The 57,671-nt window shown below is 54.9% G+C and carries 55 protein-coding genes and 1 pseudogene (1 of these 56 running past the window's edge); 17 read left to right on the forward strand and 39 right to left on the reverse strand.

Annotated elements, in window-relative coordinates:
• On the forward strand, positions 1-1,162 hold a 1,162-nt coding region (locus tag M8370_RS12840), incomplete at its 5' end, for an NAD-dependent malic enzyme (protein WP_250021135.1).
• 37 nt (positions 1,163-1,199) lie between these two features.
• On the opposite strand, the gene M8370_RS12845 is transcribed toward M8370_RS12840, so the two are convergent.
• From M8370_RS12845 to M8370_RS12895, 12 genes are all read right to left on the reverse strand, one after another.
• Entirely contained in the window at positions 1,200-2,201 is a 1,002-nt protein-coding gene (locus M8370_RS12845; RefSeq protein WP_250021136.1) for a Kdo(2)-lipid IV(A) acyltransferase, read from the reverse strand.
• Positions 2,202-2,378: 177 nt separating this feature from the next.
• Positions 2,379-2,609, reverse strand: a complete 231-nt coding sequence (gene pptA / locus M8370_RS12850; RefSeq protein ID WP_013096502.1) for a tautomerase PptA — start codon at positions 2,607-2,609, stop codon at positions 2,379-2,381.
• Between the two features lie 37 nt (positions 2,610-2,646).
• Entirely contained in the window at positions 2,647-3,264 is a 618-nt protein-coding gene (locus M8370_RS12855) for a glutathione S-transferase family protein (RefSeq protein ID WP_226834489.1), read from the reverse strand.
• A gap of 41 nt (positions 3,265-3,305) precedes the next feature.
• Complete coding sequence (locus M8370_RS12860) at positions 3,306-4,193, reverse strand: ABC transporter substrate-binding protein (protein ID WP_250021137.1); 888 nt, start codon at positions 4,191-4,193, stop codon at positions 3,306-3,308.
• Between the two features lie 9 nt (positions 4,194-4,202).
• A complete protein-coding gene (locus M8370_RS12865) occupies positions 4,203-4,976 on the reverse strand; it encodes an amino acid ABC transporter ATP-binding protein (RefSeq protein ID WP_023621242.1) in 774 nt (257 codons plus the stop codon).
• Complete coding sequence (locus M8370_RS12870; protein WP_250021162.1) at positions 4,960-5,892, reverse strand: amino acid ABC transporter permease; 933 nt, start codon at positions 5,890-5,892, stop codon at positions 4,960-4,962. The genes M8370_RS12865 and M8370_RS12870 overlap by 17 nt, the downstream gene beginning before the upstream one ends.
• Before the next feature lie 9 nt (positions 5,893-5,901).
• Positions 5,902-6,411: a GNAT family N-acetyltransferase gene (locus M8370_RS12875; RefSeq protein WP_250021138.1), complete on the reverse strand. Its 510-nt coding sequence runs from the start codon at positions 6,409-6,411 to the stop codon at positions 5,902-5,904.
• A gap of 9 nt (positions 6,412-6,420) precedes the next feature.
• Positions 6,421-7,353 carry an ABC transporter substrate-binding protein gene (locus tag M8370_RS23620; protein ID WP_502799553.1) on the reverse strand — a complete coding sequence of 311 codons (933 nt, stop codon included), beginning with the start codon at positions 7,351-7,353 and terminating at the stop codon, positions 6,421-6,423.
• A gap of 13 nt (positions 7,354-7,366) precedes the next feature.
• On the reverse strand, positions 7,367-8,683 hold the full coding sequence (locus tag M8370_RS23625; protein ID WP_502799554.1) for an LLM class flavin-dependent oxidoreductase: 1,317 nt from the start codon (positions 8,681-8,683) through the stop codon (positions 7,367-7,369).
• Between the two features lie 16 nt (positions 8,684-8,699).
• A complete protein-coding gene (locus M8370_RS12885) occupies positions 8,700-9,821 on the reverse strand; it encodes an amidohydrolase (RefSeq protein ID WP_250021139.1) in 1,122 nt (373 codons plus the stop codon).
• The gene (locus M8370_RS12890) at positions 9,800-10,819 is read right to left on the reverse strand and encodes an LLM class flavin-dependent oxidoreductase (RefSeq protein ID WP_250021140.1); all 1,020 of its coding nucleotides are present in this window, start codon (positions 10,817-10,819) and stop codon (positions 9,800-9,802) included. The genes M8370_RS12885 and M8370_RS12890 overlap by 22 nt, the downstream gene beginning before the upstream one ends.
• Before the next feature lie 110 nt (positions 10,820-10,929).
• Positions 10,930-11,469, reverse strand: coding sequence for an AAA family ATPase (locus M8370_RS12895; protein WP_250021141.1), 540 nt, complete (start codon positions 11,467-11,469; stop codon positions 10,930-10,932).
• 382 nt (positions 11,470-11,851) lie between these two features.
• Between M8370_RS12895 and ansP the strand changes: the two genes are divergently transcribed.
• Positions 11,852-13,348, forward strand: a complete 1,497-nt coding sequence (ansP, locus tag M8370_RS12900) for an L-asparagine permease (RefSeq protein WP_020684770.1) — start codon at positions 11,852-11,854, stop codon at positions 13,346-13,348.
• Between the two features lie 93 nt (positions 13,349-13,441).
• Here ansP and yncE read toward each other — a convergent pair whose 3' ends face one another.
• Complete coding sequence (yncE, locus tag M8370_RS12905; protein WP_020689165.1) at positions 13,442-14,503, reverse strand: 7-bladed beta-propeller protein YncE; 1,062 nt, start codon at positions 14,501-14,503, stop codon at positions 13,442-13,444.
• Between the two features lie 244 nt (positions 14,504-14,747).
• Between yncE and pqqU the strand changes: the two genes are divergently transcribed.
• Positions 14,748-16,862 (forward strand): TonB-dependent receptor PqqU, encoded by a 2,115-nt coding sequence (gene pqqU, locus M8370_RS12910; RefSeq protein WP_095427460.1) that lies wholly within the window; start codon positions 14,748-14,750, stop codon positions 16,860-16,862.
• 138 nt (positions 16,863-17,000) lie between these two features.
• Here the strand turns inward: pqqU and M8370_RS12915 are convergent, their stop codons facing one another.
• The 3 genes from M8370_RS12915 to M8370_RS12925 form a co-directional block, all read right to left on the reverse strand.
• Positions 17,001-17,669 (reverse strand): GntR family transcriptional regulator, encoded by a 669-nt coding sequence (locus M8370_RS12915; RefSeq protein WP_013096488.1) that lies wholly within the window; start codon positions 17,667-17,669, stop codon positions 17,001-17,003.
• 254 nt (positions 17,670-17,923) lie between these two features.
• Positions 17,924-18,964 carry an NADPH-dependent curcumin/dihydrocurcumin reductase gene (curA, locus tag M8370_RS12920; protein WP_250021142.1) on the reverse strand — a complete coding sequence of 347 codons (1,041 nt, stop codon included), beginning with the start codon at positions 18,962-18,964 and terminating at the stop codon, positions 17,924-17,926.
• Positions 18,965-19,029: 65 nt separating this feature from the next.
• A complete protein-coding gene (locus tag M8370_RS12925) occupies positions 19,030-19,605 on the reverse strand; it encodes a helix-turn-helix domain-containing protein (RefSeq protein ID WP_062856306.1) in 576 nt (191 codons plus the stop codon).
• A gap of 150 nt (positions 19,606-19,755) precedes the next feature.
• Here M8370_RS12925 and M8370_RS12930 point away from each other — a divergent pair, with 150 nt between their 5' ends.
• A complete protein-coding gene (locus M8370_RS12930; RefSeq protein WP_250021143.1) occupies positions 19,756-20,274 on the forward strand; it encodes a GNAT family N-acetyltransferase in 519 nt (172 codons plus the stop codon).
• Positions 20,271-20,720, forward strand: a complete 450-nt coding sequence (locus tag M8370_RS12935; protein ID WP_023621252.1) for a DMT family transporter — start codon at positions 20,271-20,273, stop codon at positions 20,718-20,720. The genes M8370_RS12930 and M8370_RS12935 overlap by 4 nt, the downstream gene beginning before the upstream one ends.
• Positions 20,721-20,723: 3 nt before the next feature.
• Here M8370_RS12935 and M8370_RS12940 read toward each other — a convergent pair whose 3' ends face one another.
• Positions 20,724-20,957: a YdcY family protein gene (locus tag M8370_RS12940; protein WP_013096483.1), complete on the reverse strand. Its 234-nt coding sequence runs from the start codon at positions 20,955-20,957 to the stop codon at positions 20,724-20,726.
• Between the two features lie 99 nt (positions 20,958-21,056).
• Positions 21,057-22,655 carry an ABC transporter substrate-binding protein gene (locus M8370_RS12945; RefSeq protein WP_250021144.1) on the reverse strand — a complete coding sequence of 533 codons (1,599 nt, stop codon included), beginning with the start codon at positions 22,653-22,655 and terminating at the stop codon, positions 21,057-21,059.
• 283 nt (positions 22,656-22,938) lie between these two features.
• Between M8370_RS12945 and M8370_RS12950 the strand changes: the two genes are divergently transcribed.
• Genes M8370_RS12950 through M8370_RS12960 form a run of 3 tightly spaced genes read left to right on the forward strand, consistent with a single transcriptional unit; the run spans position 22,939 to position 29,442 of the window.
• The gene (locus M8370_RS12950; protein WP_250021145.1) at positions 22,939-24,285 is read left to right on the forward strand and encodes an SrfA family protein; all 1,347 of its coding nucleotides are present in this window, start codon (positions 22,939-22,941) and stop codon (positions 24,283-24,285) included.
• 4 nt (positions 24,286-24,289) lie between these two features.
• The gene (locus tag M8370_RS12955) at positions 24,290-27,271 is read left to right on the forward strand and encodes a virulence factor SrfB (RefSeq protein WP_040023768.1); all 2,982 of its coding nucleotides are present in this window, start codon (positions 24,290-24,292) and stop codon (positions 27,269-27,271) included.
• The gene (locus M8370_RS12960; protein ID WP_250021146.1) at positions 27,268-29,442 is read left to right on the forward strand and encodes a virulence factor SrfC family protein; all 2,175 of its coding nucleotides are present in this window, start codon (positions 27,268-27,270) and stop codon (positions 29,440-29,442) included. Before M8370_RS12955 ends, M8370_RS12960 begins: the two co-directional genes overlap by 4 nt.
• A 56-nt stretch (positions 29,443-29,498) precedes the next feature.
• Here the strand turns inward: M8370_RS12960 and M8370_RS12965 are convergent, their stop codons facing one another.
• From M8370_RS12965 to ymcF, 10 genes are all read right to left on the reverse strand, one after another.
• Complete coding sequence (locus M8370_RS12965; RefSeq protein WP_250021147.1) at positions 29,499-30,254, reverse strand: alpha/beta fold hydrolase; 756 nt, start codon at positions 30,252-30,254, stop codon at positions 29,499-29,501.
• A gap of 86 nt (positions 30,255-30,340) precedes the next feature.
• On the reverse strand, positions 30,341-30,514 hold the full coding sequence (locus tag M8370_RS12970; RefSeq protein ID WP_013096478.1) for a GhoT/OrtT family toxin: 174 nt from the start codon (positions 30,512-30,514) through the stop codon (positions 30,341-30,343).
• Positions 30,515-30,799: 285 nt separating this feature from the next.
• Positions 30,800-31,087 (reverse strand): hypothetical protein, encoded by a 288-nt coding sequence (locus tag M8370_RS12975; RefSeq protein ID WP_029882934.1) that lies wholly within the window; start codon positions 31,085-31,087, stop codon positions 30,800-30,802.
• Between the two features lie 175 nt (positions 31,088-31,262).
• Positions 31,263-32,687 (reverse strand): aminobutyraldehyde dehydrogenase, encoded by a 1,425-nt coding sequence (patD, locus tag M8370_RS12980; RefSeq protein ID WP_250021148.1) that lies wholly within the window; start codon positions 32,685-32,687, stop codon positions 31,263-31,265.
• A 24-nt stretch (positions 32,688-32,711) separates the two neighbouring features.
• Positions 32,712-33,518, reverse strand: coding sequence for an ABC transporter permease (locus M8370_RS12985; protein WP_250021149.1), 807 nt, complete (start codon positions 33,516-33,518; stop codon positions 32,712-32,714).
• Positions 33,508-34,452, reverse strand: coding sequence for an ABC transporter permease (locus M8370_RS12990; protein WP_023621159.1), 945 nt, complete (start codon positions 34,450-34,452; stop codon positions 33,508-33,510). Before M8370_RS12990 ends, M8370_RS12985 begins: the two co-directional genes overlap by 11 nt.
• A gap of 1 nt (position 34,453) precedes the next feature.
• Positions 34,454-35,467, reverse strand: a complete 1,014-nt coding sequence (locus tag M8370_RS12995) for an ABC transporter ATP-binding protein (RefSeq protein ID WP_038985147.1) — start codon at positions 35,465-35,467, stop codon at positions 34,454-34,456.
• 17 nt (positions 35,468-35,484) lie between these two features.
• Positions 35,485-36,630, reverse strand: coding sequence for a putative ABC transporter substrate-binding protein YdcS (gene ydcS / locus M8370_RS13000; RefSeq protein ID WP_014832084.1), 1,146 nt, complete (start codon positions 36,628-36,630; stop codon positions 35,485-35,487).
• A gap of 273 nt (positions 36,631-36,903) precedes the next feature.
• Positions 36,904-38,313 carry an aminotransferase-like domain-containing protein gene (locus M8370_RS13005; RefSeq protein ID WP_023621162.1) on the reverse strand — a complete coding sequence of 470 codons (1,410 nt, stop codon included), beginning with the start codon at positions 38,311-38,313 and terminating at the stop codon, positions 36,904-36,906.
• An 82-nt stretch (positions 38,314-38,395) separates the two neighbouring features.
• Complete coding sequence (gene ymcF, locus M8370_RS13010) at positions 38,396-38,584, reverse strand: cold shock small protein YmcF (RefSeq protein ID WP_020689184.1); 189 nt, start codon at positions 38,582-38,584, stop codon at positions 38,396-38,398.
• A gap of 393 nt (positions 38,585-38,977) precedes the next feature.
• Between ymcF and M8370_RS13015 the strand changes: the two genes are divergently transcribed.
• The 4 genes from M8370_RS13015 (at position 38,978) to hslJ (ending at position 42,081) form a co-directional block, all read left to right on the forward strand.
• Complete coding sequence (locus tag M8370_RS13015; RefSeq protein ID WP_250021150.1) at positions 38,978-40,378, forward strand: cytochrome ubiquinol oxidase subunit I; 1,401 nt, start codon at positions 38,978-38,980, stop codon at positions 40,376-40,378.
• Positions 40,378-41,388 carry a cytochrome d ubiquinol oxidase subunit II gene (cydB, locus tag M8370_RS13020; RefSeq protein WP_038419539.1) on the forward strand — a complete coding sequence of 337 codons (1,011 nt, stop codon included), beginning with the start codon at positions 40,378-40,380 and terminating at the stop codon, positions 41,386-41,388. Before M8370_RS13015 ends, cydB begins: the two co-directional genes overlap by 1 nt.
• Positions 41,388-41,516, forward strand: a complete 129-nt coding sequence (locus tag M8370_RS13025) for a DUF2474 domain-containing protein (protein ID WP_013096467.1) — start codon at positions 41,388-41,390, stop codon at positions 41,514-41,516. Before cydB ends, M8370_RS13025 begins: the two co-directional genes overlap by 1 nt.
• A gap of 127 nt (positions 41,517-41,643) precedes the next feature.
• On the forward strand, positions 41,644-42,081 hold the full coding sequence (gene hslJ, locus M8370_RS13030; protein WP_013096466.1) for a heat shock protein HslJ: 438 nt from the start codon (positions 41,644-41,646) through the stop codon (positions 42,079-42,081).
• Here the strand turns inward: hslJ and M8370_RS13035 are convergent, their stop codons facing one another.
• Complete coding sequence (locus M8370_RS13035; RefSeq protein ID WP_013096465.1) at positions 42,082-42,348, reverse strand: putative hemolysin; 267 nt, start codon at positions 42,346-42,348, stop codon at positions 42,082-42,084.
• Positions 42,349-42,622: 274 nt separating this feature from the next.
• On the opposite strand from M8370_RS13035, the gene nifJ reads away from it, so the two are divergent.
• Complete coding sequence (gene nifJ / locus M8370_RS13040) at positions 42,623-46,147, forward strand: pyruvate:ferredoxin (flavodoxin) oxidoreductase (protein WP_250021151.1); 3,525 nt, start codon at positions 42,623-42,625, stop codon at positions 46,145-46,147.
• A gap of 388 nt (positions 46,148-46,535) precedes the next feature.
• Complete coding sequence (gene ompC / locus M8370_RS13045) at positions 46,536-47,645, forward strand: porin OmpC (protein WP_013096462.1); 1,110 nt, start codon at positions 46,536-46,538, stop codon at positions 47,643-47,645.
• 335 nt (positions 47,646-47,980) lie between these two features.
• Here ompC and M8370_RS13050 read toward each other — a convergent pair whose 3' ends face one another.
• The 6 genes from M8370_RS13050 to msbA all read right to left on the reverse strand — a co-directional run bounded on the left by M8370_RS13050 (position 47,981) and on the right by msbA (position 51,569).
• A complete protein-coding gene (locus tag M8370_RS13050) occupies positions 47,981-48,058 on the reverse strand; it encodes a hypothetical protein (RefSeq protein WP_223232805.1) in 78 nt (25 codons plus the stop codon).
• Between the two features lie 65 nt (positions 48,059-48,123).
• Entirely contained in the window at positions 48,124-48,549 is a 426-nt protein-coding gene (locus tag M8370_RS13055) for a GFA family protein (RefSeq protein ID WP_045294236.1), read from the reverse strand.
• A gap of 3 nt (positions 48,550-48,552) precedes the next feature.
• On the reverse strand, positions 48,553-48,750 hold the full coding sequence (locus M8370_RS13060; protein ID WP_013096459.1) for a hypothetical protein: 198 nt from the start codon (positions 48,748-48,750) through the stop codon (positions 48,553-48,555).
• A gap of 39 nt (positions 48,751-48,789) precedes the next feature.
• The gene (locus M8370_RS13065) at positions 48,790-49,239 is read right to left on the reverse strand and encodes a hypothetical protein (RefSeq protein ID WP_058684635.1); all 450 of its coding nucleotides are present in this window, start codon (positions 49,237-49,239) and stop codon (positions 48,790-48,792) included.
• Positions 49,240-49,337: 98 nt separating this feature from the next.
• A complete protein-coding gene (locus tag M8370_RS13070) occupies positions 49,338-49,724 on the reverse strand; it encodes a DUF1294 domain-containing protein (RefSeq protein WP_052123616.1) in 387 nt (128 codons plus the stop codon).
• An 87-nt stretch (positions 49,725-49,811) separates the two neighbouring features.
• Complete coding sequence (msbA, locus tag M8370_RS13075) at positions 49,812-51,569, reverse strand: lipid A ABC transporter ATP-binding protein/permease MsbA (protein ID WP_045903053.1); 1,758 nt, start codon at positions 51,567-51,569, stop codon at positions 49,812-49,814.
• Between the two features lie 1,330 nt (positions 51,570-52,899).
• Between msbA and M8370_RS13080 the strand changes: the two genes are divergently transcribed.
• From M8370_RS13080 to ttcA, 3 genes and pseudogenes are all read left to right on the forward strand, one after another.
• Positions 52,900-53,118, forward strand: a complete 219-nt coding sequence (locus tag M8370_RS13080; RefSeq protein WP_032618552.1) for a YgdI/YgdR family lipoprotein — start codon at positions 52,900-52,902, stop codon at positions 53,116-53,118.
• A gap of 93 nt (positions 53,119-53,211) precedes the next feature.
• A pseudogene (locus M8370_RS23630) lies at positions 53,212-53,458 on the forward strand (site-specific integrase); the annotation flags it as partial.
• A gap of 37 nt (positions 53,459-53,495) precedes the next feature.
• The gene (gene ttcA, locus M8370_RS13085; RefSeq protein WP_013096454.1) at positions 53,496-54,431 is read left to right on the forward strand and encodes a tRNA 2-thiocytidine(32) synthetase TtcA; all 936 of its coding nucleotides are present in this window, start codon (positions 53,496-53,498) and stop codon (positions 54,429-54,431) included.
• A 46-nt stretch (positions 54,432-54,477) separates the two neighbouring features.
• Here ttcA and dbpA read toward each other — a convergent pair whose 3' ends face one another.
• From dbpA to M8370_RS13100, 4 genes are all read right to left on the reverse strand, one after another.
• Positions 54,478-55,851 (reverse strand): ATP-dependent RNA helicase DbpA, encoded by a 1,374-nt coding sequence (dbpA, locus tag M8370_RS13090; protein ID WP_250021152.1) that lies wholly within the window; start codon positions 55,849-55,851, stop codon positions 54,478-54,480.
• 27 nt (positions 55,852-55,878) lie between these two features.
• Entirely contained in the window at positions 55,879-56,061 is a 183-nt protein-coding gene (gene ynaL, locus M8370_RS23460; protein ID WP_071830099.1) for a proline-rich small protein YnaL, read from the reverse strand.
• A gap of 275 nt (positions 56,062-56,336) precedes the next feature.
• On the reverse strand, positions 56,337-57,320 hold the full coding sequence (gene zntB / locus M8370_RS13095) for a zinc transporter ZntB (RefSeq protein ID WP_029882921.1): 984 nt from the start codon (positions 57,318-57,320) through the stop codon (positions 56,337-56,339).
• Positions 57,321-57,439: 119 nt separating this feature from the next.
• Positions 57,440-57,671, reverse strand: the final stretch of a protein-coding gene (locus M8370_RS13100) for a methyl-accepting chemotaxis protein (RefSeq protein WP_095439517.1). It continues 923 nt past the right edge of the window; the window shows 232 of its 1,155 coding nt (coding positions 924-1,155); the start codon falls outside the window, past its right edge; the stop codon is at positions 57,440-57,442.

Genomic DNA, 57,671 nt, shown 5'->3' on the forward strand with positions numbered 1-57,671 from the left:
TACCGCCTGTGGTGGGATCCACCCGGCGTCTACCCTTCCGATTATGCTCGATGTCGGTACCAATAATCAGCAGCATCTGGACGATCCCATGTATATGGGCTGGCGTCACCCACGCATCAGCGACGATCAGTACGCCGAGTTTATGGACATGTTTATCAGTACCGTGAAGCAGCGCTGGCCCAATGTATTGCTGCAGTTTGAGGATTTCGCGCAGAAAAACGCCACCAGACTGCTGCAGCGCTACCGCGACCAGCTGTGCTGTTTCAACGACGATATCCAGGGTACCGCCGCCGTGACCGCGGGCACGCTGATTGCTGCCGCCCATGCTGCCGGGACCCGTGTTCGCGATCAGCGCGTGGTCTTCCTGGGGAGCGGATCCGCCGGTTGCGGCATCGCCGAAAAAATCGTGGCGCTGATGATGGATGACGGGCTAACCGAAGCCGAAGCCCGCAGTCGGGTCTTTATGGTCGATCGCTTTGGCCTGCTGACTGACGATATGACCAACCTCCTCGACTTCCAGAAAAACCTGCTCACGGCGCGCGAGGCGATCCGCGACTGGCAGGTTGAGTCGAACAATATTTCGCTGATGGACGTGGTTAAAAACGCGCATCCGACGGTAATGATTGGGGTCTCAGGCCAGCCGGGCCTCTTCAGCGAAGAGATTGTGAAAGAGATGCATCGCCACTGCCCGCGCCCGGTGATTATGCCGCTTTCTAACCCCACATCCCGCGCGGAGGCGCAACCGCAGGATCTCATTGCCTGGACACAGGGCGCCGCGCTCGTCGCCACCGGCAGCCCGTTTGCGCCGGTGTTCTGGCAGGGCGAGCAGTACGATATTGCCCAGTGTAATAACGCCTATGTATTCCCCGGGCTGGGGCTGGGTATTCTGGCCTGCCATGCACGCCGGGTCACCGAGGAGATGCTGATGGCGGCAAGCTGCAGCCTGGCCGCGCAGTCGCCGCTGGTGACAACCGAAAAAGGTGGATTATTGCCGCCGGTGGATCATATAGAAACGGTGTCACGCCATATCGCGTTTGCCGTCGCCCGAGCGGCCATTGAGCAAGGTGTTGCGCCAGCCATGGAGGATGAGATGTTGCTGGCGCGGATTGAAGAGACCTGGTGGCAAGCAGATTATGCCCCGTACCGCAGGGCTGCGCTGTAGCCGTCGGCCTGCCCTCACGTTACGGTGAGGGCATACTTTAGTGCTGAATGCCTGACTGTTCAGGCATGTCGCCTGTAGATACAGTACTGTTGGAAGTGACCACGCTTTTTTTGCGCACATATCTGTCCGGCTGGCCTTCAGGACGGGTTTTGAAGCGTCGGTGCAACCACATATATTGCTCCGGCGCCATCAGCACCGCGCGCTCAATCGCCCTGTTCATTTGCGTGGCTACCGACGCTTTATCACCGCCCTGCAGCGTTTCGCCGATATCTTCAAGAATAATCAGTTCGTAACCGCTGCCGTCTGCCTTTCTGCGTGGAACGAACGGGATCACCGCCGGTCTGGCACTCTTCACCAGCATATAACTTCCGGCGGTTGTCGCGGCATCAGGAACCGCAAAGAACGGTACAAACACGCTGTTGGTTTTACCGTAGTCGTGATCCGGGGCATACCAGAGAATGTCATTCTGCTTCAGGGCGCGGATCATGCCCTTCAGGTCATAGCGATCCAGCATGGTTTTATTTGAGCGCAGACGGCCGCGCGTCTGCAGCCAGTCCAGCAGCGCATTATTGTTAGGGCGATAAACACCGACACCCGGGTTGAGCATGCCAAAGATCCTCGCCCCCAGTTCAAGCGTGAGAAAATGCATACCGATGAGCACCACGCCATTTCCGCGGGCCCAGGCCGCTTCCATATGTTCATATCCGCTGACGCTGAAACATTTACGCACACGCCAGTCAGGCCAGAACCAGGCGATCCCGGTTTCGATGACGCCCATGCCAACCGATTCAAAATTACGCTGCAGTAGCTTTTCGCGCTCATCCTTTTTCATGTCGGGAAAACAGAGCTCAAGGTTGCGGCGTGCGATGTCCACACGACGGGGAAGCAAACGCATGGCCAGACGACCAAGCCCGTGTCCGATTCTTAATAAAAGGGAATACGGGAGCTGCACAATGCACCAGAGCGCTGCAATGCCTGTCCAGCTGAGCCAGTAACGAGGATGAAAAAAGGCGAGTGAGAACTGAGGTAATTTTGTCATGAGAAAATTATCCTGTACTGAATTTAACGCAACTGCTGTGCTTACCAGATGATTTCGTGAAAGTTTTAGAGAGGGAAAGTGTAACGGAAACGTCACAGGATCGTATTATCGATTTTTGCGAAATGTCGGGAGAAACTTAAATGCCGGGTCAACGAGGCCGCTGCCCGGCAAATAAAATTACATCGAATAGCCGGGCTTTTTAATCAACGAATCCAGCTTCGGGCCAATTTCGCTGTCCCAGACCTGCGCTTTCCAGTCTTCAGGATTAACCTGGTTTAACGCCACCGACACTGAACTGTCTTTACTGTTGAAATGACGAATTATCACCTCGGCAATATCAGCCGCCAGCGCGTTTTTTTGTTCGTCGTTTAAATCCCGGGGAAAACATTTGATATCTACATGTGGCATGTGCAGGCTTCCTGTTATGAATCAGGTTTACACGTTATCAGATAATGCCGTTTGCCTTTAACACCTTGTGCAGTTCAGGAAGCTGACACACGGCGTCTGCAATGGCCGTTATCTTTGGCGTATTCTCGGCAAACCACGCATGCCGTGGCCCCCAGGTACGTGCGACCGCAATATAGACGTCGAGTAACGTAAGCTGTTCACCCAGCGCAAACGGGGCCGCTTTGAGCTGGCTATCGAACCACAAATAGAGGGATTTGCGGTATTCGATACAATTTTTCTTCAGTTGTTCCGGTGCGTCAGGCACCCAGCGTTCGGGATAATCGGCATAGGTAAAGGTCGGATAGACGTTCGCGACAAACCAGATAAGCAAGCGTTGAAACTGCTGACGTTCTGCCTGTCCGACGGGCGGCGCCAGTTCGGGACACCTGTCGAGCACCATCAGGGCGATGGCGGCTGTTTCGGTCATGATCGCGCCATTTTCCAGCGCCAGTGTCGGCACCTGACACAATGGATTGAGTCTTTGCAGCAATTCGCGCTGCGGTCCGGGCGCATCAAACCCGTCCACATTAATAAACTCGTAAGGGATGTCTGCCAGAGTCAGCATCACTTCGCTGATTGCCGAGCCCCAGCCGGGTGCACCATAAAGTTTGATCATGTTGCCCTCTCAGGAGTGAAAATCCTAAGTGTAGAGCACAATTAATACGTGATCCCAGGCGGGTTAACCTCCGAGTGTGACACCGCTTCGCCCTGCTCCCCCCAGCGCGCCAGCACCTTCTGATACTCCCCGCGCGTGATCGCGCCGTCCAGCGCGGCCTGCAGGGCGTAGACCAGTTGATTGCCTTTTTTGGTGGTCGTGGCGACATACGCTTTTTTCGGGCCCAGCCCGACAACGCGCGTTTTACCGGTCAGCGCGGCTTTATACGCCGCGACCGACTGTGGTCCAAAGAACACATCCGCCCGCCCGGACTGAATATAAAGATTGCCCGAGGCATCATCCGTCAGGTACACCGGCAGCGCGGGCTCACGCCCGGCCTTTTTATTCTCCTCGTTCCAGCCTAAGAGGATGCGCTCCTGATTGGTGCCGGATCCGACAATAACCTTTTTACCCGCAAGATCTTCAGGACCGTTAATCGACCGCACCGGACTGGTGGATTTCACCGTAAACGCCAGCGAATCGACGCGATAGGTCGCAAAATCAAACTTCTCTTTGCGCTGTTCGGTCACCGCAATGTTCACCAGCGCCACGTCATAGCGCCCGGAGGTGATCCCCAGCGGCCAGTCTTCCCAGGCGGTGGGAACGAGCTTCAGTTTTAGCCCCAGGCTGCCTGCCAGCAGCCGGGCGATATCCGGATCGCTGCCGATTCGCGTACGGTTATCGCTGGCAAGCAGGGCCAGCGGCGGTGAGTTAAGCGCAGAAATGGCCACCGTGAGCGTTCCCGGCTCAACAAATTTGTAATGAGCGGGGATCTTCGCCACCGCCTGCTGATCCACCGTCACCGGCAGCGGCTGCTCGTTGGCTTTTAAATCAATACTGGCATTGCTGGCGGCGGTAAAGGCCAGCCCTGCCAGAAGTCCATATTTCATGGGTACTCCTTACAGGACTCGGGAAAGGAACTGACGCGTTCGCGCGTGCGATGGCCGGTTCAGCACCTCATCGCTGCTGCCCTGCTCCACAATTTTACCGTCGACCATAAACACCACCTGATCAGCCACTTCTCTGGCGAAGCCGATCTCATGGGTGACCACCACCAGCGTGGTGCCGGAACGGGCAAGTTTCTTGATGACATCCAGCACTTCGCCCACCAGCTCCGGGTCTAGCGCCGAGGTGGGTTCATCAAACAGCATGACTCGCGGACGCAGCGCCAGCGCGCGGGCAATGGCGATGCGCTGCTGCTGCCCGCCGGAGAGATGGCGCGACCAGGCATCCGCTTTATCACGCAGCCCCACCACATCCAGCAGGCTATACGCCTGCTCAACGGCCTCTTTTTTGCTCAGTTTTTTATGGGCGACAGGCGCTTCAATCAGGTTTTCCAGCACCGTGAGATGCGGGAAGAGATTAAAGTTCTGGAACACATAACCCACATTGACGCGCTGTTTGAGGATCTCTTTCTCTTTTAACTCGTAGAGTTTGTCACCCCGACGGCGATAGCCGATGTAATCCCCGTCAATCTGAATAAACCCTTCGTCGACGCGCTCAAGGTGGTTGATGGTACGCAGCAGGGTCGATTTACCGGAGCCGGACGGTCCGAGGATCACCGTGACGGATCCCGGTGGGATCTCAAGCGACACGTTATCGAGCGCTTTATGGCGACCAAAGAATTTACTGACGCCGGTAATGGAAATATGTCCTTCATGAGAGGCTTGCATGGACGGGCTCCTGTGCGGGTGTGGTGGTGACGGAACGGGAACGGGTACGGCTGAGGGTACGGTTCTGATTCACCGCCGAGCGACGTTCGCTGCGGGCCAGTCCCCGCTCAACACCATACTGGATAGCGGACAACACGGTGGTAATCACCAGGTACCAGGCGGCCCCCACCATCAGCAGCGGGATCACCTCCTGTGTGCGGTTGTAAATCATCTGGATGGTGTAGAACAGCTCCGGCATGGCCAGCACGTAAACCATCGCCGTCCCCTTCGCGAGACTGATGATTTCGTTAAACCCGGACGGCAGTATGGTGCGCAGCGCCTGAGGCAGAATGATCCGCACCGTACGACGCCACGCCGGCAGCCCCAACGCAGCGGCCGCTTCATACTGACCATGATCCACGCCGAGGAAGCCCCCGCGAATGATCTCCGCGGTATAGGCGCTCTGCACCAGCGTTAGCCCGACAACGGCGGTAGAGAATTGCCCCAGCACATTGATGGTTTCAAAGCTGCCCCAGGTCATGCCGGTGAACGGCACCCCGAGCGAGAGCGTGTCGTAGAGATAGGAAAAGTTATAAAGGATGATCAGCACTACAATCAGGGGCAGCGAGCGAAACAGCCAGATATAGCCCCAGGCCAGGCTGCTCAGCAGCCAGGATGACGAGAGTCTCGCCAGCGCCAGCATACCGCCCAAAATCACGCTCAGCGCAGTGCCGATCAGCGTCAGCAGTAATGTCTGGCCGACGCCTTCAAGGATCACCGGGTCGAAGAACCAGCGGGCAAACACAGACCACTCCCAGCGCGGGTTAAAGGCGACGGACTGGACAACGACCGCCAGGACAAACAGCGCCACCACGGCACCGACGGACCGCAGCGGATAACGCGCCGGGACCACTTTTATGGTTTCAACGTTGCTCATCATCGTACCTCATGCGGTTTTACTTAACGCTTCACGAACCAGCGTTTTGGTGAAACGCAACCGACCATCAAACGGGGGCTGGCTGTACTCTTCCGGATCGCGGTTGAGATCGAACTGCGGCTGGTAACCCTGGCTAAGATAGAGCCGTACCGCTTCCGGCTGGCGAAAACCGGTGGTCAGGTAGATCTGGCTGTAGCCTGCCAGCACCGCCCGGCGCTCCAGCTCCTGCACCACGCGCCCCGCAAGCCCCTGCTGACGCAGGCTTTTGTCCGTCCAGATGCGTTTGATTTCTGCGGTGCGTTCGTCGAAGGGTTTGTACGCCCCGGTGGCAATAATCTTCCCGTCACGCTCCAGGACGATAAACAGCCCCTGCGGCGCCAGATACCACTCGGTGAGCTCGACCTCAGCATCTTTCGAAAAATAGTCACCGTAGCGGGCAGCGTATTCACCGTACAGCCCATTGATGATGGGCTGAAGATCGGCATCTTCCGGCGAAACGTCACGAAATTGTTCGCTCATAACGCCTCCTTAATCACCCAGACCGGCCGGGTTGACTTCCGACTGCGGGATGCGTTCCACCCCTTCTCCCCAGCGGTTCAGCACTTTGTCGTAATCGCCGTTTTTGATCACGCCATTAAGCGCGGTCTGCACCGGTTCCACCAGGCCGCTGCCTTTTTTCAGCGTCACCGCAATATGCGCCGCCTTCGGCCAGCCGCCGTCAACGCTACCGACCAGTTTGGTTTTACCGGTCAGCGTCGCTTTCCACGCGCCAATCACGTTTGGGCCAAAATACGCATCCGCACGCCCGGACTGGAGCGCCAGTGTTTGTGCCGCATCATCTTTGGTGTAGACCGGGGTAAACGGTTTCAGTCCCTTCTTAAGGTTTTCGGCATTCCATGCCAGCAGGATGGCCTCCTGGTTAGTGCCTGAGCCCACAATAATGCGCAGCCCGGCAATGTCCTCCGCCTTCTGCAGGGATGTGATTGGGCTGGTTGATTTCACATAGAAACCGAGCGAATCCTTACGGTAGGTGGCGAAATCAAACTTCTCCTTACGCGCTTTAGTCACGGTGATGTTGCTGATCGCCGCATCGTATTTCCCGGAGGCCACCCCCAGCGGCCAGTCCTCCCAAGAGGTTGGCACCACGTTCAGCTCCAGCCCCAGGCTGTCCGCCACCAGACGGGCCACGTCAACTTCGCTTCCCAGAAGCGTTTTGTTGTCATCCGAGAAAACCGTCAGCGGCGGTTGATTGAGGCCCGCCACCGCGACGGTAAATTTCCCCGGCACGGCAAAGCGATAATCTTTCGGCAACTGCGCGATGGCATCACCGTTTTTGGCGGTATTGATCGGCGTTTTGTTGGCCTCAATACTCACGCCAGTGCCGTTAATGTTCACATTCTCTGCCCAGACGGCAGGGGTAAAGGCCAGCGCGAGCGCCAGAATAAGCGATGGTTTATGCATAGCGGGTTCTCTTTTATTGTTGTGTGAACTGATTTTTGGGTTCGTCCAGGCCCAGGCTGTCGCGCAGTGTGGTCCCGGGGTAGTCAGTGCGAAACAGGCCGCGGGCCTGTAGCACCGGCACCACCTGGTCAACAAAGCGCGGGAAGGTATCGGGTGTCCCGCCCTGGATGATGAAGCCGTCGGCTGCATAGCCGTCGAACCACGCCTGCAGGCCGTCCGCCACCTGCTCCGGCGTACCGGAAAAACGGGGGCGTAGTGAGGCCGCTTCCAGCGCGACCTGACGCAGCGTCAGCTGACGTTCGCGGGCATTACGCTTTATCTCATCCGTGGTGCTGCGGAAGCTGTTTTTCCCCAGATCGCCAAGGTCCGGGAACGGCTCGTCAAGCGGATACTGACTGAAATCGTAATGTTCGAAATAGCGTCCGAGATAATTGAGGGCATCCTTAACCGACACCAGCGCCGCGGTGGTCTGGTACTGGTTTTCCACATCTTCGGCATCTTTTCCGACAATCACGCTCACGCCCTGGAAGATGTGCAAATCAGAGGCACGACGACCGTTATTTTCCAGCTGCTGCTTCACATCACGGTAGAACGCTTGTGCTTCTTCGAGAGTTTCATGGTGGGTGAAGATCGCATCGGCATGCTTCGCAGCCAGCTTTTTACCGTCGTCCGATGCGCCCGCCTGGAACACTATCGGACGTCCCTGCGGCGTGCGACCAATATTGAGTGGCCCGGCAACCTGGAAGAAATCACCCCGGTGATCCAGGGTATGCAGTTTGGCGGGGTCAAAAAACTGACCACTCTCTTTGTTGCGCACAAAGGCATCGCCTTCCCACGAGTCCCACAGCCCTTTCACCACATCGAGATACTCATCCGCAATGCGGTAGCGCAGCGCGTGCTCGGGGTGTTTTTCACGCGAGAAGTTCCTGGCCGACCCTTCCAGCGGCGAGGTCACAACGTTCCAGCCCGCACGGCCGTTGCTCAGATGATCCAGGCTGGCAAACTGGCGCGCCACGGTAAAAGGTTCGCTGTAGGAGGTGGATAACGTGCCCACCAGCCCCAGACGCGAGGTAATGCTCGCCAGCGCGGAGAGCACCGTTAACGGCTCAAAGCGATTTAAAAAATGCGGGATCGACTTCTCATTTATGTAGAGGCCATCCGCTACGAATAAAAAGTCGAGCTTGCCCTCCTCTGCTTTTAACGCCGTCGCTTTGACGAAATCAAAATTAATACTGGCATCGGCCACCGCCGCAGGATGGCGCCAGGCGGACATATTCCCGGAAGCACCGTGCAAAATGGTCCCCAGCCGCAATTGTCGGGTTGCAGACATATTCACCTCTTCTGAATTAAACGTGTTGCAGGGCTTTTTCCGCAAGCTGTGCAAAATAACGGGCAGCCGGCTCAATTAATGCTTCGTCCGGATTAAAGGCCGGGTGATGTAAACCATACGGGCTATTGCTGCCAATGCTGACAAACGCGCCGGGGATCTGCTGCAGATAGACTGCAAAATCCTCTCCGCCCATATGCAACTCGGCATGCTGCGTTTCATACCCCGCTTCCCGGGCGACCGACGTGGCAAACGCCGCCCAATGCTCGTCATTGACCAGCGCAGTCGGTCCGGCATACCAGGTGATATCAATCTGAGCACTGAAGGCGCTGGCGAATCCGGCAGCGATTTCACCGACGCGCGCTTTGACGTTCTGCTGAACTTCCGTGCGATGCGTGCGCAGCGTCCCTTCCAGCTCAACGCTTTCCGGCAGGACGTTCCATGTATTGCCGCCCGCAATGCGCGTTACGCTCAGCACAACGGAGTCCAGCGTATTCACGTTGCGACTGGCGACGCTCTGCAACGCGGTAACAAGCTGGCTTGCCAGCACAATCGCGTCGTTGCCTTCATGAGGCCGTGCGGCATGAGCACCTTTGCCGGTAATGCGGATCACAAACCGATCGACGTTGGCATAGAACGGCCCGCCGCGGGTGGCAAACTCACCCACCGGCAACCCCGGCTCGTTGTGCATCCCGAAGATGGCGCTGACGTCACGTAACGCCCCGGCCCGCACCATGCTCTTCGCACCGCCAAAGTTCTCTTCGGCAGGCTGGAACAGGATCCGCACGCGACCGTTGAGCAACGCTTCACGTTCTTTTAGTTTTAATGCCGCCCCGAGGATCACGCTGGTGTGGATGTCATGACCGCAGGCGTGCATCACTCCCGCACTCTGCGAGCTAAACGCCACCCCGCTGCGCTCTTCGATCGGTAAGGCATCAATGTCTGCCCGCAGGGCAATCAGTTTGTTGCCGGTGCCGATCTCCGCCACCAGCCCGGTAGGCAAGTCATAAGGTAGCGGCGTAATACCGGCATGGGTCAGCCACTGGTGCAAACGGGCGGTTGTTTCCACCTCCTGGCCCGACAGCTCCGGGTGCTGGTGCAGCTCACGACGCCAGGCAATCAGTTGTTCGCCAAAACGCATACGTTGACCTCCCTGTTAAGTTGCGCCTGCGCCAGCAGACGCAGGGACTGCACGCGCGCGGCGCCGTCCGCAACCGGTGTGTCGATAATGAATTCGTCAATCCCCCACTGGTGATGCAGAGCGTCCAGTTGTGCCAGTACCGACTCAGCGGTCCCGGCCACCAGCGACTGCGCGCGACGCGCTATACGCAGCGGCTCGCTGCCTGCCTGACGCGCAAACGCATAGGCTTGCTCTTCGCTGGCCACCGTAACGCGCTGGCCGTTTGCCAGCTCCACGCCCCAGACTTCAACCTTTTGTGCCAGCGAGTGCGCCTGGGCCTGAGAGTCCGCCACAATGACCTGCACCGCCACAATCACCTCCCGGGCGCTGTGTTCACGCCAGGTGGTGATGACCTCGCGCAGCAGGTCGGGATCGCCATTCAGGTGAGCAGCAAAGACAAAATGCCAGTTGAGCTTTGCGGCCAGCAGAGCACTTTCGACACTCGCCCCCAGCAGAAATCCTTGCGCCGGAACCGGCGGCAACGGCGTGGCGCGCACCGCCTCCTCCGCGGACTGATTTTCAGGACGGATCCAGCTATCGAGCTGCGCCAGCTGTTCGGCAAAGCTGCCCTTTTCCTGCTGATTCAGACCGAGTTGCAACGCGCGGGTGGAGAGCGGCAGACCGCCAGGCGCTTTTCCAACGCCCAGATCCACGCGTCCGGGAGCCAGGGCAGCCAGGAGATTGAAATTTTCTGCAACTTTATACGGGCTGTAGTGTTGCAGCATGACGCCGCCCGATCCCACGCGGATACGCGTTGTCTGCCCGAGGATCCAGGCAATCAATAACTCCGGCGAGGGGCTGGCCAACTGTGGGGTGTTGTGGTGTTCGGCAATCCAGAAACGGTGATAACCGAGAGTTTCCGCCTGTTGCGCCAGCGCCAGGGTTCGCGCCAGCGCATCGGCGGCTGTTTCATTTTCAGCGATGGGGCTTTTATCCAGAATGCTGATTCGCCAGGACATGTTGCGTTCTCGTTTGACTTAACATGTCGTTATTAATAAAGGCGTATTTCACCGTTGAGAAACAATTAATTTACATTTGGTTTGCCGGAAATCAGATATATAAAACCCTGTTAAGAATAAGACTTTAAGGAGGAAATCAGCGTTTCCGCCTGAGCGCGGCGGGTAATACGGATAAAGCGTATGTGTGCGTAGTCCGGGTTTTGCATATCGACCTGATAACGCCTGCGGTTGTTGCGCCAGGTTTTAATCGTCCAGATGATAATGGACTCTCTGCTGAGGAAGGCGCGCCGGAAACTCTCTTTATTGCCCGTTCCCGGCCAGAGTTCGTGTTGATGCCAGGCCCGCTTGATCGCCCGGATAACGGCCTGATACAGCGTACGGACAAATCCATAGTCCACCCAGACGACCAGATCCACATTGCGCCATTTAACGGGGCGCGTGCGGTTATAGTTGCCATCGAACACCCAGTTTTGAGAAGCGCTTAATGCATGCTCCAGTTTTTCCAGAAACGCATCATCTGCTGTGCCCTGCCAGTTTGGGCGCCAGTAAAGCTTGTCCATTTCAATATAAGGAATAGCCAGCTCATCAGCGATCTGTCTTGCCAGCGTGGTTTTTCCACTTCCGCTGGTGCCGATTACATTAATTTTCACCGTTAGCCTCGTTCTGGCAGAATAAAAACCAAACCGATCATAGCGTTTACCTTCCGCTAGTTCCACTGAGCAACTGATAAGCGCCACTGATGTTTAAATCATCAATCCGCGAATCTTTTGTCTAAAAACTCACCACGATTCAGCGCGTTGTGATCCCCGTCTGCTCTGACCACACGATTTCCTTCGACGTGCATCACTTTCGGCACGGTTATATTTTGCGTCGCTTATCAATTGCAGGTAGGATGCCTCGCCATGTTTCGCCTTATCCATACGCAGAATGACTGGGAAGGCGACATGTGTTTGCGCAGAAGCAATCGTTTGTATGCTCTCTGCCAGGCAGGACTATCACGATAATGGTTCAGACAGGCAAACAGGTAACTCAATGAAAACAAGCAATAAAAGCGCAGCCGATCATCATGCTGCTAAACGTCGCTGGTTAAACTCCCATGAAGAGGGCTACCACAAAGCGATGGGCAACCGTCAGGTTCAAATGATCGCCATCGGCGGCGCTATCGGTACAGGTCTGTTTTTAGGTGCTGGTGCACGTCTGCAGATGGCTGGCCCGGCTCTCGCCCTCGTCTATCTGGTGTGCGGGATCTTCTCCTTCTTCATTCTTCGCGCGCTGGGCGAACTGGTACTGCATCGCCCTTCCAGCGGCAGCTTTGTCTCTTACGCCCGCGAATTTCTCGGTGAAAAAGCCGCCTACGTCGCTGGCTGGATGTACTTCGTTAACTGGGCGATGACCGGTATCGTCGATATCACTGCCGTTGCGCTGTATATGCACTACTGGGGCGCGTTTGGCGATATCCCGCAGTGGGTCTTTGCGCTTGGCGCCCTGGCGATTGTCGGCACCATGAACATGATCGGCGTGAAGTGGTTCGCCGAGATGGAGTTCTGGTTTGCACTGGTAAAAGTGCTGGCGATTGTGATTTTCCTGGTCGTGGGTACCGTCTTCCTTGGCAGCGGTAAGCCGCTGGACGGCAATGCAACCGGCTTCCATCTGATAACCGATAACGGCGGCTTCTTCCCGCACGGTCTGCTGCCGGCGCTGGTTCTGGTGCAAGGCGTGGTGTTCGCCTTTGCCTCTATCGAACTGGTGGGTACGGCGGCGGGCGAATGTAAAGACCCGCAGACCATGGTGCCAAAAGCCATTAACAGCGTGATCTGGCGTATCGGTCTGTTCTATGTGGGTTCTGTGGTGCTGCTGGTTCTGCTGCTGCCATGGAACGCCTACCAGGCGGGTCAGAGCCCGTTTGTGACCTTCTTTTCTAAGCTCGGCGTGCCATACGTGGGCAGTATCATGAACATCGTAGTGCTGACCGCGGCGCTCTCCAGCCTGAACTCTGGCCTCTATTCTACCGGCCGTATTCTGCGCTCCATGTCGATGGGCGGCTCTGCGCCGAAGTTTATGTCGAAGATGAGCAAGCAGCAGGTGCCATATGCCGGTATCCTGGCGACGCTGGTGGTCTACGTGTTTGGCGTGTTCCTGAACTACCTGGTACCGTCCCGCGTGTTCGAGATCGTGCTGAACGTGGCCGCGCTGGGGATTATCGCCTCCTGGGCCTTTATCGTGGTCTGCCAGATGCGTCTGCGCAAAGCCATTAAAGAGGGCAAAGCGGCTGACGTGAGCTTCAAGATGCCAGGTGCTCCGGTGACCTCATGGCTCACCCTGCTGTTCCTGTTCAGCGTGCTGGTACTGATGGCGTTCGACTACCCGAACGGCACCTATACCATCGCCACCATTCCGCTGCTGGCCGTTCTGCTGATTGCCGGCTGGTTTGGCGTGCGTAAGCGCGTGCATGAAATCCACAGCACCGCGCCGGTTCATCATGACGATGAAAAACACGACGGCCCGCTGGTGGAAGAGACCTCGCGTTAATAAAAAAAGCCGGGTGGCGGCTTCGCCTTACCCGGCCTACATTTCAGGGTTTTGTAGGCCCGGTAAGCGCAGCGCCTCCGGGCAATGCCCGCATTAGAGCGCGATACGTACCACATCGTCAGGCTGGGTCGCTTCCTGCTGACGGGTGGATTTCTGTTTCACCGTCACGTACAGCGTTTTGCCATCGGCAGAGAGCGCCAGGCTGTTTGGATAGACCGGCGTGTCGAAGGTTTTCGTCACTTTGTAGGTTTTGGTATCAATCACGCTCACCTTTCCGGCTTCACGATGCGTCACGTACGCTTCGTTGCGCGTCGGGTTAAAGAGCACCGCCAGCGACTCTGGCGTCGCGATCTTCTCAATCACGCTGCCATCCTTCAGGCTCACCACCAGCACTTCCGGCTGTTTTGAATCGGTCAGGAAGGCACGCTGCCCGGCCGTATCCAGACTCAGGTTCAGATAGAAGTGCTCTTTACCATCATCCTGCACCTTTTTGCGGCTGATGATTTTGTTGCTGGCGGTATCAATTGTCACCAGTTCACCATCGGCGTTGGTGGTATAGAGTCGTTTCGCCTGCGCATCCAGCGCCAGACCGGTGCCGTAAGTACCGGTATTGGCGATGGTATCCTTCAGCTTCAGCGTTGTGCCATCCACCACCCAGATCACGCTCTCTTTACCGACCCCGGTGATGTACACGGTGTGGGTGGCATCATCCGCCACCAGCTGGCGTGGCTGCAGCGGTTTGACCGTGTCACTGCGTTTGCGGTCGTCCAGAACCAGGCGCCCTTTCACCTCGCCCGTTTTGGCATCAATGGCGGTCACGGCACCGTTGATGGTGTTGCCCAACCACAGCGTCTGGGAGGCCGAATCCAGGGTGGCGCCAAACGGTTTAAGATCGTTATGAATAACCTGCGTCACGTCCAGTGTGACCGGATCGAGGCGATACACAATTCCGCCTTTATCCATTTTACGGCTTTGTGATGTCGCAACCCACAGCGCATTCTCCTGCTGGCTCACGGCCATTTCATACGCGCCTTTGCCTACCGCTTTGCGCAACATCTCTTCGCCAGCATGCACCTGGAAGGTACCGGCAAGCAGTAAAGCGCTACACAACAGAGAACGACGCAGACGCGGCGAGCACAGATGACGTAAAGACATAACAATTCCTTTTTCACTAGAGGGGGTGTACTGCTGACATCACTTCCGGTCGGCAACGTCATGGCATTGCCGTTTTGTTAATGAGAATAGTAATCATTAATCGGCAAAATGTGGAGTTTTTCTTTTCCGCTTCGCCTTTCCTTAACGCAATGTGCGGTTATAGTTTTCAAAGCATTTACAAAAGTTTTAACATATATGCACATGTTCCATTTGGTACGTTTCTTATCCTTAACCGGTTTATTTCATGAAAATCATTTCTGCCCATAGGGCTACGCTTCCACTGCTGCTGGCTCCTGTTATCTTTTCGCCCCTCACCGCAATGGGCGCGGATGAACAGACCCTGATTGTCAGCGCCACCCCACAAACGGTATCGGAGCTTGATACCCCGGCGGCGGTCAGCGTCGTGAACGGCGATGATATGCGTCACGCCGCGCCACGCATTAACCTCTCGGAATCGCTTGGTAGCGTCCCGGGCCTGCAAATTCAGAACCGCCAGAACTACGCCCAGGATCTGCAGCTGTCGATGCGTGGGTTTGGTGCACGCTCCACCTTCGGGGTGCGCGGTATTCGAATGTACGTGGACGGGATCCCGGCGACCATGCCAGACGGCCAGGGCCAGACCTCTAACATCGATCTCTCCAGCGTTGAGAGCGTGGAAGTGCTGCGCGGCCCCTTCTCTGCCCTGTATGGCAACGCCTCCGGCGGCGTGATCAACATCAACACCCAGACCGGTCAACAGCCGCCGACCATTGAGGCCAGCAGCTATTACGGCAGTTACGGTACCTGGCGCTACGGGATGAAAGCCACCGGCGCGATGGGCGACGGCACACACGCGGGCGATGTGGATTACACCGTATCCACCACCCGCTTCACCACCAAAGGCTACCGCGATCACAGCGGTGCGCGGAAGAATCTCGCCAATGCCAAACTGGGCGTGCGGATTGACGATGCCAGCAAGTTGACGCTGATCTTTAACAGCGTGGACATGAAAGCCAACGATCCGGGTGGACTGAATTACCAGGAGTGGCAGGATAACCCGCGCCAGTCTCCACGTGGCGATCAGTACAACACGCGCAAAACCATCAAGCAGACCCAGGCCGGGCTGCGCTATGACCGCCAGCTCAGCGCGCAGGACGATCTCAGCGTCATGATGTACGCCGGCGAGCGTGAAATGACCCAGTACCAGTCGATCCCTTATCAGCCACAGCTGCGCCCCTCCCACTCTGGCGGCGTGATTGATATGCAGCGTCACTATCAGGGCATCGATACACGCTGGACACACCGCGGCGAACTGCTGGTGCCGGTGACCTTTACCACCGGCCTGAACTACGAAAACATGAGCGAAGATCGTCGCGGGTATGAGAACTTCGTGATGAACAACGGCGTACCGGAGTACGGCGTAAAAGGCGACAAGCGCCGCAACGAACGTAACCTGATGTGGAACGTTGATCCCTACCTGCAAACCCGCTGGCAGTTAACCCAGAAACTCTCTGTTGATGCCGGGGTGCGTTACAGCTCCGTCTGGTTTGATTCCAACGATCATTACGTTACGCCAGGCAACGCTGACGACAGCGGCGACGCGAGCTATCACAAGTGGCTCCCGGCCGGGGCGGTGAAGTATGCCGTGACCGACGCGTGGAACCTTTACGCTGCGGCAGGTCGTGGATTTGAAACCCCCACCATCAATGAACTCTCCTACCGCGCGGATAACCAGGGCGGCCTGAACATTGGCCTGAAACCGTCCACCAACAATACCTATGAAGTGGGTAGCAAAACCCGCATCGGCAATGGCCTGCTGACCGCGGCCCTGTTCCGCACCGACACCGACGATGAAATTGTGGTGGATGCCAGCTCTGGCGGACGTACCAGCTACAAAAACGCCGGTAAAACCCGTCGTCAGGGGGTGGAAGTTTCCCTCGATCAGCAGTTTGCTGAAAACTGGAAGCTGAAAATGGCATGGACATATCTGGACGCCACCTACCGCACCAACGTCTGCGGTGATGACAACTGTAACGGCAACCGGATGCCGGGTATTGCCCGCAATATGGGCTTTGCCTCGTTTGGCTGGCAGCCTGAGGAAGGCTGGTATGCGGGCACCGACGTGCGTTACATGAGCGATATCATGGCCGACGACGAAAACACGGCAAAGGCTCCGTCCTACACGGTGGTCGGTCTGAATACCGGGTATAAGTTCAACTATGGCAACTGGGGCCTGGATCTCTTTGGTCGCGTTGATAACCTGTTCGACAAAACGTATGCCGGCTCGGTGATTGTCAACGAATCCAACGGACGTTATTACGAACCGGCTCCGGGTCGTAACTACGGCGTTGGCCTGTCGGTTGCTTATCGTTTCGAGTAGGACTAAAACAGGCATTTTATTGCCTGTTTTTCTCTTTCGTAATCTTAAATATCGTTCCTGATGGCGTAAAGCCATCAGGACTTATTCATGGAGCGAATGTTTTACGACGGGAATATAGATTGGCTGCTAAATAATTCCTCAGCTAAAATATTGACGCTGTAAAAGTGAATTAGCTTCATCAATCAGTTTATCCACCGCTTTCTGGCTGGCTTCAACATCCCCTCTTTCCAGTGCCGCAAGTAACTCCTCGTTGTGATACGCCGACGCTTTGATGTCGTTGAGCTCCTGATGCAGATAGTTAATACAGGGCCCGATGCGTATCCACAGCTGCTCAATTAATGCGCTGAGCGTTGGCATCTCCGCATACTGATAAAGGGTGAAGCGAAACACGCGATTCGCGTGCAGCGCCTGCTGAACATTGCCGTTGCGCATCGCCTCATGAAAGGCATCCGACATTTTGCGCAACGTCTCAAGCTTAGCTGGCGTCATATGCTGACAGGCGGCCGCTACCGCCATTGGTTCCAGTTGTTTCCTGATAGCGGTGATCTCGTTATAGCGTTCCAGCGTGACCTCCGGCACCAGAAACGCCTGCGCCGGTGTGGCCTGCAGCGCCCCTGAGGAGACCAGACGCAAAAGTGCCTCACGAACCGGTGTGATACTGGTTCCTAATTTATCGGCAATCTCTTTGGTAATCAGTCGAGCGCCAGGTTTCAACGAGCCTGTAATTAATGCCCCTTTCAAACTGATTTCAACTTGCATGGTAAGACTGATTCTTTGCGCTTTCTCTAAATGATCCAAATCAAGCATGTTCAATTCCTGTAGCTAAAACTTAATGCTATTTATTAACGTCAGTTTAAATAAACGACGTTGGTCCGATATATCCTGTATCGTCATGCCTGGTGGTGGGAAATGCGTATAAACATCAAAAAGTACAAACACGGGTTTTTTATCGCTCTTTGGCTCATCCGCAAGGAAGGCACGAAAGCTGTGTAGGTTTAATTAAAGACAATATATCGTATCTTCACAAATAAATATGGCGGGTTACCCCGCCATAATCTTGTTTATTTATTGTCTGCCGCGACGCGAATCACGACTTTGCCAAAGTTTTTGCCTTCAAGAAGGCCAATCAGCGCATCCGGTGCGTTTTCCAGCCCGTCGGTCACCTGTTCACGATAGTGGATTTTACCCTCCTGCACCCAGCGCCCCATCTCTTCCTGGAACTCTTTGATGCGGTGTCCGTAATCCTGGCCGATGATAAAACCCTGCATACGAATGCGTTTTTTCAGGATGGTGCCCATTAACAGCGGCAAACGATCCGGCCCCTCAGGCAGACCGGTGGCATTGTAGCCGCTCACCAGACCACATACCGGCACCCGCGCGGAGGTATTGAGCAGCGGGAGCACGGCGTCAAAGACCTTACCGCCAACGTTTTCATAATAGATATCAATACCGTTCGGGCAGGCGTTCTGAAGCTGCGTGGCAAAATCATCGGCATGATGATCCAGACACTGGTCAAAGCCCAGCACCTCAACGGCATGGCGGCATTTCTCTGCGCCTCCGGCCACACCGATGACCCGGCAGCCTTTGATTTTACCAATTTGCCCAACCGTCGCACCTACGGGCCCCGTTGCCGCGGCAACCACCAGGGTCTCACTCGCTTTGGGTTGCCCGATATCCAGCAGCCCCATGTAGGCAGTAAAGCCCGGCATTCCCAGAACGCCCAGCGCCCAGGAAGGATGGGAGGGATTTTCGCCCAGTTTGACCAGACCACTGCCGTCAGAGAGGTCGTACTCCTGCCAGCCGCTGTATCCCAGCACCCATTCCCCTGCTTTAAAATCCGGATGACTGGACTGCTCAACGCGGCTGACCGTTCCGCCGACCATCACCGCACCAATTTCAACCGGCGGCGAATAGGAAGGCGCATCGCTCATGCGGCCGCGCATGTACGGGTCAAGCGAAAGCCAGATCGTACGCAGCAGAACTTGTCCTGCCGCCGGTACCGGAACCGGCTGCTCTTCGAGACGAAAGTTATCCGCGACCGGCGCGCCGTGTGGACGCGAAGCCAGTACCCAGCGACGATTTTGCGAAACAGATTGATTCATCAGAGACTCCTTATGGTACACATGTCCATTGATCCTGGCTCATGATCCGCCTGAGCGCCTTAACATTACGAGCCAGACTGGTTAAGACGAACCACCAGATAGACGCAGGGTTCATTGGTTTCGTTAATGAACCGACAGTCATTGGGCGGCCCGAGCTCCAGACAATCCCCGGCCTGCATTTCGTGGCGGGTGTCGCCTTCCTGAAAGACCAGCTCCCCGGACTGCAGCCAGATCAGCTGGCGGGCCAGCGCATAGGACGATGCGGGCATCGGCACATCGCTTCCGGCGGGCAGTTCAACCTGGACAAGATCGATGGGCAGATCGGTGCGCGGTGAAACGTGGCGGCGCAGGTAATGGGTTTGCGGATCGCGCCAGACGGGCTGGTTAACAAGGCGCAGCAGTTTACCCTCCTGCATCTCCGCTCTTGCTATCAGCGTTGACATGCTGATACCGAACGCGCCGGATAAGCGCGCAAGCAGTGTTGCCGTCGGGCTGCTGTCGCCGCGCTCAATTTTGTGGATCATGGCGCGCGAGACGCCTGCCCGATCGGCGAGTTCGCTCAGCGACCATCCGCGTGATTCGCGTTCAAGGCGAATTCTTGCGCTAATCCGTTGATTCATCGTGTCTGTTATGGTGTTCATGACGTCATACTATAGTGTATGAACGGTATTTCAATGAGGTTTTAATAACAAAAAAATCGGGCTTATACCGTAGCCATCTGTCCGGGTTGTTGTGTAATATCGTAGCAATAACGTAATAACATAGTAAACAACACATTCAGGGGTTCCATCATGATCGTTCGTCATGCCTGCAAAGAAGACTGCGCCGCTATTGGTGAAATTTACAACCACGCGGTGCTGCACACCGCCGCGATCTGGAACGATACCACGGTCGATACTGATAACCGTATCGCATGGTTTGAGGCCCGCACCCTCGCAGGTTATCCGGTGCTGGTAAGCGAAGAGAATGGCATCATCACCGGCTACGCCTCCTTCGGTGACTGGCGCGCCTTTGACGGTTTTCGTCATACGGTAGAGCACTCGGTTTACGTCCACCGGGATCACCAGGGCAAAGGCATTGGCCGTATGCTGATGAAGGCGTTGATTATTGAAGCCCGTGACATCGGCAAGCATGTGATGGTGGCGGGGATTGAAGCGCAGAACCACGCCTCCATCCATCTTCATCAGACGCTTGGCTTTGTTACAACGGGTCAGATGCCGCAGGTGGGCACCAAATTTGGCCGCTGGCTGGACTTAACCTTTATGCAGCTGCAGCTTGATGAGCGCAGCGATCCGGATGCGATTAAATGAACCAATCACTGACGCTGGCTTTTCTGGTGGCGGCGGGCATTGGCCTTGTGGTGCAAAATACCCTGATGGTGCGTATCACCCAGTCCTCTTCCACCATACTCATTGCGATGCTGCTGAACTCGCTGGTCGGCATTGTGTTGTTTGTCAGCATTCTGCTGTTTAAACAAGGGGTCGCGGGGTTTAGCGAGCTGGCATCCACGGTGCGCTGGTGGACGTTGATCCCCGGGTTGCTGGGCTCATTTTTTGTTTTTGCCAGCATCAGCGGTTACCAGAATGTTGGCGCGGCGACAACCATCGCCGTGCTGGTGGCAAGCCAGCTCATCGGCGGGCTGATAATGGACGTGCTAAAAAGCCATGGCATCCCGCTGCGGGCGCTGATCGGCCCGGTGTGCGGTGCAGTAATGCTGGTGGTGGGCGCGTGGCTGGTGGCCCGACGCCAGTTTTGAACATTACAGAATAACGCCGCCTTTGGTGAGCTGCTCCTGGCGCGCCTCCATCTCTTCTTTATGTTGCTTACCGTGGTGCGAAATCGCGGTACGCAGGCGCTGCTGCTGGGTATAGCGTTCTTCGCGGCTCAGCTCAGCATCATCGCTCAGTTCAATCAGCAGTTCGTTCATATGTGCAATGACGCTTTCGTCAATCGCGGCATCCACACGGGCGATAACTTCGTTTAAATGTGACATTGTCACTCCTTTTCATTGGCCCGGTGGCGCTGCGCTTACCGGGCCTACGGGGCATGAGTAGGCCGGGTAAGGCGTAGCCGCCACCCGGCGATAAAATGCTTAGTTCAGCTTCGCTTTTGAGAAATCACTGCCCATCAGGCTCACGCTGTAACTCGTGACGTTGCTGCGGGTTGCATAGAACGTTTTGCCGTTTGCCAGCGCAATCCACGGCGCCTGCTGATAGAAAATCTCCTGCGCCTGGCTATATAGCTTCGCACGATCGTCCGGGTTGCTGGTCAGTTTGGCTTTCTGCACCAGGGCATCATAATCCTTATTACACCAGCGCGCAGCGTTGGAGCCGGTTTTGATGCTATTGCAGCCCAGCAGGACATCGGCAAAGTTATCCGGGTCGCCGTTATCCGACATCCAGCCGAACAGCGCGGAGTCGTGCTCGCCTTTACGCATTCCGGAAAGATACTCTCCCCACTCGTAAGAGACGATTTTGGCCTTCACGCCCACTTTCGCCCAGTCGCTCTGGATCATCTCGGCAATACGGCGGGAGTTCGGGTTGTACGGACGCTGTACCGGCATTGACCACAGCGTGACCTCCGCCCCCTTCTCCAGTCCGGCCTGTTTCAGCAGGGCTTTCGCTTTTTCCGGGTCGTAGCTGTAATCCTTCAGATCTTTATTAAAGCCCATCATATTTGGCGGAATTGGGGATTTCGCGACCGTACCGGAGCCCATAAAGACGGCGTTAACGATGGCCTTTTTGTCGGTGGCGTAGTTCAGCGCCTGGCGCACCAGCACGTTATCAAACGGTTTTTTCTCGGTATTGAACGCCAGATACCCCACGTTCAGCGCATCGACGGAGTGCAGCGTCAGGTCTTTGTTGTTCTTAATGACGTCAAACTGCACCGGAGATGGCGCAGGAATGATCTGGCACTCATTGGTTTGCAGTTTCGCCAGACGAGTCTCCACGTTTGGCGTAATGGAGAAGATCAGGTGTTTGGTCGGGACCGGGCCTTCCCAGTAGTTCGGGTTAGCCACATAGCGGATCAGAGAATCCACTTTGTACTGCTGGAGTACATAGGGGCCGGTTCCAATTGGCCAGGTATCGACGTTCTCAGGCGTGCCTTTTTTCAGCATCGCATCCGCATATTCGGCAGACAAAATGGAGGCAAAATCCATGCCCCAGTCGGCCAGGAAAGCGGCGTTCGGTTCACTGAGGGTGAACTGAACATGATAATCATCGACCTTTTTAACGTCCTGGATCAGCTTATCGAGGCCGACGTCGTTAAAGTATTCGTAATTGCCCTGCGACACATTGTGATACGGATGTTTAGGGTCTTTCTGACGCATGACCGAGAAAATAACGTCATCGGCATTAAAGTCGCGCGTCGGTTTGAAGTATTTGTTGCTGTTGAACTTCACCCCTTTACGCAGCGTAAAGGTATAGGTCTTGCCGTCCGGTGAAATCGTCCAGGATTCCGCCAGAGACGGAACCGGGGTGTTTTTCACCGGGTCGAAATTGATCAGGCGGTTATAGAGTACCTGAGAGCTGGCGACGAATGACGGGCCTGAGCTGGCAATTTGCGGGTTGAACGACTCGGGGGACGCTTCAGAACAGTAAATAAGGGTGTCGTTGTTTGCCGCCCATGCGGCACCGGCTGGTAAAATAGCGCTCAGCGCAAGGGCGAGCAGTGTTTTCCCTGTAGACATGGTTATAACCCTGACAGTTTTATTATATAGGACAGTAATAACAGCACAGCCGCTATAAGCTGGCAAATAACGAAACACTATCAGGTTATTCTAAAGCCGCGTTTTTCGCTGGTTTTACAGCCAGTGCCGAAAAAGGTGATTTGTCTTAAGTTCCATTATCCGTCAAGCACAACCGTCACGATCTATGCCGCAAGAAATCGGCGCTTTTAGCGTCTCTTCCTCCGTTTGTTTGCTTTCCGGTTTCGTTAAAGTAACGGTGTGAAGAAGTATATGGGATCAAATCGTGGCAAAAACTCTTTTACGCAGCGGTAATCTGGATGATTTTCAGGCCGTTGGCGGCGGCGGACAAGCCGTTTTTGAATCAGCGTTGCAAATACGTGAAGCACTCCGGTTGCGCAAACAGCAGGCCATTGTCGACTGTCTGGCCATTCCGCAGGTCAACGACGGCGGTGACCGCGTGGACTGGTACTCCCCGGTGGAAGGTAGCGTCACCAGCTGGAAAACGGCCAATGAAGATGACCGTTTTCGCGCCCTACGCTATCTGGAAAATACCCTTGCCAGCGTTGAATCGCTGAGTAAGAAATGCCTCCAGTCGCCTAAAACCGCACAACAGCTTTTTGGCTCCTTGCTGTCGAAAGCCTTCCAGTTCCCGAGCGAAAATTTCCTTTATCTGGTCGACGGTAAACCGGTCATTGCGTTCTGGGGATTTGTAAACCTGAACGAAAATGCACGCGATGACGTACTCGACTGCCTGCGCGAATCGCTGATCCCTGAGCCCGCGCCGGTGGTGATTGAAGATCCTGAACCGGAACCAGAACCGACCCCGGCCGTCACCTTTGAACACGCTGACGAACCTTTGATCGCCCCGGCCACGGTTGTGCGCATTACGCCGGAAGCGCTGTATGAGCCCGAGCCCGCCCCCGCCGTTGCGCCGCCTGTTGAAGAGCCTGCTCCTCCGCCCGTCGTGAAAAAGCGTCGCGTGCCCTTATGGTCGCTGCCGGTTGCCGCTGTGATCGTTGCCGCCATTGCCGCCCCGCTGCTGTGGCCAAAACAGGCCCCTTCGGCAGAGCCCGTGCCAGCCGCCGCCCCGGCACCGCAACCCGTGGCGATTGCCCCAAAACCGATTAAAGCGGTTGAACCACTGGCGATGAACCTGCCGCTGCATCAGGCTGAGGTGGTAGAGAGTAAAGCGAAGGAACCCGATCCCGCTCCGGTGTCTGCCCCGGTGGTGATTGCCGCGATCCCGAAAGATGCCATGGTCATGGAGGCCGGTCAGGTCAAAGCGGGCTCGACGCGTTTCCTGAACGGCACCTGGCGCGCCATTCTTGACGTAAAAGATCCGGTGACCGGCAAACCGCCGTCACTGCGCTATCAGATCCAGAACAACAAAGGCTTCGCCCGTGTTGTGCATGGCGATAATGTTGTGTGCCGCGTAGAGGTTTTCTCCGGCCTGCACAGCAATGGCGAGCTGATGATTAAGAGTCGCGGCAATGCACGCTGCACAGACGGTTCCCGCTACCCGATGCCGGAAGTTTCCTGTAAAGCAGGCACCAGCGACGTCGCCGAATGCAATGCCCGTTATGATGCAAAAACCGTCGTTCCACTGACGTTTAAGAAAGCAGGTGCCTGATCCTATGCTGGTAAATCTTTGCGACTATAAACAGAGCGTTACGCTTATTGCCAACAGCGGTGTACAGTTCCTCGATTTCGGTCTGACCCCGCAGGACACCGCCAGCAACGGGCGTTTCGTGCGTAAAACCGCGAACGGCCCGCTTTTGCGCCTTGATTTCGACCTGGTTAACGGGCGTTACACCCTGCCCGGCACGGACGGCGGCCAACCTGAGGTGGTCAAGCCTGAGACAACCATCGCGCTGCATCAGTCCCTGGCCGTGCTGGATGGCGTCTGGCTCCCCGTTCCGTTCCTGCGCTTCAACCCGCCGCGAACCTTTGTTGACGGCCCGGACAACTGGGCGCGCGTTCAGGTCCGCAAGCTGGAGACGCCGGACACCGCAGGCAACACCCATCGCGTCACCCTCGCCCTCGACAGCCAGATTGCGGAGCATGCCACCTCCGCGCTGTCGCCAGTGGAAAACGATATTCTTAACGGGACCCGCTTCGCGCTGGCCTGGCGCGATGCCGAAGTAGAAAATTTTCTCGACCAGACGTGGATAGACGGCTGGCTGCGCGAAGCGTTCACGCAGTACGCCTCGGACGTTGAACACCGTTCAGAACGCGATCTGCAGCAGGCCATGCGCAGCTTTGAGTATCAGGCACACTGGCTGAATGTGCTGACCATGCTTGGTGAACAGCTCACCGTGCCGGAAGTCAAATTTGTCACCCATACGCTCAGCACGCCTGCCATTCCGGTCGATTTGATCCTCGACGTGGGCAACACCCATACCTGCGGCGTGATTATTGAAGATCACGGCGACGCCAACGACGGTCTGCGCCAGACGGCCGAGTTACAGGTGCGCTCTTTAAGCGAGCCGCAGTTCCTCAATGAGCCCCTGTTTACCAGCCGCCTGGAGTTCTCGGAAGCACGCTTTGGCAAACAGCACTTCTCGGTTGAAAGCGGTCGCGAGGATGCCTTCGTCTGGCCTTCTATTGTCCGGGTTGGCGATGAAGCACGTAAGCTGGCCATGCAGCGTCTGGGGACTGAAGGTAACAGCGGTATCTCCAGCCCGCGTCGCTACCTGTGGGATGAGACGCCGGTGGTGCAGGACTGGCGTTTCAGCCAGATGAACAGCAAAACCCAACGCGAGCCGCTGGCGACCGCGTTCCCGCTGATGAACCTGATGAATGATGACGGCGAACCGCTGTTTACGCTGCCCCAGGACGAGCGTCTGCCGGTTTTCTCCCCGCAGTACAGCCGCAGCACCCTGATGACCCATATGCTGTGCGAGCTGCTGGCACAGGCGCTGGGCCAGATCAACAGCGTCGCCACGCGCTTGCGTCTGGGCTTCCCGGCGTCTCCGCGCCAGCTGCGCACGCTGATCCTCACACTGCCCTCGGCGATGCCGAAGCAGGAGCGCGAGATCTTCCGTCGCCGCATGTTTGAAGCGATTGCCATCGTCTGGAAAGCGATGGGATGGCATCCGCAGGATGAAGACTTTGCCACCCGCAAGCAGCAGGATAAAAGCGTGGTGCCGGTGCCTGAGATCCAGATGGAGTGGGATGAAGCGAGCTGCGGGCAACTGGTCTGGCTTTACAACGAAGCGATCTCCCGTTTTGGTGGTCAGACGGAAGCCTTCTTCGCCTCCCTCGCCCGCCCGGATCGTGAACCCGAACCTGGTGTCCAGCCGGGTCGCGCGCTGCGCGTCGCTTCTATCGACATTGGCGGCGGCACCACAGATATGGCGATCACCCACTATCAGCTGGATGACGGCTCCGGGAATAACGTCAAAATCACGCCACAGCTTCTCTTCCGCGAAGGGTTTAAAGTGGCCGGCGACGACACGCTGCTGGACGTTATCCAGCGCTATGTGTTGCCAGCCCTGCAAACGCAGTTGCAGAAGTCCGGCATTGCGGACGCGTCTCTGCTGATGGCGTCGTTGTTCGGTGACTCCGGGCGTATTGATACCCAGGCGGTATTGCGCCAGCAGACCGCACTTCAGCTCTTTATGCCGATCGGTCATGCGATCCTTGCCGCGTGGGAATCCAGCGACATTGACGATCCGCTGGCCGGTTTGCATGCCACCTTTGGCGATCTGCTGCAGCAGAAGCCGACCCGCAACGTGATGAACTACCTGCAGCAGGCAGTCGACCACGCTCTGCCTGCTGGCTCTGAAGCCTTCGACCTGTTTGCCGTGCCGCTGCATGTGAATTTCCGCGAAATGCAGGATGCGATGCTGGCAGGTCAATTCACGCTGGCCTCTCCGCTCCATGCGGTGTGCGAAGCGATCTCTCATTACAGCTGTGATATTTTGCTGATCACTGGTCGTCCGGGGTGCCTGCCGGGCGTGCAGGCGCTGATCCGCCATCTCCAGCCCGTGCCGGTCAATCGCATCGTATGGCTGGATAAATACCAGGTTCATGAGTGGTATCCGTTCAGCCAGCAGGGTCGCATCGGCAACCCGAAATCGACCGCCGCCGTGGGGGCCATGCTCTGCAGCCTGGCGCTCGATTTGCGTCTGCCGCGCTTTAACTTTAAGGCGGCCGATATTGGCGCCTACTCCACCGTGCGCTATCTGGGCGTGCTGGATAACACCGTTAACACGCTGCGTGAGGAGAACGTCTGGTATCAGGATATCGACCTGGATAAACCTGGCGCAAAACTCGACGCCCGCTTGCATTTCCCGCTGCGTGGGAACGTCACGCTTGGCTTCCGCCAGCTGGCGAACGCACGCTGGCCGGCGACGCCGCTGTATACCCTGAGTATCAACTCGGCGGAACTGGCCAAAGCGATTGCTGGCGACGGCGTGCTGAACGTGCGGCTTAAGCTCTGCGGAGGCAGCAAGCACGAAGGCCCGGAATCTTTCGAGCTGAGCGACGCCTGGCTGCAGGATGGAACCCCTGTCCCACCTGACGCCTTAACCTTCAAACTGAATACCCTGGCCGATCGCCGTCATAGCGGTAGCCACTACTGGATCGATAGCGGGAGTGTATACCTGAAATGAGTGCAACGATGACCACCACGCAGGCCTTAATCGGGTGGATTAACGAGACGCGCCTGCACGCCCCGGTGCTGGATAACGATGCCGACGCCCTGCTGGCCCGTATCAATGCGGCGCAGGCGCGGGAGCAGGCCATTGAACAGGCCCTGACCCGGCGGAGCAGCATTGGTCTGTATGGCCACTCCCAAAGCGCCAAAGCGCATCTGTTGCTGTCCCTGTGCGGCAGGGGTAACGGGCGGCTGAACGTCACCCCCGGGCAACGCACGTTTGACTACTTCTCACATATCAACCCGGGACATGCCCTGACCAACATGGCACTGCGTTTCACCACCGAAAGCGCGGCAGTGGACGATGAGGCTTTCCCGCTACGTCTGAGCCTGGTCACCGAGGCCGAGCTGGTGCAGCTGTTTATTGCCCGCACCACCTTACACCCGCAGATCCGCGCCGTGGATAAGGCCGTTATCGAGACGCGCCTTGAGAAGTGGCGCGGCCTGCGTCAGCCGCAGGGTGTACCGGGCATAACGGCGCAGGAAGTGGGCGCGATTGCCCACTTCTGGCAGAGCACGGTACCTGCCGCCAGACAGCAAATTGATGATGTGCTGTGGCATCAGTTTGCGCAACTGGTGCCATCGCTTGATCTCACCACCCGGGCCAGCGTCTGGTCGCTTTTATGGGGTGAGCAACAGGAACTGACCCAGCAGTGGTTAAAGCTCGCCCATGTTCTGCACCAGACCAGCCACGCCAGCGAACTTGCCGCCCCGCTCAGCCTGCTGGTGGATAACTTTGGTCTGCCAGGCGAAGGCTTCCTGACCCATGGCACCTTTACCCTTCCGGACGCTCAGGAGACGCTGCTGCATCCCCTGAACAACGGCGAGATGCTTAATGCTATTAGCCTCCCCGTCGATGTACTGGCATTCCTGACGCGTGAACTGGTACTGCCTGTCGAGAGCAGCGCGCTGGATAACGTCGATATTATTGATATCCCGGTATTTGCAGACAACAGAGCCGATCCGCTAAGCCAGGCCAAATGTCAGTGGCTGCTGGAACACTATCGCCAGCAGCTGCAGCCAGATGTGCTGGTGATCTGCAATGCGGCCGCGCAGCACGACCAGACGGCAAAAAAAGCAAAGGTACTGATGAACTGGGTCAAAGAGACGCAGCCTGCGGAGGAATCAGCCCTGCCGGGTCTGGTGTGGGCGATTACGCCTCACGACGCGCGTTTTACCACCCGGCAGAATCTCGATGAAGCAGTCCAGCATCTGCTGGGTAAACCAGGCCTGCGCTGGGGCACGCTGCAGGCGCTGGACAGCCACAGCATGCAGCGCGTCATCGAGTGGCTGTCACAGGCCACGATACCTGCCCAGCGACAGAAACGTCTTAACACGCTGAAAACGGCGCTGCGCCAGGAGCTGTCGGCTTTAATGCACAGCTATCTGGCACCGCTGGTTGAGGAGCCTGCAGCAAGACGAACTCAGGCCGAGAACATGGTTCGTACCCTGCAAAGCAGCGCTGCCCGCCACGGTGAGTTGCTCGAAGGGCTTCTGCCTCCGCTCAAAGCCTTTGAAACGCTTCTGGCCGTCCAGCAACCGCGCGAGGAGCAGGTCAACGGTCTGTTTACGGATACCATCGATCTGTTTGCCGATAATGCGCAGGAAAGTGCCGGCACGTTCCAGACAAAAGATAAAGCGCGCCTGGCGCATAAAGTGTGGATGAACCATTTGCGTCAGTGGAGTCGTAATGAGGCAGCGGCCACACGCCTGGGTCTTGAGCCTGTGGTGTTACAGCAAATTGCCGAGGTTCTGGTGGTCGCCAGCTACCGTCTTAACCTGCCTCAGCAGCTTCAGCGTATTGTCGAAACCGACAAGAGCAGCGCCGCACAGCTGCATGCGGTGATAGGTAATTTCGTTGGCTGGCTGGGTTACGACCAGACGCCTGTTGCTGAACGTCCGGCAAGCCGTATCCGTAAGGCGCAGGCAATCTTTGTTACGCCCGTGGTTAGCTGCGCCGCGCCGCGCCTGACGCGTCTGGGGGAACAGCCTGTCCATGCGGCTACCGCATACGTTTACGACTGGCTGGTTGCCCTCTATAGCCGGGCAATAGAGAACATTGATTATCAGCACCCGCATGATGTTCAGCCTGACGCACGCCGGGCACTTCGGGCTTTAATCATGTAGCAGTCTTTGTTGCCGGGTGGCGCTGCGCTTACCCGGCCAACATTCCGCAACGATAATCACGCCGCCATACACTCCGCTAACGTCTGCGCCAGTGCCGACGGTTTTTCCCACGACATGGAGTGCCCCGCAGCAGGGATGATTTTGACCTCAACGCCCTTCTGCTTCAGGCGCTCCACATCGTCATCCGGCAAAGAGAGCTCGCCAAAAATCAACGTCACCGGGCAAGGCAGCGACAGAAATTGCGTTTCCCAGTCTGGCTCAACGCCCGCCACCAGGCTCGATGCGCCGCGCCAGACAGCATAAGGTGCATTACTTTGGAGGCACCCGGCCCACGCCGTTTTTTCTGCACAGAGCATGGCCTGATATCCCTGTTCCAGAAACTGCTGTTCCGTTTGTGCGGCAATCGAGCGGCTGAACATCCCACCCCCGGCATGAAAATTGGGTTCCGACACCATCAGCCCTTTAAGACGCGATGCCAGCAGCCCCGCCGCTTCAATGGCGATGCTGCCGCCCATACTGTGACCGTACAGCCAGAAGGCATCGAGCTTGAGATGATCCATCAGTTCAGCCACAACACGGGCCTGGTCGGTAGTTTTGTAGCTGTAGTGCTCAGGCTTATCGCTGTAACCGCTGCCGGGTAAATCGATGAGAATCGTTCTGCACCCGCCAAACTGAGGGTCACGAACGACGCGGGGATATTCATAGGACGAGGCGCAGCCCAATCCGTGGATGAAGACGACGGGATCGCCGGTGCCGGGCAAATCATGCCAGCGGACGGTGCAACCCGCATGTTGCGAGTAAAAACTGTTCATAAGCACTCCTTTTACGATACACTGTTTATTTATACAGTTATCGTGGCGGGAATGCCATGTTCATCGTTTAAAAATGGAAGCGTGCTTCAGAAAAGCGAGACCAGCAGCGCAACGGGGAAGCTCATCGGCCAAGTCGACCCTACCAGAAACGCGCTGAGCAGGCGGATGCGTTTACGATCTTTAGACAGGAACCAGGTGATTAATGCGCAGATAGAAGCCATGATTGCGTAAAAAACCAACATCTTTTGATACAACGTCATTCTGTATTCCAGAGCCGAAAAAATAACCGCACGCAATATGCGTCATATGTTGATACAGATCAAGTTTTTTCGTTACACAATAACCATTTAAATATTAAGGCTAATAACAAATGAGTATATTGCGTTACAACTATGCCCTGACAAGGATCCGTCTTCGAAAACCATGCATGACAAGATCAAGATTGTAGTTGACTCTTTAATCCCTCTGGCTTCGATGCCCCGTGGTTATCTTCAGGTAACAAAAAACCCCGCTTGAGCGAGGTTTGGCATCTTTTCAATGGTGAATTAAAAAGGAAGCATTGCGCGGATTTCAGTGTGCCAACTATGAAAGGCAGGTAGGTCATCTAATAACCAGAAACCTAAACCAAGTACTGCAGCACTCATCATCATTTGAGCAATAACGTTAAACCAGTATTCAATAGGTTTAGTGTCTTTGTGGATATATTCCTTTCGCATCGTTCCCTTGAAGGTTTTAGTGTAGACACCTCGTCGCAAAAAGATAATCGACTGAACAAGCATAAAGGGGCAGGTCAGAAAAATTGCACATACCGTGAACCAATATTGAAATCCCATTACCTGTCATTCCAGTTGCCGTTTGGGGCCATTATTACACATGTTTATCCAATTCCAGTCAGGATGGCATAATCATCAACCAGGCAGCTCTGCTGAGCACTAATTTTAACGTCAATGGTCCACAAGCAAGCGACTGCAATATATTTTCAATATATTACAGCCACTTAGCTGCATATTAGTGTTTTATCATCACATGGCGGACAACGGTATAATCCTCAAGCCCATATACCGACATATCTTTCCCATAACCGGATAACTTCATGCCGCCGTGTGGCATTTCGCTTACCAGCATAAAATGGGTATTCACCCAGGTGCAGCCATATTGCAGACGCGCACTCAGCCGGTGAGCGCGCCCCACATCCCGGGTCCAGACGGACGAGGCCAGGCCATATTGTGAATCGTTAGCCCAGGCCAGCACCTGGTCTTCGTCGTCAAATTCGGTGACGCTCACCACCGGGCCAAAGACTTCACGTTGCACAATGGCATCTTCCTGTTTTGCGCCGGCCAGCAGGGTTGGCTGAAAGTAGTAACCCGCCCCCTCTTTTTTACTGCCACCCGTCACCACGCGAATATGGCTGAGCGCTTTGGCCTCCTCCACAGCCTGACAGACGCGCGACAAATGCGCTTGCGAGCTCAGTGGCCCCAGTTCGGTAGAGGCCTCTTCCGGCGCCCCTATTTTCAGGCTGGCCACCGCTGCGCCCAGTTTTTCCACCAGCGCAGCATAAATGCCCTTTTGGGCATAAATCCGGCAGGCCGCAGTGCAGTCCTGCCCGGCATTGTAGAAACCAAACGTCCGCACACCCTCGACGACCGCATCCAGATCGGCGTCATCAAAGACGATAACCGGTGCCTTGCCGCCCAGCTCCATGTGGGTACGTTTTATGGATGAGGCGGTATGGCCAATGATGTGCTCCCCGGTTGCAATTGAGCCGGTGAGTGACACCATGCGCACTTTCTCATGCCCGGTCAGCGGATCGCCTACCGTTTTTCCGCGCCCGAACAGCACGTTCAGCACGCCAGCCGGGAAAATATCCTTCGCCAGTTCGGCCAGTTTTAAGGCGGTCAGCGGCGTAATCTCAGAAGGCTTGATGACCACGCAGTTCCCGGCGGCCAGCGCCGGTGCCAGCTTCCACGCCGCCATCATCAGCGGGTAGTTCCAGGGGGCGATGGAGGCGACAACCCCAACCGGATCGCGGCGGATCATCGAGGTATGGCCGTCCAGATACTCACCCGCCGCCAGTCCGTTCAGGCAGCGGGCCGCGCCAGCAAAGAACCGAAACACATCGACCACAGCGGGGATCTCATCGCCCAGCGCGCAGTGCAGCGGCTTACCGCAGTTCAGGGATTCGAGTCTGGCAAACTCGTCGGCATGCGCTTCAATAACGTCAGCCAGTTTCAGCAGGCATTCGGCACGCGTTTTGGGCGTGGTTTGCCCCCACTGTGCGAACGCCCGATCGGCTGCCTGCACGGCCGCGTCGACCTGCGCGGCTGATGCTTCAGCAATCTCCAGCAGAACCTCTCCGGTGGCAGGGTTATAGACCGGCTGTTTTTCCCCCTCGCCGCTCACCAGTTCACCATTAATCAGCAGTCGTTTTTGCATAGCATTGTCCCGTTGAAATCAATGTTATTTCCCGCTCCCGGCGCTATTCTCGCCGTCGCGGGTTAGCCACCAGGCTCCCAGAATGGGGAAGGTTGTCACCAGCATCACCAGCAGTGCGACCACGTTGGTGACCGGCACGTCACGCGGACGTCCGAGCTGGTTAAGCAACCACAGCGGTAACGTGAGCTCGTGTCCCGCGGTAAAGGTTGTGACGATAATTTCGTCAAACGACAGAGCAAACGCCAGCATGCCCCCGGCCAGCAGCGCCGACCCAAGATTGGGCAGGACCACGTAACGGAAGGTTTGCCAGCCATCGGCCCCTAAATCCATCGATGCTTCAACCAGGCTCCAGGAGGTGCGTCGGAACCGGGCAATCACATTGTTAAACACCACCACCACGCAGAACGTGGCGTGCCCGACAACGATGGTAAAAAAACCAGGCTCCAGATTGATGGTTTTGAAAGCGGTCAGCAGCGCCAGACCGGTGATGATGCCCGGCAGCGCTATCGGTAACAGCAGCAACAGCGAAATGGCGTTTTTGCCAAAAAACGCGCTACGCCACAGCGCCGCCGCAGCAAGCGTGCCAAGTACCAGGGCAATAGCCGTCGCTAACGTCGCAATTTTAAGTGACAACGTCACGGAATCGATGATGTCGCCACGCCCCGCCGCCACGCTAAACCACTTCAACGTCAGCCCCTGCGGCGGGAAGCTGAAGGCCGCGTCCTCAGTATTAAAAGCGTAGATGGCAATAATCAGCAGGGGAAAGTGGAGGAAGATCACCCCGCCCCAGGCGGCCACTTTCAGGAACAACGGTGCGCGTTCAGAGTGCATCGAATGCTCCCAGACGTTTCACGAACGCCAGATAAAGCGAGATAAGCACAATCGGCACCAGGGTGAAGGCGGCAGCCATGGGCATATTGCCGATGGCGCCCTGCTGGGCATAGACCATATTGCCAATGAAATAGCCCGGCGGCCCTACCAGCTGTGGCACGATAAAATCACCGAGCGTCAGAGAGAAGGTAAATATCGAGCCCGCCGCGATACCCGGGATCGCCAACGGCAGAACAACATAACGAAAGGTCTGACGCGGACGCGCACCGAGATCGGCAGAGGCCTGCAACAACGAGGCAGGCAGCCGTTCCAGCGCCGCCTGCACGGGCAGGATCATAAACGGCAGCCAGATGTAGACAAAGACCAGAAACCGCCCCAGCCCGGAGGTCGATAACGTGTTCCCGCCAATCGCCGGGAGCGTCAGAACAGAGACCAGGATCGGCTCCAGCCCCAGATGGCTGAGAAACCACTGCGCTACGCCATCTTTCGCCAGCAGTAGCGTCCACGCGTACGCTTTGACGATATAACTCGCCCACATCGGCAGCATAACGGCAATATAGAAGAACGCTTTCCATTTGCCGCTGGTGTAACGCGCCATATACCAGGCCATCGGGAAGGCCAGAATGGCGCTGGCGAGGGTGACCGCAATCGCCATCACCAGCGTACGGATGATGATGTCGTAGTTTGCCGGGTTAAAAAGTGCCTGAATGTTCGCCAGCGTCAGGTCCGGCGTAACCGACATGGTGAAGTCATCAAAGGTATAAAAGCCCTGCCACAGCAGCGTAAGGAGCGATCCCAGATAGACGATGCCAAACCACATCAGCGGTGCCAGCAGCAGCAAGAATATCCCGAGCGACGGTTTGCGCCAGAAATACGCGGTAATGCGGCTTAGGGTACCGCGCGGTGCGGGAGGATGTAAGACGCTCATCGCCATTTCACCCTTCCTCATGCAGGCGGATCATGGCGTCGCGCGACCATGACGCCAGCACCGCCTGCCCCGGCTCAACACCGGTGTGCAGTGTGTCCGCGCTGAGATTGGCCTGGCTCACCAGCAGTTTTGCCCCCCCGGCAAGTTTCAGCTCCAGGCGCGTTGCCGCACCCTGATACTGGACAGCCTGAACCACGCCTTCAACCTGAACCTCACCGCTCTCATTGAGCCGGATATGTTCCGGTCGAAGCGAATAAGCGCCCTCCATGCCGCACACTTTCTGCGCCAGTGCCGCATCGAAAACGTTCGAGGTGCCGACAAAACTGGCCACGAACGGCGTACGCGGGCGCATGTATAGCTCACGCGGGGTATCCACCTGCTCAATGCGTCCGTTGTTGAAAACGGCGACCCGGTCGGACATTGACAGGGCTTCCCCCTGATCATGGGTTACAAAAATAAAGGTGATCCCGAGTGCCTGTTGAAGTTTTTTCAGCTCGACCTGCATCTGTTCACGCAGTTTCAGATCGAGCGCGCCCAGCGGTTCATCCAGCAACAGCACGCGGGGTTCATTGACCAGCGCACGCGCAATGGCAACGCGCTGACGCTGGCCGCCAGAAAGCTGCGACGGCTTGCGCGCAATGGCAAAGCTCAGCCCGACCTTTTCCAGCGCCTCCTGCGCCAGTGCATGGCGTTTTTTCTTGTCGATGCCTTTGACCATCAGCCCGTAAGCGACGTTATCGAGAATCGACATATGCGGAAACAGCGCGTAGTCCTGGAACACCGTATTGACGTCTCGCTCCCACGGAGGAAGCTCACTCGCTTCTTTACCGAAGATTGTGATTGTCCCGCCGGAGAGTTGTTCAAAACCGGCGATCAGCCGAAGGCAGGTGGTTTTGCCGGAACCCGACGGCCCCAGCATGGAGAAAAACTCCCCGTCACGAATGGCAATGCTCACCCCATCCACCGCCCGTACGTCGCCGTACAGACGGGAAACGTCATTAAACTCTACCGCGTACGTCATGTTCTGCTCCCGGATGATTAACGGCCACCCATGATGGCGATGTAATCCTGCGTCCAGCGGCTGTAAGGCACATATTTGCCGCCTTCGGCGATCGGGGTTTTCCAGAACTTGATTTTGTCAAAGGCGTCGTAACCGTTGGTTTCACAGCCTTTCTCACCCAGCAGCGTACTGGCCTTACACCCTTGCGCCACCACCGGCAGAGAGCCAAACCACGCCGCCAGATCGCCCTGCACTTTTGGCGTCAGCGACCAGTTCATCCATTTGTAAGCACACATCGGGTGTTTTGCCTGCGCGTGAAGCATAGTGGTGTCTGCCCAGCCCGTGACGCCCTCTTTCGGGAAGACGGTCGCGATCGGCTGGTTTTCGGCTTTCAGGGCATTCGCCTGGTATGGCCAGGCGCTGGACGCCACCACGCCTTCATTCTTAAAGTCACTCATCTGTACGGTGGTGTCATGCCAGTAGCGGTGGATCAGGGCGTGCTGATCGCGTAGCACTTTCAGAACCGCAGCGTACTGTTCTTCCGTCAGCTGGTAGGGGTCGTTAATACCCAACTGGGGTTGAGTGGCCTTCACAAACAGCGCCGCATCGGCAATGTAAATCGGACCGTCATAGGCCTGCACGCGGCCCTGGTTGGTTTTACCGTCCGGTAAGTCCTGTTTTACAAACACCACGCTCCAGCTGTCCGGCGGTGTCGGGAAGGTTTTGGTGTTGTACATCAGCAGGTTTGGCCCCCACTGATACGGCGTGCCGTAGACATTGCCGCCCACGTTAAACCACTCACCTTTAACGAGACGCGGGTCGAGGGTTTTCCAGTTGGGGATGAGTTCCGGGTTAATCGGCTGAACGCGTTTTCCCATAATCAGACGGAGCGACGCATCTCCGGACGCGGTGACCAGGTCATACCCACCTTTCGCCATCAGGCTCACCATCTCGTCCGACGTGGCGGCGGTTTTGACGTTTACCGCACAGCCGGTCTCTTTTTCAAACTGGGTTACCCAGTCATAATTTTTATCCGTTTGTCCCCGCTCGATGTAACCCGGCCAGGCAATAATATCCAGCCGACCCTCTCCGTCGCCAATCGCTTTCGGTGGCTCGGCGGCTTGCGCGGTCATTATTGCCATACCAAGCGCACACAGGCTGCTGCGGGCAAATTTTTTGCTCATAAACATTACTCCAGTCGCAATGAAAATTTAGCGGCAGCCGTGCCGTAAAAATATCTCCCTCATTAAACGTAGACCGCGCAAATGCCCCGCACCGTGCGGCTTAAGGAAATTTCATCAAGGTGTGACCGAGGGCGCATTCCCCGTTAACTGGATTATAGACAAGGGGTTAGGCGTGAGAGGTGGTATGCAGATTTCGTATGATGCGACGCGGCAAAATGGTCGCCGCGGCGGCAAAAAGATAAGCAATGATTATTTAGCGAGAGGCCGGAATCGTTATTTCAACATGCTGCTGATTAATTTCCCTAACTGAATAACGGCCTGCTCTTCCCGCTCTCCCCATGCCCAGGAGGTATTAAAACGGAAAAAGGGTGTCCAGACATCTGAGGTAGAAAACATCTTGCCTGGGGCAATACTGATGTGATGGCGTAACGCCTGTTCGCTTAACAGTCCTGCATCCAGCTGTGCCGGAAGCTCCAGCCACAAAAAGTAGCCGCTGTCGTTATGATGGATTTTGACGCCCGGCGGCATATGGCGCAAAAGTGACTGCCACGCCTGCTGTTTACGCTCAGCCAGCGTGCGTCGCAGGCGGCGAAGATGGGCGTCGTAGCGTTTGGTCGCGAGGTAATCCACCAGCGCCAGCTGCATCGGGGAGCTGGTAGAGAGCGTGCTCATCAGCTGAAGCTGCTGAATGCGCCGCGCATGTTTACCCGCCGCTACCCAGCCGATGCGAAAACCGGCCACCAGACATTTCGAAAACGAGGAGCAGTGCAGCGTCATGTCCTGACGATCCCATGCTTTCGCCGGGAGCGGCTTTTCACGGCCAAAATAGAGCTCGCTGTAGACATCATCTTCAATCAGCGTGACGTTGTGCCTCGTCAGCAACGCCACAAGCTGCGCTTTTTTCTCCAGGCTGAGCGTAAAGCCAAGCGGATTTTGACTGTTGGTCATTATCCAGCAGGCCTTGACCGGGTAGTCATTCAGCGCCTGTTCAAGCGCATTGAGATCGATCCCCTCGCGCACGTCCGTCGCAATCGACAGGGCCTTCAACTTCAGGCGTTCCAGCGCCTGCAGCGCGCCGTAGAAACAGGGGTTTTCGACAATCACCCAGTCCCCCGGCTCGGTCACCGCCTGGAGACTCAAGTTCAGCGCTTCGAGCGCGCCTGCGGTGATCACGATCTCCTCCGGTGAGATATTCATCCCCTGCTGTGCATAGCGGCGGGCAATGGCGTGGCGCAAATCGACGTTACCCGGCGGCAGGTTTTCAATCACGCTCATCGCCGTCGCGGTTTTGCTGACGTTCGCCAGCGAGCGGTTGAGTTGCTGAAGCGGGAAAAGACGCGGGTCGGGAAAGGCGGAAGCGAAAGGAACAACCGACGGGTCGCGGCTGGCCTGCAGAACGTCGAAGATATAGGTGTTGATGTCCACCGCTTCGTCACGCATGACCTGTGCAGGTGGCGCTGGCTGTTGTGCGGTCGGGCGCGAGGCAACGTAATAGCCCGACTGCGGTCTGGCGACAATGCGCCCCTGACTTTCCAGCATCTGATACGCGTGGCCCACGGTCATAAAACTCATGCCGCTGCTCGCCACCTGCTCTCGCAGAGAAGGCAGCTTATCGCCCGGCAACCATACGCCAAGCTCAATCTGCGAGATAATTTGTTGCGCCAGACGCTGGTATTTTTTCATCAGATTCTCCTTATTGCGGACAGTGTATATCAGCAGGAGAAAAAGAGAAGATTTTGCTAACTGTTATGGTTTATGAAATGAATTACTTACGGTACTCGGTCACATGATTGTGTGCGAGACGCGCCGCGGCCAGATGGTCGAGTGTAATCATTGGCGATTTGCAAAAGATGCATTTTGCGCCGAAGGGATTTTTCTCAGACACATCAAAGGCTGAAGTACGGTACTGCGAGCCATGACAGCATGGGCAGCGAAAATGGATATAAGAAGTCATAGGATTCTCCTGTAAACGTAAAAACGTAAATTACTCATGAGCCGATCAGGCGATAATGGTTTGAAACAAAACTAATCGGAATGTAGATAAAGACCCAAGAGAGGCTGCGGAGAGGCACAACGTGATGAGAACTGCTTTATAAAACTACGTCAGATATTTATTTGGACTCAAAACCAGAAGACCATTAACGCACGGTGCTGAGGACAAAGCAAGCGGTTTAATGCATAAAATTCATTAAAAAAAATATTTTTATGCCCTATAAAGAAGTATATCAGATGGCAAAAGCGTGAACTTTTTGCCAACTGTTATGGTTAAATTTCGCGTTTCTGCGTCTGATAGTCCGATCTGCGCCTCTGTACCATAACAGCACACCGTTTGACATTGAGGCTGTGCATGTTTGGTTTAGATGCTTTTCACCTTGCACGGATACAGTTTGCCTTTACCGTATCCTTCCACATTATTTTCCCGGCAATCACTATCGGCCTGGCAAGCTATCTTGCTGTGCTTGAAGGGCTGTGGCTGAAAACAAAAAATCCGGTCTGGCGATCGCTGTACCACTTCTGGTCCAGGATTTTTGCCGTTAACTTTGGCATGGGCGTGGTCTCCGGGCTGGTGATGGCGTATCAATTTGGCACTAACTGGAGTGGATTTTCGCAGTTTGCGGGCAGCATTACCGGCCCACTTCTGACCTATGAAGTGCTGACCGCCTTTTTCCTTGAGGCCGGATTCCTCGGCGTGATGCTGTTCGGCTGGAATAAAGTCGGGCCTGGGCTGCACTTCTTCGCCACCTGTATGGTAGCGCTGGGGACAATTATCTCCACCTTCTGGATCCTCTCCTCCAACAGCTGGATGCAGACCCCACAGGGCTATGAGATCGTCAACGGGCAGGTCGTTCCGGTAGACTGGTTTGCCGTGGTCTTTAATCCCTCCTTCCCTTATCGTCTGCTGCATATGTCGATAGCCGCCTTCCTCAGTAGCGCCCTGTTTGTTGGCGCATCGGCGGCATGGCATCTGCTGCGCGGAAACAATACGCCTGCCATCCGCGCTATGTTTTCTATGGCGCTGTGGATGACCCTGATTGTGGCCCCCATCCAGGCAATGGTCGGTGATATGCATGGGCTGAATACCTTAAAGCATCAGCCTGCCAAAATCGCCGCCATTGAGGGGCACTGGGAAAACCCACAGGGGGAACCTACCCCGCTACTGCTGTTTGGCTGGCCAGATATGGAACTGGAGCGCACCCGTTTTGGCCTGGAGATCCCCGCTCTTGGCAGCCTTATCCTGACGCACAGTCTGGATAAACAGGTTCCGGCGCTCAAGGAGTTCCCGAAGGAAGATCGTCCAAATTCCACCATTGTCTTCTGGTCGTTCCGCATTATGGCGGGCTTAGGCATGCTAATGCTGCTGCTCGGCGTGGTGGCGATCTGGTTGCGCTATAAAAAGCGCGTTTACACCTCGCGCCCCTTCCTGTGGTTTGCCCTGCTGATGGGGCCTTCAGGGTTGATCGCCATACTGGCCGGATGGGTGACCACCGAAGTAGGACGCCAGCCGTGGGTCGTCTATGGGCTTCAACGTACCCGGGATGCGGTATCCGCCCATGGCGATCTGCATATGAGCGTCAGTTTGCTGGCTTTCTTCGTCGTTTACACCTCGGTCTTCGGCGTCGGTTACAGCTATATGGTGCGCCTGATTAAAAAAGGGCCGCAGCCTCACGAATCGTTCGCCACCGAGGCCGATGGACGTCCGGCACGCCCGCTTTCCGCAGTTACTACTGGCAATAAGGAGCAGCCATAATGGGTATCGATCTTTCCATTATCTGGTTTGTCATCATCGTCTTCGCGACGCTGATGTATATCGTGATGGACGGTTTTGATCTGGGGATCGGCATTCTGTTCCCGATGACGCAAAACCCGGACGATCGCGATGTGATGGTCAACAGCGTCGCCCCGGTCTGGGACGGGAATGAAACCTGGCTGGTGCTGGGTGGCGCTGCCCTCTTCGGTGCCTTTCCGCTGGCCTACGCGGTGATTATCGATGCCCTCACCATTCCGCTGACATTAATGCTGATCGGTCTTATTTTTCGTGGCGTGGCGTTTGAGTTTCGTTTTAAAGCAACGCCAGCGCACCGTCCGTTCTGGGATAAAGCCTTTATTGGCGGTTCACTTCTAGCGACGTTTACCCAGGGCGTGACGGTGGGTGCCGTCATAAACGGGTTTGCCGTCACCGGGCGTGCCTATACCGGCGGTCCCTTTGACTGGTTTACCGCGTTTAACCTGTTCTGTGGCGCGGGTCTGGTGGTGGCCTATGCGCTGCTGGGCGCCACCTGGCTGGTGATGAAAAGTGAAAATGCCCTGCAACAGCGGATGCGCGAAGTTTCTAAAATGCTCTTAATTGTGCTGCTGGCCGTTATCGCGGCGATCAGTCTCTGGACCCCACTGGCGCACCCGGCCATCGCCGCGCGCTGGTTTACGCTACCTAATTTGTTTTACCTGTTGCCGGTTCCGGCTCTGGTCGTCCTGCTGAGTCTGTATCTGTGGCGCTGCCTGAATAATCGGCAAAGCCATAACCGGCCATTTATCCTGACGCTGGGGCTTATTTTTCTCGGCTTTAGCGGGCTTGGGATCAGCATCTGGCCGCATATTATTCCACCGTCGATCACCCTGTGGCAGGCGGCCGCGCCGACACAAAGTCAGGGCTTTATGCTGGTAGGTGCGTTGTTGATCATTCCCGTGATTCTGGTCTACACCTTCTGGAGTTATTACGTATTTCGCGGAAAAGTACAGCATGGGGAGGGTTATCACTGATGCAACAGCCTGTCTGGAAACGATTGCTGTGGCTGGCCATTATCTGGGGCGGCAGCGTACTGGCGCTGGCGGCTGTCAGTATGTTCTTCCGCATGCTGATGACGGCCGCCGGGTTTAAATCTCACTGATCTTGTCCCGGGCAACCGCTGCGTTGCCCGGTCTTCTTCCCGCACTTTCAGATAAACCCCATTAACGCACGCCAGCGTATCGTTACACTGGTAAATGATTCACAGTATTTATAGTTCGAGAAGAAAAATGAAAAAACTCATTGCGTTAAGTGTTATCAGTCTTGTCCTCTCCGGCTGCGTTAATCCGGGTAAAGCGTCTGTTCAGCCGGAGCAGCTTAAGAACCACCGCTTTGTGCTGGAAAATGTGGACGGGAAAGCCGTGAAGGCCACGACAACGCAACCTGAGATCAGTTTTAGCGCGTTGCCCGATATCAGCCTGGTTAATAACATCAGCATTTCCGGCGTGATGTGTAACCGCTTCAACGGACAGGGAAAATTGTCCGAAGGGGAACTTAAGGTTAAAGGGCTGGCGATGACGCGCAAACTCTGTACCGAACCACAATTGAACGAGCTGGATCAGGCCATCGGCGACATGCTGCGCAAAGGAGCGCAGGTCGACCTGACTGAAGACCAGTTAACGCTGGCGACAGCCGACAAAACGCTGATGTTTAAACGCGCTGAATAATCAGTAGCTACCGCAGGATCCAACGGCAAGCGACTGTTCACTGCAGCGTTTGCCGTTTGGCAAGGCGCACATCCCGATCGCAGAGCCATCGAGCTGGCGGGCAACCGACAGTGAGCCACCAATCATCGCGCAGTTGGCTTGTCCAGAACTGGACATCGCGGCTTTCATTCCCGGCGTTACGTGTGCCGCCGTGGCCTGCTGAACAGGTTCGTTACTACAGGCCGACAGCAATAACGCGGCACACCCTACCCAAAACGCTGAACGCATGCTCTCTCTCCCCCATGAATAATGCGAAACCTATGCATAATAGGCATCACATCCCGTGCCGTCGAGAGCAGAAGTGCGTATTTATGCGCTGCTGAAACAATTTCTCGCAATTTTTTCACCTAAAGTTTGATCTACTCATTGATGGTGAGAATACCGAGGACACAAATGCGAAAATCGCAAAATCCGGCCTTTGCTAAAATAAGGGAATAATATTCAGGGTCTGACCAGATTTACGGACCCCTCTTTATTTTGCGCAATGTAAGGGTGTCGTCCTATGCAAACTATTGACGGTAATAGTGCAGTCGCGTCAGTCGCGTTTCGCACCAGCGAAGTTATCGCCATCTACCCGATTACGCCAAGCTCTACAATGGCCGAACAGGCAGATGCCTGGGCAGGAAACGGGTTAAAAAATGTCTGGGGCGATGTCCCGAGAGTCGTCGAAATGCAGTCCGAAGCGGGTGCGATTGCCGCGGTGCATGGTGCGCTGCAGACGGGAGCGCTCTCCACGTCGTTTACCTCCTCGCAGGGATTGCTGCTGATGATCCCGACGCTGTACAAACTGGCCGGTCAACTTACCCCGTTTGTCCTGCACGTCGCGGCACGAACCGTTGCTACCCACGCGCTCTCCATTTTTGGCGATCACTCCGACGTGATGGCCGTGCGTCAGACCGGCTGCGCCATGCTGTGCGCCAGCAGCGTCCAGGAGGCCCAGGATTTCGCGTTAATTTCCCATATCGCGACGCTGAAAAGCCGCGTACCGTTTATTCACTTCTTTGATGGTTTCCGCACCTCCCACGAAATCAACAAAATCGTGCCCCTGGCAGATGACACCCTTCTCTCGCTTCTGCCGCAGGCGGACATTGATGCCCATCGCGCCCGCGCACTCAACCCGGAACATCCGGTGATCCGCGGGACATCGGCCAACCCGGATACTTACTTCCAGTCCCGCGAGGCAACGAACCCGTGGTACAACGCGGTGTACGATCATGTGGAACAGGCGATGAACGATTTCGCTGCCGCCACCGGACGGGAAAATAAACCGTTTGAATATTATGGCCATCCACAGGCGGAACGCGTGATTGTGCTGATGGGTTCAGCCATTGGCACCTGTGAAGAAGTCGTGGATGAACTGCTGACGCGCGGCGAGAAAGTTGGGGTGCTGAAAGTTCGCCTTTTCCGCCCGTTCTCAGCGAAACATCTGCTCTCTGCGCTGCCGGAGAGCGCACGTAGCGTGGCCGTGCTCGATCGTACCAAAGAGCCAGGCGCACACGCAGAACCGCTGTATCTGGACGTCATGACCGCGCTGGCGGAAGCCTTCAGTAACGGTGAGCGCGAAACGCTGCCGCGTGTCATTGGCGGACGTTATGGTTTGTCGTCCAAAGAGTTCGGTCCGGATTGCGTGCTGGCGGTGTTTAATGAGCTAAGTGAAACGAAGCCGAAACCTCGCTTTACAGTCGGTATTTATGACGATGTCACTCATCTCTCACTGGCCTTGCCGGAAAACACCCTGCCCTCCGGCGCGAAACTTGAGGCGCTGTTCTACGGTCTGGGCAGCGACGGCAGCGTTTCGGCAACCAAGAACAACATCAAGATCATCGGTAATTCCACACCGTGGTATGCACAGGGTTATTTCGTCTATGACTCCAAGAAAGCCGGCGGGCTGACCGTGTCCCATCTGCGCGTCAGCGAACACCCTATCCGCTCGGCGTATCTCATTTCGCAGGCTGATTTTGTCGGCTGTCACCAGCTGCAGTTTATCGATAAATACCAGATGGCCGAACGTCTCAAACCTGGCGGTATTTTCCTGCTCAACACGCCGTACAGTGCGGATGAAGTCTGGACGCGCCTGCCGCAGGAAGTGCAGGCGGTGCTTAATCAGAAAAAAGCGCGGCTTTTTGTCATTAACGCGGCGAAGATCGCCCGTGAATGTGGTCTTGCCGCGCGCATCAACACCGTCATGCAGATGGCGTTCTTCCACCTCACAAACATTCTGCCGGGCGACAGCGCCTTAATGGAACTGCAGGGCGCGATCGCCAAAAGTTACAGCAGTAAAGGCCAGGAATTGGTTGAACGCAACTGGCAGGCACTGGCGCTGGCGCGCGAGTCGCTGTCTGAAGTACCGCTCCAGCCGGTGAATGCCAGCAGCCCGAACCGTCCTCCGGTGGTTTCTGATGCGGCTCCAGATTTTGTTAAAACCGTAACGGCGGCCATGCTGGCGGGGCTGGGCGATGCCCTTCCCGTCTCCGCCCTGCCGCCGGATGGCACCTGGCCGATGGGCACCACCCGCTGGGAAAAACGCAACATCGCGGAAGAGATCCCAATCTGGAAGGAAGAGCTGTGTACCCAGTGCAATCACTGTGTGGCAGCGTGCCCGCACTCTGCCATCCGGGCCAAAGTCGTTTCTCCGGACGCGATGGAATCGGCCCCATCCAGCCTGCATTCACTGGATGTGAAATCCCGCGATATGCGCGGACAGAAATACGTTCTGCAGGTTGCACCAGAAGATTGCACCGGCTGTAACCTCTGCGTCGAGGTCTGCCCGGCCAAAGACCGACAGAACCCGGATATCAAAGCCATCAATATGATGTCGCGGCTGGAACACGTGGAAGAAGAGAAAGTGAATTATGACTTCTTCCTGAACCTGCCGGAAATCGATCGGAGCAAGCTGGAACGTATTGATATCCGTACCTCACAGCTGATCACGCCGCTGTTCGAATACTCTGGTGCCTGCTCCGGCTGCGGAGAAACACCGTACATCAAACTGCTGACGCAACTGTACGGTGACCGGATGCTGATCGCCAACGCGACCGGCTGTTCGTCTATTTATGGCGGTAACCTGCCGTCCACCCCATACACCACCGACGCCAACGGCCGCGGCCCGGCATGGGCGAACTCGCTGTTTGAGGATAACGCCGAATTTGGTCTTGGCTTCCGCTTAACGGTGGATCAGCACCGCGCACGCGTGATGCGCCTGCTGGATCAGTTTGCCGATAACATCCCTGCCGACCTGCACGCTGCGCTGCACGCTGAAGCCACCCCTGAGGTTCGTCGCGAGCAGGTTACGGCGCTTCGTAATGCCCTTCAGGGCATTGACGGTGCAGAACAACTGGTGACCGACGCTGACGCCCTGGTTGAAAAATCGATCTGGCTGATTGGCGGCGATGGCTGGGCGTATGATATTGGCTTTGGCGGGCTGGATCATGTGTTGAGCCTGACAGAGAACGTGAACATCCTGGTGCTGGATACCCAGTGTTATTCCAATACCGGCGGACAGGCGTCAAAAGCCACGCCGTTAGGAGCGGTAACAAAATTTGGCGAGCACGGGAAACGCAAGGCGCGTAAAGATCTCGGCGTCAGCATGATGATGTATGGACACGTGTACGTTGCGCAAATCTCGCTCGGCGCGCAGCTTAACCAGACGGTGAAAGCGATTCAGGAGGCGGAAGCGTATCCGGGCCCATCGCTTATCATCGCCTACAGCCCTTGCGAAGAGCATGGTTACGATCTGGCGCTCAGCCACGACCAGATGCGTCAGCTGACCGCCACGGGCTTCTGGCCGCTGTACCGCTTTGATCCTCGCCGGGCAGAGGAAGGCAAGCTGCCGCTGGCGCTCGATTCACGTCCTCCGTCAGATGCCCTGGCTGAGACACTGCTGCAGGAGCAGCGCTTCCGTCGCCTCAATGCGCAACAGCCAGAAGTGGCTGAGCAATTGTGGAAAGATGCCGCCGCCGATCTGCAAAAACGGTACGACTTCCTGGCGCAAATGGCCGGGAAAGCGGAAAAATCCACCAGCGAATAATCCCCATGCCCGGCTTGTCCGGGCATTTTTATGCCATAAAAAAAGCCCGGTGTATTCACACCGGGCCAGACCAAATAATCCCTGAGCATCACGTTAAATGAATAAATGATATTCATGGGAATTATGGATAATAATCTTAAAGGCATATAACGGGGCAGACATTACCTGATTTACCGCATGATTAATAATTTTAATTTATTATGTTTTTCACTAAAACATTCATCAAACAAATTAACATTTCCGCAGAACAATTCCCTTTAGATTTTACTCACTTCGTAACAATTATAATTTATTACTCTTTCAGCGGAGTGATTTAGCATGTGACAACTCTCCGCAAAGGAAAGTTCAACAGGTAATTAAATAAAAACAACCGCAAAGGAATACCATAATGCAAAGAAAAGTACTGGCCCTGATGATTCCGGCTCTGTTAATGGCTGGCGCTGCGCATGCAGCAGAGATTTATAATAAGGATGGCAATAAATTAGATCTGTACGGAAAAGTAGATGGTTTGCACTACTTCTCTGATGACACGTCTAAAGACGGCGATCAGACCTATATGCGTTTGGGTTTCAAGGGCGAAACCCAGATCAACGACATGATGACCGGCTACGCACAGTGGGAATACAACATTCAGGCAAATAACACCGAAGGGTCTGACAACCAGTCCTGGACACGTCTGGCCTTCGCCGGTGTGAAAGTGGGTGACTACGGTTCCTTTGACTACGGCCGTAACTATGGCGTCCTGTACGACGTGGAAGGCTGGACCGATATGCTGCCAGAGTTCGGCGGCGACTCTTACACCTATGCCGATAACTTTATGACCGGTCGTGCCAATGGCGTAGCAACCTACCGCAACACCGATTTCTATGGCCTGGTGCCGGGTCTGAACTTTGCTCTGCAGTATCAGGGTAATAACGAAGATGCCAGCAATAACCAGGAAGGGACCAATAATGGTCGCGACACGCGTCATGAGAACGGTGACGGCTTCGGTATTTCTACCACCTATGATTTCGGTATGGGAATTTCAGCGGGGGCGGCCTATACCTCTTCTGACCGTACCAACGATCAGGTGAGAAATACCACCGCGGGCGGGGATAAAGCGGATGCCTGGACCGCGGGTCTGAAATATGACGCCAACAATATCTATCTGGCGGCCATGTATTCTGAAACCCGCAATATGACCCCTTACGGCGACAACGAAAGCGCCGTGGCGAATAAAACCCAGAACTTCGAAGTAACCGCACAATACCAGTTCGATTTTGGTCTGCGTCCGGCAATTTCCTACCTGCAGTCGAAAGGTAAAGACCTGGGCAACGGTCAGGGCGATCAGGACCTGGTTAAATATGCCGACGTAGGCGCAACCTATTACTTCAACAAAAACATGTCCACCTATGTGGATTATAAAATCAACCTGCTGGATGAAGATGACAGCTTCTACAAAAACAACGGTATCGGTACCGATGATGTCGTTGCATTAGGCCTGGTTTACCAGTTCTGATGATCAGAGCCCGCAGCATCATGCGGGCTCACCTTTTTTGAGGTTAGTCGCACAACAGCACGCTATCGCGAGATTGTTGAGGATAAGTTGAAAGACTGCGGGTTAGACTGCGCAGATATCCCCCTCATCATTAAGGATAACTGTGTTGTTTGGTCGTGTATCCCTTGCCCTACTGGCTCTTTTAGCGTGTTTGTGGATGGCGTTAATTTTCGATTTCCGCGATATTGTTGGGCACCTCGGCACGCTCTTAAATCATCTCGACAGGCATTAACAGTGAGCCTTTGAAAACAAAAAGCCACCAGCAGTGCCGGTGGCCGTGATACCCTTCGTGAATGCTATTTTTTCACGGGCTGAGGCTTTTTATCCCCTGATTCAGGCGCCTCACGTGGGTCGTCTTTTTCAACACTAAGCATAATGTCTCCTCTTTAAGATACCCACTTCCCACTATAGCCAGCGTTAGCACAATGTGGCCAGGCGGCTAGGACGCTTGTGTTGGCGCGCGTTTGCGAAAAGAGAGATAGCCAAAGACCCCACTTTCGCCATCCGCAGGATGGTTAACCCCATCCATCACCGTCACTTCCGGGAAATCGAACGGAGAGACGTTTTCAAAACAGGCGACATTTACACCGTATTCATTGGGATTAGAACGCCGCTGATGGAAGGTATAAATCCCGCAGACCGAGCAGAAGAAATGCCGGGCTGTACCGGTGTTAAAGCGGTACTCCGTAAGTTTATCCTCGCCTTTGGTGACGGTTATACCGGTTAACGGTGCAGAGACCACAACCGCCCCTCTCATCCGACAAAAAGAACAGCTACAGCGACGGGCGGTATTTAACCCATCGGTTAACGCAACGGTGAATGCCACTGCACCACAATGGCATCGGGCATGACGGATTTCTGCCATCGTTTACACCCCTTTTCTTACCAGTTCAGCGGCCTTGACGAACACCTCATCCTCTACGCCGTCACCCTTTTGCCTGCCGAGTCTTAGCAGTTCATCAACAATGCTGTTACGATCGATCGGTTTCTGTGCCGAAACAAGCCCGATAACGGCAGCACCAATCGCCAGCCCAACTAACCCGGTTTGTTCATCTTTGTTCTTCATGTTCATGCTCCTGATACCACAAACAAGCGTAGCAGGATTTTAAAAACGCGGTGTCAGACCGTATTTCGGCGATTTGATATTTGCGGCCCAAATCTTGATATCGTTTTGCAGGAGAAGGGTGAAATCTGAATTCAGATGCGTCACCAGGGCATTGACGCTGTTTGCATCGACCACTGAAAAATGTTCAATTCTGTTCGACCCAACCTGAACACAGTAATAGCTGGCGGGCAGCACTTTACCATTCACATTAAGCGGCAGCGTATTTTTTCCGCATTGCCCTTCGGTGATGTATGAAACCACCAGATTAGCGGATTTTTTCCCGGGCTGAGATACGCTCACCATTACCGGAAAACCTTCCGACGTCTGCGTCATGTCATAAAGAACGGCATTTTTTATATACCAGGTATTATATTCCCGCTCCTGAAACGTCGACCAGCCAGGCGCTGAATAAAACATCAGCGCTGCCAGCGTAATACATTTTATTTTCATGAGATGCTGTCATCCGTGTTGTTGCACGTATTATTCAGAACGGACAAAAAACAGCAACCCACCAGGATTTGGCCTACTACTATTGGCAGTAATGATGCTCAATAGCGAACAACAAAACCAAAATGATACAGCGCCAACGTGGCCAAGATGCTCACGACCACAGACATCAAAAACCAGGTTTTGAACGGCTGCTTTTGCGTTTTATGGCGAAAGATCTGTTGACCCATAATGGCGCCGGGCCACCCGCCCACAACGCCGAAGACCAGTAAGGTTACTTCAGGTATTCTGCGCATTCCTTTCCGTGCTGCCATTTTATCGGCGCCGTAAATAACCATAGTCAGGACGTTAATGAGCAGGAACCATATTGCTACGGGCCAGGCGGAAAAGAGACTGCCGATAGCAGTACAGAGCAGCAGAAAAAAACAAAATTTATTCAATGTGTTAGGTCCATTCGCAGGATATGTAAGCGTATTCAGAGAAGGCATTATACGGTATCTTGCGCATGAATCAGGTTTGGGTGACATTACGGGATACCCCGCTTTTGCAAGCGGGGTAAAAAGCGTGAATGTGACTTAACTGTTTGACGCACCGAATTGCATTTTGTGAAGCTGTGCGTATACCCCATTGTGAGTCACCAATTCCGCATGGCTTCCGCGTTCAACGATAACGCCATCTTCAACAACAATGATTTCGTCAGCTTTTTCGATAGTCGACAGACGATGCGCAATCACCAGTGACGTACGGTTCTTTTGCAGTTCCTCGAGCGCAGACTGTATAGCGCGTTCCGATTCCGTATCCAGGGCTGACGTTGCTTCATCAAGGATGAGTATTGGACTGTCCCGCAACAGTGCGCGTGCAATAGCGATACGTTGCCGTTGCCCACCAGAAAGCAGTACCCCGTTTTCACCGATGATGGTATCAAGACCGTTATCCATCTTGTTGATAAAGTCCATCGCATTTGCCATACGCGCGGCATTCTCGATCTGTTCACGGGTGTACTGCTCCGTACGACCGTAGGCGATGTTGTTGGCTACCGTGTCGTTGAACAGGTGGACATTTTGCGACACCAGCGCCACCTGGTTACGAAGCGACTGAAGGGTATATTCTCGCAGGTCGTGGCCGTCCAGCAGAATTTCACCTTCATCAATATCATAAAATCGCGTCATCAGGCTGGCGATGGTTGATTTACCCGAGCCGGAACGTCCGACAAGGGCAACAGTCTTACCGGCAGGTATGTTCAGGCTGATATTGCGTAGCGCTGGGGCCTCACGTCCCGGATAGGTAAACGTCACATTGCGAAATGCAACGTCCGCTTTAGCGCGTTCAAGTACGCGCTGACCTTCATCTTTTTCCTGTTCGGAATCAAGAATAGTGAACAGCGTCTGGCAAGCGGCCATCCCGCGCTGGAACTGTGCGTTCACATTGGTCAGGGATTTAAGAGGCCGCATCAATGCAATCATCGATGTGAAAACGACGCTAATCGTTCCCGCCGTCAGGGTCGCCATAACACTCGGGAAGCTGGCAGCATAAAGAACAAACGCGAGTGCCAGGGAGGCAATAAGCTGAATAACAGGATCGGAGATTGACGATGCGGACATCATTTTCATTCCCTGCAAACGCATCTTATTGCTGACCTTATCAAAGCGTTTTGTTTCAACGTCCTGACCGCCGAAAATTAATACTTCTTTATGGCCTTTAAGCATCTGCTCAGCACTCGCCGTGACCTGCCCCATCGTATTCTGCATGCTTTTACTGATAGTGCGAAAGCGTTTGGACACCATACGAATAGTCACGGATATAACAGGTGCCAGTACAATCAGGATGATTGAGAGCTGCCAGCTATAGTAGAACATCATTGCGAACAAGCCGATGATTGACGCGCCCTCACGGATGACCGTTATCAGCGTACCTGATGACGAAGATGCGACTTGTTCGGAATCATAGGTAATCCGCGACAGCAACGTCCCGGTTGACTGTTTGTCAAAAAACGACACAGGCATGCCCATCAAATGGCGGAACAATTTCCGGCGCACATCCATCACCACTTTGCCCGAGACCCAGGAGACACAATAGCTGGAGATAAAACTAGTAATACCGCGTAGCGTCATTAATCCGATAACCACAACCGGCATCCATAACATGACAGAGCGGTCCATTTTGCCCACGCCATCATCCATTAACGGCTTTAGCAAAGACAGCATAAAAGGATCGCAGGCGGCATTTATCATTAATGCTAATGCCGCAACCAATAGCCCTTTCTTAAAAGGCGATATTATAGGCCAAAGACGGCGAAACGTGAGCCAGGTGGAAAGGTCTTTGTCAGTTTGCATACGGGAGCCTTAATAATGAGAGCCGTTGAGCATAACGTACAGTTTTAAAGGAACCACTGCACAACGGTATTAAGGGTATGTTGTGTTACTTCAACGAATATCTAACCACTCGCGAAAAATATTTTTTTGCTCTGTCATGTTCATTATGCTTATTTTATTTTTAACTTCATTTCACCCTGTTATCCAACCATCTATTAACATATCCCACCCCAGAAAGAAATGAATAAAATAGAAGCAGATAAATCTTAATGTTTACTGATTGCAGTTTCTTTTACCACATATAAATTTTCGCTTTGTGCATGTTAATCATTTGTTATATTTACGACTAAAAATAGCCACACTGTATATACGTGCTCCAGTTAAAAGACTGACAATCAGTAGCATTTTCAACCTGACGCACGTGAAACACTTCTCCTGCCGTATCTTTTATGCATGCTTCCTTCATTGACGTAAAAAGATGAAGATACAAGACACAACCCGCCAGGAAGCACCCAACTAAAAGACATACTTTTAAAACAGCCATCACCGTTTCCCTCCTGCTTTGTACGGGGAAAACAGCTTAATAGCCTGAAGATGAATAGACTCTCAACACAGTGCAGTTTAAGTGGCTATTCGTGCAGGCCACGTTAAAGCTACGTATCAGCATGCAGGACCCCATCGTGAGGTCCCGGGTTGTTCTCTACTACTTATGAAATCGCTGCGCTATGCAGCCTGAAGATGATAAGCAGAAATCAATAACGCCTGGTCGTGATGACCGGTGCTCTGTCTGTCCAGTCGGGACGTTCACCAGCCATGATCGCCCGTTGCTGAGACGGTGTTACAGATTGCGTTATATCAGGCATTGGCTTATAAACCGGTTTTTCCGCAGGAGTGATAACCACATCAGAACTACACCCTGAGCACAATAAAATCATAAAACCAAAAGAACTTAACTTAAACACTTTCACCCCTTCCAGTGGGATATCATCTTAAGGGAATCGTTCGCCAGTGATTGTCTAATCCTAGCTGCCAGCACGTCAGTAAAGTCGCATGCGAGCTGCACATTCCCATACGCTGAAACGCAAGATAATAAGCAGTGATACAAGTTAAATCAATACTGATGCGAATGAAGAGCAACGGAAATAGTCATAAAGGATTACATCTAAAAAAAGACGGATTTCAAAAAGAAGCACAAGATTAAACGCCACATATACGGATACGCTGTGGCCGTTTATTGCTCTTTTTTTCTTTAAATGGAAATTCCCTTTCGTTGACGAAGCGTTGCAATTCACTGTTGTTAAATAATGCTGTATTAAAACGATTGTAACTATAAAGTTAATTAGAGGTTAATATGAAGGGTGGTATTTTTGCATTTTTGGCATTAGGTGTCGCGTTAGCAATAACAGGGTGCTCAAGTGATTATGTTATATCGACCAAAGATGGACATATGATGACCACACATGGAAAACCAGAGCGAGATAAAGACACCGGTTTAATTTCATACAAAGATGCAGATGGCAGCATTCATCAGATCCATCAATCGGATGTGAAAGAGATTGTAGAAAAGTAACCACCTGATCTGTCCTTCCGTTTTACTGGCTCCGCCATTTTATTGAGCGGAGCTTGCCTGCCCTTACCCACCGTATGTTATCTGTTTTAACGACCACGTCTCGCTGATGGCGAACAGAAAGCCGATTACGTTTTACCGCAAGTCGGCACAATATCCTTCATCGCTGTAAAACGTGCTGGTATTCGCCGCCGGAATCCGTACCATACGCGACATACTTTTGCCCGCTGGCATTGACTGCCGGCGTTAACCCATCTTTCATAGCCAGACAGTTGCGGCATAGAATGCGTGGAAAATGAATGGCGAACAGGTGCTGATGCTTAACGATAAGCTGGCACGCTGAAAATTTTTGCCCCTGCTGGCTCCGAAGGTAGCAATAAATGCAAGACAATCAATCAAATACAAAGAAAGAACAATACAACCTCAACAAGCTGCAGAAGCGGCTGCGCCGTAATGTGGGCGAAGCCATTGCAGACTTCAATATGATTGAAGAAGGCGACCGCATCATGGTTTGCCTGTCAGGGGGTAAAGACAGCTACACCATGCTGGAGATCCTGCGTAATCTTCAGCAGAGCGCGCCGGTGAAATTCTCCCTGGTGGCCGTAAACCTTGACCAGAAACAGCCGGGTTTCCCTGAGCATATCCTGCCGGAATATCTCGATAAGCTGGGCGTTGAGTACAAAATCGTCGAAGAAAACACCTACGGTATCGTAAAAGAGAAGATCCCGGAGGGCAAAACCACCTGCTCTCTCTGCTCTCGTCTGCGTCGTGGCATTCTGTACCGGACCGCGACGGAGCTGGGCGCAACCAAAATTGCGCTGGGTCATCACCGCGACGATATCCTGCAAACGCTGTTCCTGAACATGTTCTACGGCGGGAAGATGAAAGGCATGCCGCCTAAGCTGATGAGCGATGACGGCAAACACATTGTCATCCGCCCTCTCGCCTATTGCCGCGAGAAGGACATTGAACGCTTCTCCCAGGCGAAAGCTTTCCCGATTATTCCATGCAACCTGTGTGGCTCTCAGCCGAACCTGCAGCGCCAGGTCATTGGTGACATGCTGCGTGACTGGGATAAACGTTATCCAGGGCGCATCGAAACCATGTTCAGCGCAATGCAGAACGTGGTGCCTTCTCACCTTGCGGATGTTGAGCTGTTCGACTTCAAAGGCATCAACCATGATTCAGAAGTGGTGAATGGCGGCGATCTGGCGTTTGATCGGGAAGAGATCCCCATGCAGCCTGCAGGCTGGCAGCCGGAAGAGGATGATAATCAGTTTGACGAGCTGCGCCTGAACGTACTTGAAGTGAAATAATCCTGTCGCGTCTCAGAGTCCGTCTGAGACGCGTTTTTTCTGCCGCTTATTTCAGCAATCTGACCCGGCAGGTTTTGCCTTTAATTTTCCCGTTTTGCAGCTGCTTCCATGCCTTATGCGCAACCGCCTGGCGGATTGCCACATATACGTGTGCCGGATGAACGGTAATCTTGCCGATATCGGCGCCATCCAGTCCCATGTCACCTGTCAGCGCGCCTAATACGTCGCCTGGACGCATCTTGACTTTTTTGCCGCCATCAATGCACAGCGTCGCCATTTCGGCTTCGAGTGGCACAACGCGAACGTTCCCCGGAGTGTTCACCCAGTTAAGCTTTATCTGCAGCATTTCAGACAAGGTATTGGCACGCTGCGCCTCTTCCGGCGCGCAGAAGCTAATGGCCAGCCCGCTGTTTCCGGCACGTGCGGTACGCCCAATGCGGTGAACGTGTACTTCTGGATCCCAGGCCAGCTCGTAGTTAACAACCAGCTCCAGCGATTTAATGTCCAGCCCGCGTGCGGCGACATCGGTTGCAACCAGCACACGGGCGCTGCCGTTCGCGAAGCGAACCAGCGTCTGGTCACGATCGCGCTGTTCCAGATCGCCATGCAATGACAGCGCGCTTTGCCCGGCGGCATTCAGGGCATCACACACCGCCTGGCAATCTTTTTTGGTATTACAAAACACCACGCAGGAGGCGGGCTGGTGCTGGCTCAGCAATTTCTGCAGAAGCGGGATTTTGCCCTGCTGCGAGGTTTCAAAGAACTGCTGCTCGATGGCAGGCAGCGCATCCACGCTGTCGATTTCAATCGTCAGCGGATTTTTTTGTACACGACCGCTGATTGCAGCGATGGCGTCAGGCCAGGTCGCAGAGAATAACAATGTCTGACGATCTTCCGGCGCGAAGCGGATCACCTCGTCGATCGCGTCGCTGAAGCCCATGTCCAGCATACGGTCCGCTTCATCCATCACCAGCGTTTGCAGGGCATCCAGTGAAACGGTGCTTTTTTGCAGATGATCCAGCAGACGGCCAGGTGTCGCGACAATAATATGAGGCGCATGCTGGAGAGAATCACGCTGCGCCCCGAACGGCTGTCCGCCGCAGAGGGTTAAGATCTTGGTGTTGGGCAGGAAACGCGCCAGACGACGCAACTCACCCGCGACCTGGTCAGCCAGTTCGCGGGTCGGGCACAGAACCAGAGACTGGGTCTGGAACAGAGTGGCATCAGTATGCTGTAACAGTCCAAGACCGAACGCTGCCGTTTTCCCACTGCCGGTTTTTGCCTGTACGCGAACATCGCGCCCCTCAAGAATGGCGGGTAATGCGGCCGCCTGAACAGGCGTCATCGTGAGGTATCCCAACTCGTTGAGGTTATCGAGTTGGGCGGCAGGCAGAACATTCAGGGTAGAAAAAGCGGTCACAATAGTCTCTCGTGGTCATCTTTGCGGTCAGATGGCGCGTATCCTCGCAGATCTCGGGGTTCGATGCGACAATTTAATCGGTTCTTCATCGGGGGGCGGGTCGGGCATAGGCTGCGGACGAGGAATGGGATCGGGCATGGGCGTTGGGTCGGTCGGGACCGGATCGGACTGCCGTGAATGCAGCCGTTGCAGCGCGAGTAGATGGTTCATCTTTCCCTCCAGTTTTTTGGATTGACCCTTTTAGGGTAGACCCTGAGAAACGGGAGGCAAAAAAAAAGCCGACTATTAAAGTCGGCGTCGTACGAATCAATTGTGCTATGCAGTAATTCAAAAAAGGAAGTAAGACAATATGGAGCGCAACGCCCATCGCTTGACGTTGCATTCACCTGCGGGAGTAATAATGCACCTTACACGGTTTCTGTTTATTGACTTTGCTCAATTAAAAGAGCGTTTTGATCCGCGCAAAAGGCGGAAAAAGCGTAAATTTACAACCATTTACTACGATGCAACCACCATGCAACACCGCCAATCAAAGCAGCTAACATGACGCAAAACGCGGTAAAGCCGTAGCGATAAGCACCCCCGGGAATGCCGCCCAGGTTTACGCCAAACAGACCGGTCAGAAAGGTACTGGGTAAAAAGACCATTGCCATCAGCGACATCGTGTAGGTTCTTCTGGCCAGCGACTCCTGCATCACCTGTGCTATCTCATCGGCCATTACTGCGGTTCTGGCAATACAGGAATCAATTTCATCCAGCCCGCGCCCCAGCCTGTCAGCAATGTCCTGCATTCTACGGCGCTGGTCATCATTCATCCAGCTGAGACGCTCGCTGGCCAGACGGGCATATACATCACGTTGTGGCGTCATGTAGCGACGCATCACAATCAGTTGCTTGCGCAGTAACGCCAGGAAACCGCGTGGCGGTATCTGCTGATCGAGCAGGTTATCTTCCAGATCGATAATTTTATCGTGCAACTCTTCGATAAACTCGCTCGCGTGATCGGTAAGCGCATCGCAGACATCCACCAGCCAGCTGCCGCAGTCGGTCGGCCCGGTGCCCTCTTTCAGATCGTTTACCACGTCATCCAGCGCCAGCACTTTACGCTGGCGAGTGGAAACAATAAGCCCATCATCCATATAGACGCGCATCGCCACCAGCTGATCGGGACGTTCATCCGTGCTGCCGTTAATACAGCGAAGCGTGATCAACGTACCGTCACCCATCCGGCTCACGCGTGGCCGCAGGCTTTCCCCTGCCAGCGCATCACGTACGTTGTTTGGCAGTAAAGGGGTGGATGCCAGCCATTCAGCGCTATCCGGATGGGTATAGTTCAGGTGTAACCAGCAGGGATGCGCGTGATCGATCACGTCGTTGTCTTCCAGCGGCCGGGCACCGCCTTTACCGTCAAACACCCACGCAAACACTGCGTCAGGAACGTTCAGTTCAGACCCTTTTATGCTCTCCACAACGCCTCCGCTTTTAGCTTTTCGTTGTCAGTCTAGCTTTCGGCAGAGGTTACGCAACCACTATGTTCCGCATGGCGCTGAAATCGCTCGGGAATTGTACGGGTAACGGCGGTGTCCCTTCAGGCGGAATGTCCTTGTCGCTGCGGGAACGCCAGCGGAACAACCGGTGTAGATAACGAACTATCAGCCGCGTATCCCCCGTCGAGCCGGAAATTGCGTGTCCGTGACTGCAGTTCGATAACCTGATTGCGCAGCACGTCGGAGGATCCGTTAAGTTCCTCCGCCATCGCCACATTGCTTTGCGTGACCCTTTCCAGCTCTGATAATGCCAGCGTAATCTGTGAAATTCCC

The sequence above is a fragment of the Enterobacter cloacae complex sp. OE43NF genome, from assembly GCF_023544405.1.
Lineage (GTDB): Bacteria > Pseudomonadota > Gammaproteobacteria > Enterobacterales > Enterobacteriaceae > Enterobacter > Enterobacter cloacae.

Bases quoted from the DNA above. Each gene is read 5' to 3' on its own strand.
- M8370_RS13050 (WP_223232805.1), bottom strand. From the start codon at position 48,058: ATGCTTAGTGTTGAAAAAGACGACCCACGTGAGGCGCCTGAATCAGGG.
- M8370_RS12985 (WP_250021149.1), bottom strand. From the start codon at position 33,518: ATGCACTCTGAACGCGCACCGTTGTTCCTGAAAGTGGCCGCCTGGGGC.
- patD (WP_250021148.1), bottom strand. From the start codon at position 32,687: ATGCAAAAACGACTGCTGATTAATGGTGAACTGGTGAGCGGCGAGGGG.
- M8370_RS12965 (WP_250021147.1), bottom strand. From the start codon at position 30,254: ATGAACAGTTTTTACTCGCAACATGCGGGTTGCACCGTCCGCTGGCAT.
- M8370_RS12945 (WP_250021144.1), bottom strand. From the start codon at position 22,655: ATGTCTACAGGGAAAACACTGCTCGCCCTTGCGCTGAGCGCTATTTTA.
- M8370_RS12890 (WP_250021140.1), bottom strand. From the start codon at position 10,819: ATGTCCTGGCGAATCAGCATTCTGGATAAAAGCCCCATCGCTGAAAAT.
- M8370_RS13035 (WP_013096465.1), bottom strand. From the start codon at position 42,348: ATGCGTTCAGCGTTTTGGGTAGGGTGTGCCGCGTTATTGCTGTCGGCC.
- ynaL (WP_071830099.1), bottom strand. From the start codon at position 56,061: ATGAACCATCTACTCGCGCTGCAACGGCTGCATTCACGGCAGTCCGAT.
- ymcF (WP_020689184.1), bottom strand. From the start codon at position 38,584: ATGACTTCTTATATCCATTTTCGCTGCCCATGCTGTCATGGCTCGCAG.
- M8370_RS12865 (WP_023621242.1), bottom strand. From the start codon at position 4,976: ATGCAAGCCTCTCATGAAGGACATATTTCCATTACCGGCGTCAGTAAA.
- cydB (WP_038419539.1), top strand. From the start codon at position 40,378: ATGGGTATCGATCTTTCCATTATCTGGTTTGTCATCATCGTCTTCGCG.
- yncE (WP_020689165.1), bottom strand. From the start codon at position 14,503: ATGTCTTTACGTCATCTGTGCTCGCCGCGTCTGCGTCGTTCTCTGTTG.
- M8370_RS12860 (WP_250021137.1), bottom strand. From the start codon at position 4,193: ATGAAATATGGACTTCTGGCAGGGCTGGCCTTTACCGCCGCCAGCAAT.
- M8370_RS12915 (WP_013096488.1), bottom strand. From the start codon at position 17,669: ATGCTTGATTTGGATCATTTAGAGAAAGCGCAAAGAATCAGTCTTACC.
- nifJ (WP_250021151.1), top strand. From the start codon at position 42,623: ATGCAAACTATTGACGGTAATAGTGCAGTCGCGTCAGTCGCGTTTCGC.
- ydcS (WP_014832084.1), bottom strand. From the start codon at position 36,630: ATGAGCAAAAAATTTGCCCGCAGCAGCCTGTGTGCGCTTGGTATGGCA.
- M8370_RS12930 (WP_250021143.1), top strand. From the start codon at position 19,756: ATGATCGTTCGTCATGCCTGCAAAGAAGACTGCGCCGCTATTGGTGAA.
- M8370_RS12925 (WP_062856306.1), bottom strand. From the start codon at position 19,605: ATGAACACCATAACAGACACGATGAATCAACGGATTAGCGCAAGAATT.
- M8370_RS13015 (WP_250021150.1), top strand. From the start codon at position 38,978: ATGTTTGGTTTAGATGCTTTTCACCTTGCACGGATACAGTTTGCCTTT.
- ansP (WP_020684770.1), top strand. From the start codon at position 11,852: ATGAAAACAAGCAATAAAAGCGCAGCCGATCATCATGCTGCTAAACGT.
- M8370_RS12955 (WP_040023768.1), top strand. From the start codon at position 24,290: ATGCTGGTAAATCTTTGCGACTATAAACAGAGCGTTACGCTTATTGCC.
- pptA (WP_013096502.1), bottom strand. From the start codon at position 2,609: ATGCCACATGTAGATATCAAATGTTTTCCCCGGGATTTAAACGACGAA.
- M8370_RS13060 (WP_013096459.1), bottom strand. From the start codon at position 48,750: ATGAAGAACAAAGATGAACAAACCGGGTTAGTTGGGCTGGCGATTGGT.
- M8370_RS23625 (WP_502799554.1), bottom strand. From the start codon at position 8,683: ATGTCTGCAACCCGACAATTGCGGCTGGGGACCATTTTGCACGGTGCT.
- curA (WP_250021142.1), bottom strand. From the start codon at position 18,964: ATGAATCAATCTGTTTCGCAAAATCGTCGCTGGGTACTGGCTTCGCGT.
- hslJ (WP_013096466.1), top strand. From the start codon at position 41,644: ATGAAAAAACTCATTGCGTTAAGTGTTATCAGTCTTGTCCTCTCCGGC.
- M8370_RS12970 (WP_013096478.1), bottom strand. From the start codon at position 30,514: ATGACGTTGTATCAAAAGATGTTGGTTTTTTACGCAATCATGGCTTCT.
- M8370_RS12870 (WP_250021162.1), bottom strand. From the start codon at position 5,892: ATGAGCAACGTTGAAACCATAAAAGTGGTCCCGGCGCGTTATCCGCTG.
- M8370_RS13070 (WP_052123616.1), bottom strand. From the start codon at position 49,724: ATGCCTTCTCTGAATACGCTTACATATCCTGCGAATGGACCTAACACA.
- M8370_RS12845 (WP_250021136.1), bottom strand. From the start codon at position 2,201: ATGACAAAATTACCTCAGTTCTCACTCGCCTTTTTTCATCCTCGTTAC.
- M8370_RS23620 (WP_502799553.1), bottom strand. From the start codon at position 7,353: ATGCATAAACCATCGCTTATTCTGGCGCTCGCGCTGGCCTTTACCCCT.
- M8370_RS12975 (WP_029882934.1), bottom strand. From the start codon at position 31,087: ATGGGATTTCAATATTGGTTCACGGTATGTGCAATTTTTCTGACCTGC.
- M8370_RS12935 (WP_023621252.1), top strand. From the start codon at position 20,271: ATGAACCAATCACTGACGCTGGCTTTTCTGGTGGCGGCGGGCATTGGC.
- msbA (WP_045903053.1), bottom strand. From the start codon at position 51,569: ATGCAAACTGACAAAGACCTTTCCACCTGGCTCACGTTTCGCCGTCTT.
- M8370_RS12990 (WP_023621159.1), bottom strand. From the start codon at position 34,452: ATGGCGATGAGCGTCTTACATCCTCCCGCACCGCGCGGTACCCTAAGC.
- M8370_RS13055 (WP_045294236.1), bottom strand. From the start codon at position 48,549: ATGGCAGAAATCCGTCATGCCCGATGCCATTGTGGTGCAGTGGCATTC.
- M8370_RS12875 (WP_250021138.1), bottom strand. From the start codon at position 6,411: ATGAGCGAACAATTTCGTGACGTTTCGCCGGAAGATGCCGATCTTCAG.
- M8370_RS13080 (WP_032618552.1), top strand. From the start codon at position 52,900: ATGAAGGGTGGTATTTTTGCATTTTTGGCATTAGGTGTCGCGTTAGCA.
- M8370_RS12940 (WP_013096483.1), bottom strand. From the start codon at position 20,957: ATGTCACATTTAAACGAAGTTATCGCCCGTGTGGATGCCGCGATTGAC.
- M8370_RS13005 (WP_023621162.1), bottom strand. From the start codon at position 38,313: ATGAAAAAATACCAGCGTCTGGCGCAACAAATTATCTCGCAGATTGAG.
- ompC (WP_013096462.1), top strand. From the start codon at position 46,536: ATGCAAAGAAAAGTACTGGCCCTGATGATTCCGGCTCTGTTAATGGCT.
- ttcA (WP_013096454.1), top strand. From the start codon at position 53,496: ATGCAAGACAATCAATCAAATACAAAGAAAGAACAATACAACCTCAAC.
- M8370_RS12855 (WP_226834489.1), bottom strand. From the start codon at position 3,264: ATGATCAAACTTTATGGTGCACCCGGCTGGGGCTCGGCAATCAGCGAA.
- M8370_RS12995 (WP_038985147.1), bottom strand. From the start codon at position 35,467: ATGACGTACGCGGTAGAGTTTAATGACGTTTCCCGTCTGTACGGCGAC.
- M8370_RS13025 (WP_013096467.1), top strand. From the start codon at position 41,388: ATGCAACAGCCTGTCTGGAAACGATTGCTGTGGCTGGCCATTATCTGG.
- M8370_RS12885 (WP_250021139.1), bottom strand. From the start codon at position 9,821: ATGCGTTTTGGCGAACAACTGATTGCCTGGCGTCGTGAGCTGCACCAG.
- pqqU (WP_095427460.1), top strand. From the start codon at position 14,748: ATGAAAATCATTTCTGCCCATAGGGCTACGCTTCCACTGCTGCTGGCT.
- M8370_RS13065 (WP_058684635.1), bottom strand. From the start codon at position 49,239: ATGAAAATAAAATGTATTACGCTGGCAGCGCTGATGTTTTATTCAGCG.
- M8370_RS12960 (WP_250021146.1), top strand. From the start codon at position 27,268: ATGAGTGCAACGATGACCACCACGCAGGCCTTAATCGGGTGGATTAAC.